The organism is Paracoccus sp. PARArs4 (assembly GCF_947311865.1).
Lineage (GTDB): Bacteria > Pseudomonadota > Alphaproteobacteria > Rhodobacterales > Rhodobacteraceae > Paracoccus > Paracoccus zeaxanthinifaciens.
The window spans coordinates 110198-164515 of sequence record NZ_CAMZMW010000004.1 but is presented as its reverse complement, the minus strand read 5'-3'; the positions used below and the strand labels follow the sequence as shown (position 1 = coordinate 164515).

The 54318-nt window shown below is 68.7% G+C and carries 57 protein-coding genes (1 of these 57 running past the window's edge); 28 read left to right on the top strand and 29 right to left on the bottom strand.

Features of this window, described 5'->3' with window-relative positions:
* Positions 1-93: 93 nt before the first annotated feature.
* The 7 genes from QMZ16_RS04860 to QMZ16_RS04830 all read left to right on the top strand — a co-directional run bounded on the left by QMZ16_RS04860 (position 94) and on the right by QMZ16_RS04830 (position 4253).
* The gene (locus QMZ16_RS04860) at positions 94-465 is read left to right on the top strand and encodes a hypothetical protein (protein ID WP_282602353.1); all 372 of its coding nucleotides are present in this window, start codon (positions 94-96) and stop codon (positions 463-465) included.
* A gap of 51 nt (positions 466-516) precedes the next feature.
* Positions 517-1149 carry a CDP-diacylglycerol--glycerol-3-phosphate 3-phosphatidyltransferase gene (pgsA, locus tag QMZ16_RS04855; protein ID WP_022707286.1) on the top strand — a complete coding sequence of 211 codons (633 nt, stop codon included), beginning with the start codon at positions 517-519 and terminating at the stop codon, positions 1147-1149.
* Positions 1139-1390, top strand: a complete 252-nt coding sequence (moaD, locus tag QMZ16_RS04850) for a molybdopterin converting factor subunit 1 (RefSeq protein ID WP_282602352.1) — start codon at positions 1139-1141, stop codon at positions 1388-1390. The genes pgsA and moaD overlap by 11 nt, the downstream gene beginning before the upstream one ends.
* A 4-nt stretch (positions 1391-1394) precedes the next feature.
* Positions 1395-1838, top strand: a complete 444-nt coding sequence (locus QMZ16_RS04845) for a molybdenum cofactor biosynthesis protein MoaE (RefSeq protein ID WP_282602351.1) — start codon at positions 1395-1397, stop codon at positions 1836-1838.
* A complete protein-coding gene (locus tag QMZ16_RS04840) occupies positions 1835-2365 on the top strand; it encodes a hypothetical protein (RefSeq protein WP_282602350.1) in 531 nt (176 codons plus the stop codon). The genes QMZ16_RS04845 and QMZ16_RS04840 overlap by 4 nt, the downstream gene beginning before the upstream one ends.
* Positions 2366-2426: 61 nt before the next feature.
* The gene (locus tag QMZ16_RS04835; protein ID WP_282602349.1) at positions 2427-3797 is read left to right on the top strand and encodes a glutamate--cysteine ligase; all 1371 of its coding nucleotides are present in this window, start codon (positions 2427-2429) and stop codon (positions 3795-3797) included.
* Positions 3798-3878: 81 nt separating this feature from the next.
* On the top strand, positions 3879-4253 hold the full coding sequence (locus QMZ16_RS04830) for a hypothetical protein (protein WP_282602348.1): 375 nt from the start codon (positions 3879-3881) through the stop codon (positions 4251-4253).
* A gap of 4 nt (positions 4254-4257) precedes the next feature.
* Here QMZ16_RS04830 and plsY read toward each other — a convergent pair whose 3' ends face one another.
* Genes plsY through QMZ16_RS04815 form a run of 3 tightly spaced genes read right to left on the bottom strand, consistent with a single transcriptional unit; the run spans position 4258 to position 7069 of the window.
* Positions 4258-4830, bottom strand: a complete 573-nt coding sequence (gene plsY, locus QMZ16_RS04825; RefSeq protein WP_282602347.1) for a glycerol-3-phosphate 1-O-acyltransferase PlsY — start codon at positions 4828-4830, stop codon at positions 4258-4260.
* Positions 4827-6110, bottom strand: coding sequence for a dihydroorotase (gene pyrC, locus QMZ16_RS04820; RefSeq protein ID WP_282602346.1), 1284 nt, complete (start codon positions 6108-6110; stop codon positions 4827-4829). Before pyrC ends, plsY begins: the two co-directional genes overlap by 4 nt.
* Positions 6107-7069, bottom strand: a complete 963-nt coding sequence (locus tag QMZ16_RS04815) for an aspartate carbamoyltransferase catalytic subunit (protein WP_282602345.1) — start codon at positions 7067-7069, stop codon at positions 6107-6109. The genes pyrC and QMZ16_RS04815 overlap by 4 nt, the downstream gene beginning before the upstream one ends.
* Positions 7070-7180: 111 nt before the next feature.
* On the opposite strand from QMZ16_RS04815, the gene QMZ16_RS04810 reads away from it, so the two are divergent.
* From QMZ16_RS04810 to QMZ16_RS04800, 3 genes are read left to right on the top strand one after another with little or no spacing between them, the layout of a single operon-like run.
* Positions 7181-8557: an MATE family efflux transporter gene (locus QMZ16_RS04810; RefSeq protein WP_282602344.1), complete on the top strand. Its 1377-nt coding sequence runs from the start codon at positions 7181-7183 to the stop codon at positions 8555-8557.
* Between the two features lie 28 nt (positions 8558-8585).
* Positions 8586-8822: an Lrp/AsnC ligand binding domain-containing protein gene (locus tag QMZ16_RS04805; RefSeq protein ID WP_022707276.1), complete on the top strand. Its 237-nt coding sequence runs from the start codon at positions 8586-8588 to the stop codon at positions 8820-8822.
* 43 nt (positions 8823-8865) lie between these two features.
* Positions 8866-9963 carry a pyridoxal phosphate-dependent aminotransferase gene (locus QMZ16_RS04800; protein ID WP_282602343.1) on the top strand — a complete coding sequence of 366 codons (1098 nt, stop codon included), beginning with the start codon at positions 8866-8868 and terminating at the stop codon, positions 9961-9963.
* 33 nt (positions 9964-9996) lie between these two features.
* Here the strand turns inward: QMZ16_RS04800 and QMZ16_RS04795 are convergent, their stop codons facing one another.
* The 3 genes from QMZ16_RS04795 to QMZ16_RS04785 form a co-directional block, all read right to left on the bottom strand.
* On the bottom strand, positions 9997-12858 hold the full coding sequence (locus QMZ16_RS04795; RefSeq protein WP_282602342.1) for a valine--tRNA ligase: 2862 nt from the start codon (positions 12856-12858) through the stop codon (positions 9997-9999).
* A 69-nt stretch (positions 12859-12927) separates the two neighbouring features.
* A complete protein-coding gene (locus QMZ16_RS04790) occupies positions 12928-13692 on the bottom strand; it encodes a VOC family protein (RefSeq protein WP_282602341.1) in 765 nt (254 codons plus the stop codon).
* A gap of 111 nt (positions 13693-13803) precedes the next feature.
* Positions 13804-14235 carry an Lrp/AsnC family transcriptional regulator gene (locus QMZ16_RS04785; RefSeq protein WP_282602340.1) on the bottom strand — a complete coding sequence of 144 codons (432 nt, stop codon included), beginning with the start codon at positions 14233-14235 and terminating at the stop codon, positions 13804-13806.
* Between the two features lie 148 nt (positions 14236-14383).
* Between QMZ16_RS04785 and QMZ16_RS04780 the strand changes: the two genes are divergently transcribed.
* Positions 14384-15535, top strand: coding sequence for a type III PLP-dependent enzyme (locus QMZ16_RS04780; RefSeq protein WP_282602339.1), 1152 nt, complete (start codon positions 14384-14386; stop codon positions 15533-15535).
* A 42-nt stretch (positions 15536-15577) separates the two neighbouring features.
* Complete coding sequence (locus tag QMZ16_RS04775; protein WP_022707270.1) at positions 15578-16639, top strand: DUF2235 domain-containing protein; 1062 nt, start codon at positions 15578-15580, stop codon at positions 16637-16639.
* A gap of 4 nt (positions 16640-16643) precedes the next feature.
* Here the strand turns inward: QMZ16_RS04775 and metF are convergent, their stop codons facing one another.
* Entirely contained in the window at positions 16644-17522 is an 879-nt protein-coding gene (gene metF, locus QMZ16_RS04770; protein WP_282602338.1) for a methylenetetrahydrofolate reductase [NAD(P)H], read from the bottom strand.
* A gap of 91 nt (positions 17523-17613) precedes the next feature.
* Between metF and QMZ16_RS04765 the strand changes: the two genes are divergently transcribed.
* The 3 genes from QMZ16_RS04765 (at position 17614) to QMZ16_RS04755 (ending at position 20469) form a co-directional block, all read left to right on the top strand.
* Positions 17614-18528 (top strand): LysR family transcriptional regulator, encoded by a 915-nt coding sequence (locus QMZ16_RS04765; RefSeq protein ID WP_282602337.1) that lies wholly within the window; start codon positions 17614-17616, stop codon positions 18526-18528.
* 73 nt (positions 18529-18601) lie between these two features.
* Positions 18602-19390 (top strand): inositol monophosphatase family protein, encoded by a 789-nt coding sequence (locus QMZ16_RS04760; protein WP_282602336.1) that lies wholly within the window; start codon positions 18602-18604, stop codon positions 19388-19390.
* Positions 19391-19506: 116 nt separating this feature from the next.
* Positions 19507-20469, top strand: coding sequence for a DMT family transporter (locus QMZ16_RS04755; protein WP_022707266.1), 963 nt, complete (start codon positions 19507-19509; stop codon positions 20467-20469).
* Here QMZ16_RS04755 and QMZ16_RS04750 read toward each other — a convergent pair.
* Complete coding sequence (locus QMZ16_RS04750; protein ID WP_282602335.1) at positions 20426-22498, bottom strand: lytic transglycosylase domain-containing protein; 2073 nt, start codon at positions 22496-22498, stop codon at positions 20426-20428. The genes QMZ16_RS04755 and QMZ16_RS04750 overlap by 44 nt on opposite strands.
* Positions 22499-22634: 136 nt before the next feature.
* On the opposite strand from QMZ16_RS04750, the gene dapA reads away from it, so the two are divergent.
* Both dapA and QMZ16_RS04740 read left to right on the top strand, forming a co-directional pair.
* A complete protein-coding gene (gene dapA / locus QMZ16_RS04745) occupies positions 22635-23510 on the top strand; it encodes a 4-hydroxy-tetrahydrodipicolinate synthase (protein WP_022707264.1) in 876 nt (291 codons plus the stop codon).
* 134 nt (positions 23511-23644) lie between these two features.
* Positions 23645-23818 (top strand): hypothetical protein, encoded by a 174-nt coding sequence (locus QMZ16_RS04740; protein WP_282602334.1) that lies wholly within the window; start codon positions 23645-23647, stop codon positions 23816-23818.
* 4 nt (positions 23819-23822) lie between these two features.
* Here the strand turns inward: QMZ16_RS04740 and QMZ16_RS04735 are convergent, their stop codons facing one another.
* The 4 genes from QMZ16_RS04735 to QMZ16_RS04720 all read right to left on the bottom strand — a co-directional run bounded on the left by QMZ16_RS04735 (position 23823) and on the right by QMZ16_RS04720 (position 26566).
* On the bottom strand, positions 23823-24422 hold the full coding sequence (locus QMZ16_RS04735) for an HNH endonuclease (RefSeq protein ID WP_022707262.1): 600 nt from the start codon (positions 24420-24422) through the stop codon (positions 23823-23825).
* Between the two features lie 242 nt (positions 24423-24664).
* Positions 24665-25321, bottom strand: a complete 657-nt coding sequence (locus tag QMZ16_RS04730) for an alpha/beta fold hydrolase (RefSeq protein ID WP_282602333.1) — start codon at positions 25319-25321, stop codon at positions 24665-24667.
* A complete protein-coding gene (locus QMZ16_RS04725) occupies positions 25318-25950 on the bottom strand; it encodes a DNA-3-methyladenine glycosylase 2 family protein (RefSeq protein ID WP_282602332.1) in 633 nt (210 codons plus the stop codon). The genes QMZ16_RS04730 and QMZ16_RS04725 overlap by 4 nt, the downstream gene beginning before the upstream one ends.
* The gene (locus QMZ16_RS04720; RefSeq protein WP_022707259.1) at positions 25943-26566 is read right to left on the bottom strand and encodes a GntR family transcriptional regulator; all 624 of its coding nucleotides are present in this window, start codon (positions 26564-26566) and stop codon (positions 25943-25945) included. The genes QMZ16_RS04725 and QMZ16_RS04720 overlap by 8 nt, the downstream gene beginning before the upstream one ends.
* A 65-nt stretch (positions 26567-26631) precedes the next feature.
* On the opposite strand from QMZ16_RS04720, the gene QMZ16_RS04715 reads away from it, so the two are divergent.
* The 4 genes from QMZ16_RS04715 (at position 26632) to ilvD (ending at position 30927) form a co-directional block, all read left to right on the top strand.
* Positions 26632-27297 (top strand): pyrimidine 5'-nucleotidase, encoded by a 666-nt coding sequence (locus QMZ16_RS04715; protein ID WP_282602331.1) that lies wholly within the window; start codon positions 26632-26634, stop codon positions 27295-27297.
* A gap of 48 nt (positions 27298-27345) precedes the next feature.
* On the top strand, positions 27346-28536 hold the full coding sequence (locus QMZ16_RS04710; RefSeq protein WP_282602330.1) for a UbiH/UbiF family hydroxylase: 1191 nt from the start codon (positions 27346-27348) through the stop codon (positions 28534-28536).
* A 124-nt stretch (positions 28537-28660) separates the two neighbouring features.
* Positions 28661-28975 carry a multidrug efflux SMR transporter gene (locus QMZ16_RS04705; RefSeq protein WP_022707256.1) on the top strand — a complete coding sequence of 105 codons (315 nt, stop codon included), beginning with the start codon at positions 28661-28663 and terminating at the stop codon, positions 28973-28975.
* Between the two features lie 113 nt (positions 28976-29088).
* Entirely contained in the window at positions 29089-30927 is a 1839-nt protein-coding gene (gene ilvD / locus QMZ16_RS04700) for a dihydroxy-acid dehydratase (protein WP_282602329.1), read from the top strand.
* 52 nt (positions 30928-30979) lie between these two features.
* On the opposite strand, the gene QMZ16_RS04695 is transcribed toward ilvD, so the two are convergent.
* Complete coding sequence (locus QMZ16_RS04695) at positions 30980-31453, bottom strand: Lrp/AsnC family transcriptional regulator (protein ID WP_282602328.1); 474 nt, start codon at positions 31451-31453, stop codon at positions 30980-30982.
* Positions 31450-31905 carry an Lrp/AsnC family transcriptional regulator gene (locus QMZ16_RS04690; RefSeq protein WP_022707253.1) on the bottom strand — a complete coding sequence of 152 codons (456 nt, stop codon included), beginning with the start codon at positions 31903-31905 and terminating at the stop codon, positions 31450-31452. Before QMZ16_RS04690 ends, QMZ16_RS04695 begins: the two co-directional genes overlap by 4 nt.
* 126 nt (positions 31906-32031) lie before the next feature.
* Here QMZ16_RS04690 and ilvC point away from each other — a divergent pair, with 126 nt between their 5' ends.
* Entirely contained in the window at positions 32032-33054 is a 1023-nt protein-coding gene (ilvC, locus tag QMZ16_RS04685; protein WP_022707252.1) for a ketol-acid reductoisomerase, read from the top strand.
* Positions 33055-33102: 48 nt separating this feature from the next.
* On the opposite strand, the gene yghU is transcribed toward ilvC, so the two are convergent.
* Entirely contained in the window at positions 33103-33969 is an 867-nt protein-coding gene (yghU, locus tag QMZ16_RS04680; RefSeq protein ID WP_282602327.1) for a glutathione-dependent disulfide-bond oxidoreductase, read from the bottom strand.
* Between the two features lie 102 nt (positions 33970-34071).
* On the opposite strand from yghU, the gene QMZ16_RS04675 reads away from it, so the two are divergent.
* Positions 34072-35151, top strand: a complete 1080-nt coding sequence (locus QMZ16_RS04675; RefSeq protein WP_282602326.1) for a PA0069 family radical SAM protein — start codon at positions 34072-34074, stop codon at positions 35149-35151.
* Here the strand turns inward: QMZ16_RS04675 and bmt are convergent.
* The 4 genes from bmt to rpsF all read right to left on the bottom strand — a co-directional run bounded on the left by bmt (position 35148) and on the right by rpsF (position 37522).
* Positions 35148-36140 carry a betaine--homocysteine S-methyltransferase gene (gene bmt, locus QMZ16_RS04670; RefSeq protein ID WP_282602325.1) on the bottom strand — a complete coding sequence of 331 codons (993 nt, stop codon included), beginning with the start codon at positions 36138-36140 and terminating at the stop codon, positions 35148-35150. The genes QMZ16_RS04675 and bmt overlap by 4 nt on opposite strands.
* 172 nt (positions 36141-36312) lie before the next feature.
* The gene (rplI, locus tag QMZ16_RS04665) at positions 36313-36897 is read right to left on the bottom strand and encodes a 50S ribosomal protein L9 (RefSeq protein WP_022707248.1); all 585 of its coding nucleotides are present in this window, start codon (positions 36895-36897) and stop codon (positions 36313-36315) included.
* A 12-nt stretch (positions 36898-36909) separates the two neighbouring features.
* Positions 36910-37137, bottom strand: coding sequence for a 30S ribosomal protein S18 (rpsR, locus tag QMZ16_RS04660; protein WP_022707247.1), 228 nt, complete (start codon positions 37135-37137; stop codon positions 36910-36912).
* 13 nt (positions 37138-37150) lie between these two features.
* On the bottom strand, positions 37151-37522 hold the full coding sequence (gene rpsF / locus QMZ16_RS04655) for a 30S ribosomal protein S6 (protein ID WP_022707246.1): 372 nt from the start codon (positions 37520-37522) through the stop codon (positions 37151-37153).
* A gap of 197 nt (positions 37523-37719) precedes the next feature.
* Here rpsF and prfA point away from each other — a divergent pair, with 197 nt between their 5' ends.
* The 3 genes from prfA (at position 37720) to QMZ16_RS04640 (ending at position 40487) form a co-directional block, all read left to right on the top strand.
* The gene (gene prfA / locus QMZ16_RS04650) at positions 37720-38775 is read left to right on the top strand and encodes a peptide chain release factor 1 (RefSeq protein WP_028725773.1); all 1056 of its coding nucleotides are present in this window, start codon (positions 37720-37722) and stop codon (positions 38773-38775) included.
* Positions 38772-39593 (top strand): peptide chain release factor N(5)-glutamine methyltransferase, encoded by an 822-nt coding sequence (gene prmC / locus QMZ16_RS04645; RefSeq protein ID WP_282602324.1) that lies wholly within the window; start codon positions 38772-38774, stop codon positions 39591-39593. The genes prfA and prmC overlap by 4 nt, the downstream gene beginning before the upstream one ends.
* Positions 39594-39863: 270 nt before the next feature.
* Entirely contained in the window at positions 39864-40487 is a 624-nt protein-coding gene (locus tag QMZ16_RS04640) for a DUF4167 domain-containing protein (RefSeq protein WP_282602323.1), read from the top strand.
* A 60-nt stretch (positions 40488-40547) separates the two neighbouring features.
* Here the strand turns inward: QMZ16_RS04640 and rsmA are convergent, their stop codons facing one another.
* The 6 genes from rsmA to lptF are packed head-to-tail and all read right to left on the bottom strand — an operon-like array spanning position 40548 to position 48277.
* Positions 40548-41399 (bottom strand): 16S rRNA (adenine(1518)-N(6)/adenine(1519)-N(6))-dimethyltransferase RsmA, encoded by an 852-nt coding sequence (rsmA, locus tag QMZ16_RS04635; protein WP_022707242.1) that lies wholly within the window; start codon positions 41397-41399, stop codon positions 40548-40550.
* Positions 41396-42373: a 4-hydroxythreonine-4-phosphate dehydrogenase PdxA gene (gene pdxA, locus QMZ16_RS04630; protein ID WP_282602322.1), complete on the bottom strand. Its 978-nt coding sequence runs from the start codon at positions 42371-42373 to the stop codon at positions 41396-41398. Before pdxA ends, rsmA begins: the two co-directional genes overlap by 4 nt.
* 4 nt (positions 42374-42377) lie before the next feature.
* Positions 42378-43646, bottom strand: a complete 1269-nt coding sequence (locus QMZ16_RS04625) for a peptidylprolyl isomerase (RefSeq protein ID WP_282602321.1) — start codon at positions 43644-43646, stop codon at positions 42378-42380.
* 34 nt (positions 43647-43680) lie between these two features.
* Positions 43681-46062, bottom strand: a complete 2382-nt coding sequence (gene lptD / locus QMZ16_RS04620) for an LPS assembly protein LptD (protein WP_282602320.1) — start codon at positions 46060-46062, stop codon at positions 43681-43683.
* Complete coding sequence (lptG, locus tag QMZ16_RS04615; RefSeq protein WP_282602319.1) at positions 46059-47168, bottom strand: LPS export ABC transporter permease LptG; 1110 nt, start codon at positions 47166-47168, stop codon at positions 46059-46061. The genes lptD and lptG overlap by 4 nt, the downstream gene beginning before the upstream one ends.
* The gene (gene lptF / locus QMZ16_RS04610) at positions 47165-48277 is read right to left on the bottom strand and encodes an LPS export ABC transporter permease LptF (protein WP_022707237.1); all 1113 of its coding nucleotides are present in this window, start codon (positions 48275-48277) and stop codon (positions 47165-47167) included. Before lptF ends, lptG begins: the two co-directional genes overlap by 4 nt.
* Positions 48278-48385: 108 nt before the next feature.
* Between lptF and QMZ16_RS04605 the strand changes: the two genes are divergently transcribed.
* Both QMZ16_RS04605 and QMZ16_RS04600 read left to right on the top strand, forming a co-directional pair.
* Positions 48386-49855 (top strand): leucyl aminopeptidase, encoded by a 1470-nt coding sequence (locus tag QMZ16_RS04605; RefSeq protein ID WP_282602318.1) that lies wholly within the window; start codon positions 48386-48388, stop codon positions 49853-49855.
* A gap of 7 nt (positions 49856-49862) precedes the next feature.
* Positions 49863-50315 carry a DNA polymerase III subunit chi gene (locus tag QMZ16_RS04600; RefSeq protein ID WP_282602317.1) on the top strand — a complete coding sequence of 151 codons (453 nt, stop codon included), beginning with the start codon at positions 49863-49865 and terminating at the stop codon, positions 50313-50315.
* On the opposite strand, the gene urtE is transcribed toward QMZ16_RS04600, so the two are convergent.
* The 4 genes in view from urtE to urtB are tightly spaced (at most 4 nt apart) and all read right to left on the bottom strand, a layout consistent with a single transcriptional unit that may run on beyond the window.
* The gene (gene urtE / locus QMZ16_RS04595) at positions 50312-51019 is read right to left on the bottom strand and encodes an urea ABC transporter ATP-binding subunit UrtE (RefSeq protein ID WP_022707234.1); all 708 of its coding nucleotides are present in this window, start codon (positions 51017-51019) and stop codon (positions 50312-50314) included. The two genes, QMZ16_RS04600 and urtE, sit on opposite strands and share 4 nt — an antisense overlap.
* Before the next feature lies 1 nt (position 51020).
* Positions 51021-51761, bottom strand: a complete 741-nt coding sequence (gene urtD / locus QMZ16_RS04590) for an urea ABC transporter ATP-binding protein UrtD (protein ID WP_282602316.1) — start codon at positions 51759-51761, stop codon at positions 51021-51023.
* Complete coding sequence (gene urtC / locus QMZ16_RS04585; protein WP_282602315.1) at positions 51758-52930, bottom strand: urea ABC transporter permease subunit UrtC; 1173 nt, start codon at positions 52928-52930, stop codon at positions 51758-51760. Before urtC ends, urtD begins: the two co-directional genes overlap by 4 nt.
* 4 nt (positions 52931-52934) lie before the next feature.
* On the bottom strand, positions 52935-54318 hold the 3' portion of the coding sequence (gene urtB / locus QMZ16_RS04580) for an urea ABC transporter permease subunit UrtB (RefSeq protein ID WP_282602404.1). It continues 488 nt past the right edge of the window; only the last 1384 of its 1872 coding nucleotides appear in the window; its start codon lies beyond the right edge, outside the window — the gene reads right to left on this strand; the stop codon is at positions 52935-52937.

Here is a 54318-nt window from a genome sequence, read left to right as displayed (position 1 = left end):
AAATCCGCGATTATGCCAAAGGGTATCGTGCTACCGCGGGGGATCGTCGGTTTCGCGCTAAGGTTGACGCCCAACCGAACAAGGGAGATTGCCATGCCTTTCCTCCGCTCCTTCGGCCTTCTTGCTGATCGCAGCCCCTGCCGCGCACCCGTGGATGTCACGGGCGCAGTCCCCACCGGGGGCGGTCAGCGCCTGACGGGCCTTCTGACGGACATCAACATCGCGGGCAGCCAGCCGGCCCTGCAGGTCCGCGCCGCCGACGGCTTCAACTGGACCGTCGAGCTTGCCAGCCACGCCGAGAATCGCGCCGCCGGCCTCGAGGATGCGCCGATCCTGCAGGGCGACATGGTCGAGGTCTTCGGCCCCGCCACGGGTTCGCTGGGCGAATACCGCATCCGTGCGCATCGCCTGATCATCGCGGGCAGGCGCTTCGATCTGCCCGAGGGCTGCGCCGAGCCTGCCTGACACTGCGCCTTGCCCCTTTCCAAGCTGACGGGCAGGGATTAGCTTGCGGCCATGCGCTGGACCCTGCCCAATATCCTGACGATGATGCGACTGCTCGCCGCCCCGGCGGTGCCGCTGATGTTCCTCTATTTCCAACGGCCCTGGGCCGACTGGGCGGCGCTTGCGCTGTTCCTGCTGGCGGCCGTGACCGACTGGTTCGACGGCTATCTTGCCCGCGCGTGGAAACAGGAAAGCCGCTTCGGCGCGGCGATGGACCCGATCGCCGACAAGGCGATGGTGGTGATCGCGCTGATGGTGATCACCGGTTACAGCGGCATGAACCCCTGGCTGATCCTGCCCGTCGCGGTGATCCTGTTCCGCGAGGTCTTCGTGTCGGGCCTGCGCGAATACCTGGGCGACCGGTCGCGGAACCTGTCGGTGACCAATCTCGCGAAATGGAAGACCACCGTGCAGATGGTCGCGATCTCGGTCCTGTTCCTCGGGACGGGGCTTGCCTATGTCGAGGTCGGCAGCCCCCCCCGCGTGGGCGAGACCGGCCTGATCTGGTCGGGCAGCCCCGCGGCACTGGCGACCCATGCGGGGCTGGTCCTGATCTGGATCGCCGCGGGCCTGACCTTCTGGACGGGCTGGGACTATTTCACCAAGGCGCTGCCCTTCCTCAAGGAACCGGGTGATGACGCTTGAGGTCCTGTATTTCGCGTCCCTGCGCGAACGCGTGGGCACCCCGCGCGAGACCGTCGAGACCCGGGCCGCGACCGTGCGCGCGCTGATGGCCGAACTGTCGGCGCGTTCGGCGGGCCATGCGGCGGCCTTTGCCGATCCCGCATCGCTGCGCTGCGCGGTCGATCAGCAGCTGGCCGATCTGGACGCGCCGCTGGACGGGGTCCGGGAACTGGCCTTCTTTCCGCCGATGACGGGCGGCTGATCCCATGTCGGCCCATGTGCAGTCCGCGCCCTTCGACCTCGCGACCCAGCTGCGCGATTTCGGGCGGGATGCGGGCGCCATCGTCACCTTCACCGGCATCGTCCGGGACGAGGGCGGCATCCTGAGCGCGCTCGAGATCGAGCATTATCCCGGCATGACCGAGCGGCTTCTGGCGGAATACGGCGAACGGGCCGCGGAGCGTTTCGGGCTGTCGGACTGGCACATCCTGCACCGGCACGGCACCATCGCGGTGGGCGAGCCGATCATGATGGTCGCCACCGCCGCCCGCCACCGCCGCGCCGCGTTCGAGGGGGCCGACTATCTCATGGATTGGCTGAAATCCCGCGCGCCCTTCTGGAAGCGCGAGATCCGCCGCGACGGTTCCGTCGCCTGGGTCGCGGCCAAGGATGGCGACGAGGACGACCTGGCCCGGTGGCAGGACGCATGATCCGCCCCGAGCTGCGCGACAGGCTGCGCCGTCATTCCGAGGCGATCGTCAGCGCCGCCGTGGCGGTGCTGGGCATCTGGATCGCGACGCGCGGCGGCTGGTTCTGGGGCGTCCTGGGCGCGGGGCTGGCGGGTGTCGGCGCGGTCCTGGCGCTTGGGGCGGTGCGGCGGTCCTTCTTTCATCGCGACGTCGCCTCGCCCGGCCTGGTCGAGGTGGTCGAGGGGGCCGTCCGCTACTGGGGCACCGACAGCATGGGCGGAGAGATGGCCCTGTCGGACCTGTCCGAGATCCGCCTGATCGACCTGCGTGGCCATGCGCATTGGCGCCTGCGCGGCGCGGGCCCCGAGGCGCTGCTGGTACCCGTCGACGCGCAGGGCGCCGAGGCGCTGGCCGATGCCTTCGCGCGGCTGCCCGGCATCGACATGGGCGTCCTTGCGCAGGCGATGCGCGTGTCCGATGCGCCACGTCTTGCGGTGCTGTGGCGGCGGCCGCATCACGGCGCGGGCAATCGGCCGCCCACGCCTTGACTTGGCGCAGTCGGCTTGCCACCTGTGACCGACTGCAACCAGTCAAAGAGGCCGCGCCCCCATGTCAATTCCCCAGCAGGGCGGTGGCCCGATCGAGAGCCGCGATCAACTGGCAGCCTATGTCGCCTCGGGCGAGAAACCGGCACGGGATTGGCGGATCGGGACCGAGCACGAGAAGTTCGGCTATGTCGAGGCGACGAAGCAGCCGCTGCCCTACGAGGGTCAGGCATCCATCACCGCCATGCTGGAAGGTCTGCGCGACCGCTTCAACTGGACCCCGGTGCTCGAGGCCGGCAAGCTGATCGGACTGGAACGCGACGGCGCGAATATCAGCCTGGAGCCCGGTGGCCAGCTGGAACTGTCGGGCGCGCCGCTGGAGACGATCCACCAGACCTGCGACGAGGTGAACAGCCACCTGGCCGAGGTCGAGGCCGTGGCATCCGATATCGGCGCGGGCTTCATCGGCCTTGGTGCCGCGCCGATCTGGTCGCAGGAGGACATGCCGATGATGCCCAAGGGGCGCTATCGGCTGATGACCGACTATATGGGGCGCGTCGGCACGCTTGGCACGCAGATGATGTACCGGACCTGCACCGTGCAGGTGAACCTGGATTATTCCTCGGAAGCGGACATGGTGAAGAAGCTGCGCGTGGCGCTGGCGCTTCAGCCGGTGGCGACGGCGCTGTTCGCCAATTCGCCCTTCCTGGACGGCAAGCCCAACGGCATGAAATCCTGGCGCAGCCATATCTGGCAGAACCTGGACGATGCCCGCACGGGCCTTCTGCCCTTCGTCTTCGAGGACGGCTTCGGATACGAGGCCTGGGTGGATTACGTTCTCGATGTGCCGATGTATTTCGTCTATCGCGACGGCAAGTATATCGACGCGCTCGGGCAGTCCTTCCGCGACTTCCTGAACGGTCGCCTGCCCGCCCTGCCGGGCGAGGTTCCGACCCTGTCGGACTGGGCCGACCACATGACGACCGTCTTCCCCGAGGCCCGCGTCAAGAAGTTCATCGAGATGCGCGGCGCCGATGGCGGCCCGTGGCGCCGCCTCTGCGCGCTGCCCGCGCTGTGGGTGGGCCTGACCTATGACCAGCAGGCGCTGGATGCCGCCTGGGACCTGGTCAAGGGCTGGGACGCCGAGACGCGCCAGGGCCTGCGGGTGGCCGCGGGCCGCGACGCCCTTGCGGGCGAGGCCGGCGGCGTCCGCCTGCTGGACCTGTCGCGCGAGGTGCTGTCCATCGCCGAGACGGGTCTGAAGAACCGCGCGCGCCCCGGCCAGGGCGGTCTTGTCCCCGACGAGACGCATTTCCTGAATGCCCTGCGCGAGAGCGTGGACAGCGGCAAGGCCCCCGCCGACGAGCTGCTCGAACGCTATCATGGCGACTGGCAGGGCGATCTGGGCCGGATCTACGACGAATATTCGTACTGATCCCGTTCATGTGACCCCGGACGCGCTTGATCGGCGCGTCCGGTGGTGGCATCGCCTGCCGAAACGAATGATTTGGGGCAGATGATGCGTATCGATTTCCTAGCGTGGTTCGGCCGTCTGGTGGCCTTTGTCTTCCTGATCGGCGCGCTGTCGCTGGTGGCGGCGGTCGCGGTGCTGATCCGCCAGGCCGAGGGCGTGCCCCCCATGCCGATCGCCCTGGGAATGGTGGGGATGGCCGCGCTGGTGCTTCTGGCGGCGGCGGCCTCGGCGCTGGTCTCGATCGCGCATTCCGCCCGCCGCGGTGCATCGGCGCTGGAGCGGATGCAGACCCCGCCCCGCGCAGCCAAACCCGTGTTCGGACCCGGCATCGCGGATGCCCAGCCCGAACCCGAAGAAGCACGCGCCCCCGTCGCGGCCAGCCGGTCGAACCGGCCGACCATCGTCGCGCAGCGCTAGGGCGTCACTTCCGCCCGATCTTCGGTTCGGACCCGTCCATCAGGCGGCGGATATTGGCATGGTGGCGCAGGAAGATCAGCGCCGTCATGAAGACCGCGGCCAGTGCCAGCCAGGGCCGTCCGAGGCCCAGGGCCAGCAGCGGCGCCGATGTCGCGGCCACCAGCGCCGACAGGCTGGAGATGCGCGAGACCGCGGCCGTCGCCAGCCAGACCGCGCAGGCGGCCAGCCCCACGGGCCAGTGCAGCGCGATCATGGTGCCGAGGAAGGTCGCGACCCCCTTGCCGCCCCTGAATCCCAGCCAGACCGGGAAGCAATGCCCCAGGAAGGCCGCGGCCCCCGCCAGCAGGGCCGCATCCGCGCCGCCGAACTGGCGTGCGATCAGCACGGCGATCGCGCCCTTGCCCGAATCCAGCAGCAGCGTCGCCAGGGCCGCGGGCTTGTTGCCCGTCCGCAGCACGTTGGTCGCGCCGATATTGCCCGACCCGATCTGGCGCAGATCGCCCAGGCCCATCGCCCGCGTGATGACGATGCCGAAGGGGACGGACCCCAGAAGATATCCGAAGATCGCCCAGATCATGCCTCGCCCCCATAGACGCGGTTGCCTGCGACCCAGGTCCCCTTGACCCGGCCCTGCATCCTTGCCCCGTCAAAGGGCGTGTTCTTCGATTTCGACAACAGCGCGAAGCGGTCCATGACGAAGGGCGCGTCGGGGTCGAACAGCACCAGGTCGGCGGGCGCATCCTTGGCCAGCCGCCCCGCCTCCAGCCCCAGCCTGCGCGCCGGGTTGAGCGAGATCGCGCGCCACAGCTGCGGCAATGTCAGCCCGCCCTGATGGACCAGCCGCATGGCGGCGGGCAGCAGGGTCTGCAGTCCGACGGCACCGGGCGCCGCAGCCTCGAAGGGCAGGCGCTTCGATTCCTCGTCCTGGGGTGTGTGGAAGCTGGCGATCACGTCGATCGCGCCGCTGGCCACGGCATCGACCATCGCCTGGCGGTCGGTCTCGGGGCGCAGGGGCGGGGTGAAGCGGAAGAAGGTCCGGTAATCGCCCACGTCGTATTCGTTCAGCGTCAGGTGGTGGATCGAGATCCCCGCCGTCACGTCCAGCCCCTTGTCGCGGGCACGTGCCAGCGCGGGCAGCGCGGCCTCGGTCGTGATCTGGTCGGCATGCCAGCGCACGCCCGTCATCTCGACCAGGGCCAGGTCGCGGTCGAGGCCCATCACCTCGGCCATGGGCGACACCGCCGGGATGCCATAGAGCGAGGCGAACTTGCCGCTGGTCGCCGCGGCCCCTGCGGACAGCGAGGCATCCTGCGGATGCCCCACGATCAGCGCCCCCAGCCCGCGGGCATAGGTCATGCAGCGCGACAGCAGCTTGCTGTCGCGCACGACGCGCACGCCATCGGTGAAGGCGACCGCGCCCGCATCCGTCAGAAAGCCGATCTCGACCATCTCGCGGCCCTCGCGGGCGCGGGTCAGCGCGGCCATGTGGCGGATGTTCACGGGCGCGTCGGTGGCGCGGCGGGCGGCGAATTCCAGCGCCTCGGGGGTGTCTATGGGGGGCAGGGTGTCGGGGCGGGCGATGACGGTGGTCACGCCGCCCGCCGCAGCCGCGCGTCCCGCGCTGCGGAAGCTTTCCTTGTGACGCTCGCCCGGCTCGCCGATCTTGACGCCCCAGTCGACGATGCCGGGGGCCAGTGCGCGGCCGCGGCAATCGATCTGGGTCGCGCCCTCGGGGGCGGCCTCGTCCGGGGCGCCGATGCCCGCGATCCGGCCATCGCGGACCAGCAGGCTGCCCATGACGTCGGTCTGTGCCTCGGGGTCGATCAGGCGGGCGTTGCGGAAGAAGGTCGCGGTCATGCCATCACCCCCGATGCGGCGCGGCCGCGTTCGGCGCGCAGGTTGCGGGCCAGCAGGTCCAGCGCGGCCATGCGGACGGCGACGCCCATCTCGACCTGGTCCTGGATGACACTGCGGTTGATGTCGTCGGCGATGGTGCCGTCGATTTCCACCCCGCGGTTCATCGGGCCGGGATGCATGACGATGGCATCGGGCGCGGCGACAGCCAGCTTTTCGGCATCCAGCCCGAAGCGGTGGAAATATTCGCGTTCGGACGGGATGAAGCCGCCATCCATGCGTTCCTTCTGCAGGCGCAGCATCATCACCACATCGGCCCCTTCCAGCCCCTTCTTCATGTCCTGGTGAACCTCGACCCCCATGTCGGCCACCCCCGAGGGCATGAGCGTGGGCGGCCCGACCAGGCGGATGCGGTTCTCCATCTTGCCCAGCAGAATCAGGTTCGACCGCGCGACGCGGCTGTGGGCGATGTCGCCGCAGATGGCGATGGTCAGCCGGTGCAGGCGCCCCTTGGCGCGGCGGATCGTCAGCGCGTCCAGCAGGGCCTGGGTCGGGTGTTCGTGCCGCCCGTCGCCCGCGTTGATGACGGCGCAGTTCACCTTCTCGGCCAGCAGGTTCACCGCCCCCGAATGGGGGTGGCGCACGACCAGCAGGTCGGGCTGCATGGCGTTCAGCGTCAGCGCGGTGTCGATCAGGGTCTCGCCCTTCTTCACGCTGCTGGACTGCATGGACATGTTCATCACGTCCGCGCCCAGACGCTTGCCCGCCAGCTCGAAGCTGGACTGCGTCCTGGTCGAGTTCTCGAAGAACATGTTGATCTGGGTCATGCCTGCCAGCGCGTCCGAATGCTTGATCGTGCGGCGGTTGAAGGCGGCGTATTCCTGCGCAAGATCCAGAAGCGCGGTGATCTCGTCCGGCTTCAGGTGATCGATGCCCAGCAGGTGGCGGGCGCGAAAGCTCATGGGCGGCCTCATGGTCGGGGACGGGCGATCTATCGCAGATGGGGGGGATTGCGGCAAGCGGCAGCGGTCTGCGGCTTGCCCGAAGGGGCGGCAGGGGATATGGCCTTGCCCATGTCATACGCACGCTATCGCCCCCATATCCGCGCGACGCTCGCGCTTGGGTTGCCGCTGATCGGCAGCCATCTTGCCCGCATGGCCATCGGTGTGGGCGATACCGTCATGATCGGCTGGTACGGGGTCGAACCCCTTGCCGCGCTGGTGATCGCGACCTCGTGCTTCCATATCCTGTTCTTCCTGGGCATGGGCTTCGGCACCGCCGTGATGGGCCCCATCGCCACCAACATCGCCGCCGGCCGCGAGACCGAGGTCCGCCGCGGCACCCGCATGGCGCTGTGGCTGTCGGCGGGGTTCGCGCTGCTGGGCATGCCGCTTCTGTGGTGGTCCGAGCCGATCCTGCTGGCGCTTGGCCAGACGCCCGCCGTCAGCGCGCTGGCGCAGGAATACCTGCGCATCGCGGGCTGGGGCCTAGCGCTGGTGCTGGGCCAGCTGACCCTGTCGTCATATCTTGCCGCGATGGAGCGGACGGCCATCGTCATGTGGGTCACGCTGGCGGGGCTGCCGCTGAACCTGTTCCTGAACTGGGTGCTGATCTTCGGCAACCTGGGCGTGCCCGAGCTGGGCGTGACCGGCGCGGCCCTTGCCAGCTTCACGGTCCAGCTGTTCCAGCTGGTCCTGCTGGCGCTCTATGCCGCCTGGCTGCCCGAGGCGCGCAAATACGCGCTGTTCCAGCGCTTCTGGAAGCCCGACTGGCATGCCATGGCCGAGGTCGCGCGCCTCGGCTGGCCCATCGGCCTGACCATGCTGGCCGAGGGCGGGCTGTTCGTCGCCTCGAACATCATGATGGGCTGGATCGGCACGCAGCAGCTGGCGGCCCACGGGATCGCGCTGCAGATCACCGCGATCACCTTCATGGCGCATCTGGGCCTGTCCAACGCGGCTACCGTGCGCGTGGGCCAGGCCAAGGGGCGGGGCGACCGCGCCTGGATGCGGGACGCGGCCATCACGGTGACGGCCATGTCGCTGGTCTTCGCGATCATCGCCATCGCGATCTACATCTTCTTCGCCCCCGGCCTGGTGCGGCTGTACATGGACCCGAACGACCCGCAGGCCCCCGAGATCGTTGCCATCGGCGTGTCGCTGCTGACCTTCGCCGCGCTGTTCCAGCTGACCGATGCCTTCCAGGTGATCGCTCTGGGCTTCCTTCGCGGGGTGCAGGACACGCGCGTGCCGATGTGGATGGCGGGCTTCAGCTACTGGGTGGTCGGCATGCCGGTGGCCTGGGCGCTGGCCTTCCCGCTGGGCGTCGGCGCGGCGGGGCTGTGGCTGGGGCTGTGCGTGGGGCTGACGCTGGCCGCGATCCTGCTGATGGCGCGGTTCTGGCGCGGCCATGCGCGGGGGGACTGGACCCGCGCGGCGCCCACGGTCTAACCTCGCGCCGCAAGGACAGGAGAACCCGATGCGAGCAGTCTTCGTGCAGTTCCGCTGCGAACCCGGCAAGACCTACCAGGTGGCCGAGGCGATCTACGACCGAGAGGTCGTGAGCGAGCTGTTCTCGACCTCGGGGGATTACGATCTGATCGCCAAGGTCTACATCCCCGAGGACGAGGATGTCGGCCGCTTCCTGTCGGATCGGCTGTTCGACATCCCCCATATCAGCCGCACGCTGACCACGATGACCTTCCGGGCCTTCTGAGGCCCATCTTGCGGCTGCCATGCGCGCGGGTATTCTGCGCGCCATGACAAGATTTGCCCCGATCCCCGCATCCCTTCCCCAGACGGTGCCCTTCACCGGCCCCGAGGAACTCGAACGCCGCATGGGCCGCCCCTTCGACGCGCGGCTTGGCGCGAACGAGAGCGCCTTCGGACCCAGCCCCCTGGCCGCCCGCGCCATGCGCGAGGCCGTGGCCGAGATCTGGAAATACGGCGACGCGCCCAGTCACGACCTGCGGCAGGCGCTGTCGGCGCATCTGGGGATCGATGCCGCGCATGTCCTGGTGGGCGAGGGGATCGACGGGCTGCTGGGCAACCTGGTGCGGCTGATCGTCGGACCGGGCGATGCGGTCGTGACCTCGGAAGGGGCCTATCCGACCTTCAATTATCACGTCGCGGGCTTCGGGGGCGTCCTGCACAAGGTCCCTTATCGCGATGACGCCGAGGATCCCGAGGCGCTGGTGGACCGCGCGCGGCAGGTCGGCGCGAAGCTGGTCTATCTGGCCAATCCCGACAACCCGATGGGCAGCTGGCATGACGCGTCGGTCGTGACCGCCATGCTGGATCGCCTGCCGCCCGACTGCCTGCTGATCCTGGACGAGGCCTATGTCGAGTTCGCCCCGCAGGCCGCGGTGCCGCGGATCGCGGCGGACGATCCGCGCGTGATCCGCATGCGGACCTTCTCCAAGGCCTATGGGCTGGCGGGGGCGCGGATCGGCTATGCCATCGGGGATCGCGACCTGATCGCGGGCTTCGACCGCATCCGCAACCATTTCGGCGTGAACCGCATCGCCCAGATCGGCGCGCTGGTCGCGTTGCAGGACCAGGGCTGGCTGGCCCATGTCGTGGCCTCGGTCGCGGCGGCGCGGGACCGGATCGCGCAGATCGGGGCCGACAACGGGATGCGGGCGCTGCCCTCGGCCACGAATTTCGTCGCGCTGGACACGGGGCGCGACGGAGCGTTCTCGCGGGGGCTGGTGGGCGCGTTGCAGGAACGCGGGGTCTTCATCCGCATGCCGGGCGTCGCGCCGCTGGACCGCTGCATCCGCATCAGTTGCGCCCCTGAAACCGAGCTTGCGATATTCGAGGAACGCCTGCCGCAGGCGATCGCATCGCTGGAATGACGAAGGGGCGGCCATCGGGCCGCCCCTTGCGTTTCACATCGCTGCCAGCTGGTCCAGTGCGGCCTGGAGACGCGAAAGGTCGTCCTCCAGCGCGGCCAGCTTGTCGCGGGTCTCGTCGATGACCTCGGGCTCGGCGTTCTCGACGAATTTCGGGTTGGACAGGCGCTTGCGCAGGCCGTCGGCATCCTTGGTCGTCTTGGCCTGTGATTTCTGCAGGCGCGCGGTTTCGGCGGCCACGTCGATCACGTCCCCGATGGGCAGCGCGAAGGACGCCCCCGTGGCCGAGACCGCGATCATGCCGCGACCGGCCTCGCCTTCGATGGGCGCGTTCACGCGGGCCATCCGCTCGATCAGCGGGGCGTTGGCGGCCAGTGCGGCGCGGGCCGCATCGTCGGCCTCGGTCACGATCAGGTCCAGCTTCGCGCCGGCGGGAACACCCATCTGCGCGCGGGCCGAACGCACGGCCTCGATCAGCTGGATGACCCAGTTCATCTGACGGTCGGCATCGGCGTCGATCAGCTCGGCCCCGTATTCGGGCCATTCGCCATGGACCAGCATGCCGTCGCGGTCGCCCGTCAGGGACCACAGCTCCTCGGTGACGAAGGGCATGATCGGGTGCAGCAGCAGATAGCACTGGTCCAGCACCCAGCCCATCGTGGCGCGGGTTTCCTCGGCGTGTTCGCCGTCGAACAGCGGCTTGGCGAATTCCACGTACCAGTCGCAGACCTTGCCCCAGACGAAGGCGTAAAGCCCCGTCGCCGCATCGTTGAAGCGATAGGCGGCCAGCGCCTCGTCGGTGGACTGGCGGATGCGCGCGACCTCGCCGATGATCCAGCGGTTCACGGTATGGGCGGGCGCGGGCCGTGCCACGCCGCCGCGCACGCCGTTCATCTCCGCGAACCGGGTGGCGTTCCAGATCTTGGTGACGAAGTTGCGGTTCACCTCGACATGTTTCGGGCCCAGCTTGGGGTCGCGGCCCATCGCGGCCATGCCGGTCAGGGTGAAGCGCAGCGCATCTGCGCCGTAATCGTCCACCAGCGTCAGCGGGTCGATGACGTTGCCCTTGGACTTGGACATCTTGGCGCCCTTTTCATCGCGCACCAGCCCGTGGACATAGACGGTGTGGAAGGGGATGTCCTTCGCGACCTCCAGCTGCATCATCATCATCCGGGCGACCCAGAAGAAGATGATGTCGAAGCCCGTGACCAGCACGTCGGTCGGGAAGTACTTCTCCAGTTCCGGCGTGGGTTCGGGCCAGCCAAGCGTGCCGATCGGCCACAGCCCGCTGCTGAACCAGGTGTCCAGCACGTCAGGGTCGCGGGTCAGCACCTTGCCGGGGGCCATGGCCTGGGCCTCGGCCTCGGTCGGGGCGCAATACTGGTTGCCGTCCTCGTCGTACCACACGGGGATCTGGTGGCCCCACCACAACTGGCGCGAGATGGTCCAGGGCTCGATGTTTTCGAGCCAGTTGAAATAGACCTTCTTGTGCTGTTCCGGCAGGATCTGGGTGCGGCCGTCGCGCACGGCGTCCAGCGCGGGGCCGACGATGCGCTGCGTGTCCACGAACCACTGGTCGGTCAACATCGGCTCGATCACCACGCCCGAGCGGTCGCCGAAGGGCTGCATGATCGGCTTGTTCTCGATGACAGGGCGGCGCTCAAGATGCTCGGCGCCGGTCTCCTTCTCGATCTCCTTGTGGAGATAGGTCACGGCAAGGCCGTCGGCGGTGATCTGGTCGATCACCCGCTTGCGCGCGTCATAGCGGTCCAGCCCGCGCAGATCCTCGGGGACGAGGTTCACGTTCGACACGTCGCCCACATCCTCGCCCCGCGCGGCGCGCGATGCGATGGCCGCGCTTTCGTTATAGGACAGACCGTCGGTGCGCAGCGCGCCCTTGGTGTCCAGCAGCGCGAACAGCGGGATGTTGTTGCGCTTGGCGACCTCGTAGTCGTTGAAGTCGTGTGCGCCGGTGATCTTGACCGCGCCGGACCCGAAATCGGGGTCGGGATATTCGTCGGGGATGATCGGGATCAGGCGGCGCTGTTCCTTGGGACCGACGGGGATCTCGACCAGCTTGCCGACGATGGGGGCATAGCGGGCGTCGTCCGGATGCACCGCGACCGCGCCGTCGCCCAGCATGGTTTCGGGGCGGGTCGTGGCGATGGCGATATAGTCGCGGGTCTCGCGCAGGGTGACGTTGCCGTCCTCGTCGCGTTCCACGTATTCATAGGTCTCGCCGCCGGCCAGCGGGTACTTGAAGTGCCACATATGGCCGGGAACCTCGCGGTTCTCGACCTCGAGATCGCTGATCGCGGTCTCGAAATGCGGGTCCCAGTTCACCAGCCGCTTGCCGCGATAGATGATGCCCTTGTTGTAAAGGTCCACGAAGACGCGGATCACGGCGTCGTGGAAATTGCCATCCTCGCCCGCGGGGGCACCGGGGGCGCCCGACATGGTGAAGGCGTTGCGCGACCAGTCGCAAGACGCCCCGAGGCGCTTCAGCTGGTTGATGATCGTGCCGCCGGATTCCTGCTTCCAGGCCCAGATCTTCTCGACGAAGGCGTCGCGGCCGATCTCGCGCCGGCCCGGTTCGCCGCGCTGCGCCATCTGGCGTTCCACGACCATCTGGGTGGCGATGCCCGCATGGTCCTGGCCAGGCTGCCACAGCGTGTCGAAGCCGCGCATCCGGTGCCAGCGGACAAGGATGTCCTGCAGCGTGTTATTGAAGGCGTGGCCGATATGCAGGCTGCCCGTGACGTTGGGCGGCGGGATCATCACCGTGAAGGTCTCGGACCGCCGGGCATTCGCCCCGGCGGCGAATGCCCCGTTCCGTTCCCACTCCGCGCTGATCCGTGCCTCGGCTGCGCGGGCGTCAAAGCTCTTGTCCATGGTCATCGCTTCACATCCCCTTGCTTGGGGACGGGATTAGCGAATGCAGGCCGAAAGGCCAAGAGACGCTTGCGGTCAGTCGCCCTTCGGACCGACCAGCCCGAAATGCGCGCCCTGCGGATCGCGGATCATCAGGACATGCATCCCGCCCGGCACCTCTTCGGGGCCATGCAGGACCTGACCGCCCAGGTCGCGCGCATGGTCCGCCGCCCGCGCGATTGCGCCATGGCCGAAATAGGGCATCCAGAAGGGCTGCGGCATTCCCATCAGGCCCATCATGCCGCCGGTATCGGACCCGTCATGCGTGAAGATGTGGTACTTGCCCTGATCGCCCATATCCATCGCCTGTCCCGGCTGCCAGCCGAAGACGCGGCCATAGAAGTCCAGCGCGGCTTCGGGATCGGCGGTCATCAGCTCGTTCCAGTTGGCCATGCCGGGGGTCGCCATGTCGAAGGCGCCGGGCTGCGGATCCTCCATGGGCGCGGGTTCGAGGATGCCGAAGACCGCGCCCTGCGGGTCGGACAGGATCGCGAAACGTCCGGTGCCGGGGATCTCGGCGGGTTCGCGCAGGACGGTGCCGCCGGTTTCGGCGACCAGCCCGCAGGTGGCCTCGGCGTCCGCGACCTCGAAATAGATGGTCCAGGCCGGGGGCATTCCGGGCATCTCCATCAGGCCTGCCGCCATCCGGTCGCCCAGGCGCGCAAGGTGATAGCTGAACCCCTCCATCCCCGAATCCGCGACCTGCCAACCCAGAAGCGCGGCATAGAAGCCGCCCGCATCGGCAAGGCCGCCATCCGCGGTCGAAAGCTCGTACCAGCAGGGCATGCCGTGAGACGTCATGCGAAACCCCCTTTCAGGCGAAGGGGAACCATCCCGGCGAAATCGCGGGGAATCGCCCCGTCATGGTCCGATGGTCGCGCCGGATGCCGCGCAAATCAACGCCCGCGTGGCTCAGATGGCGCGATCCAGCTTGGTGGACAGGTGGATCAGGCTTTCGCTGCCGCGCACGCCCTCGATCGCGCCGATGCGGTCCAGCGTCTCGTCCAGCTCGGACGTGGATCCGGTCGCCAGCTGCACCAGCATGTCGATCCGCCCGCTGGTCGTGTGCACGCGCTCGACCTGGGAAATCGCCCGCAGGCGGGTCATCACGCCCGCAAGGGACCGGGGCGCGATCTCCAGCAGGACGGTCGCGCGGATGCGCCCCTCGCGGGCCTGTTCGCCCAGCCGCAGCGTGTATCCGGCGATCGCGCCCGTGGCCTCCAGCCGTTCCAGCCGGGTCTGCGCGGTGGACCGCGCGACCTTCAGCCGACGCGCCAGGACGGCCAGCGACATGCGTGCATCCCCGGAAAGAAGCGCGATGATGTTGCGATCCAGATCGTCCATGTGGCCGTTTCGTCAAAATGACATGCAATTCGTCATAATAACCGATCTGTGAGGCATAACTACCCTTTTCATTGGTGAAATCGGAACCCAAAAGCGCCAGTCTGGGTTCGCGCCCAAAATTGACACCCTTCGTGCGAAAGGAACCGCCATGGGACAAGAGAAGACCGTCTGGGACAATCCGGCCGAGGTGATCCGTCACTTGAAGCCCGAGCATCCGGTCATGGTCTTCGCGCCGACGGTGCTGCAGGACCGGGCGCGGCGTTTCCTTCAGGGTTTCCCGGGTTTCGTGACCTATGCCGTCAAGTCCAACCCCGACGAGGCCGTGATCCAGAACCTGCTGGCGGCGGGCATCCGCGGCTTCGACGTGGCATCCCCGTTCGAGATCGACCTGATAGGGCGCATGGCCCCCGACGCGGCACGCCATTACCACAACCCCGTCCGCGCCCGCTCCGAGATCGGGCACGCCGTGGGGTCGGGCATCCGCGCATGGTCGGTGGACAGCCGCTCCGAGCTGGAGAAGCTGTTCGATCAGGTCCCGACCGAGGTGGACGGGCAGGGGGTCGAGATCTCGCCCCGCTTCAAGCTGCCGGTGCTGGGCGCGGCCTATGATTTCGGGTCGAAATTCGGCGCCAGCCCCGAGCTTGCGGCCGAGCTGCTGGCCGAGGTCGCGCGCCGGGGCTACATCCCCTCGCTGACCTTCCATCCGGGCACGCAATGCACCGACCCCATCGCGTGGGAAAGCTATATCCGCGTGGCCAAGGACATCTGCGACATGGCGGGCGTGCGCGCCACGCGCCTGAACGTGGGCGGGGGCTTCCCCTCGCATCGCGTGGTGGGGGTCGAGCCGGACCTGGAATCGATCTTCCAGGAGATCGGCGACACCACGACCGAGATGTTTGGTGACGATGCGCCCGATCTGGTCTGCGAACCGGGGCGGGGCCTCTGCGCCGATGCCTTCGCTCTGATCACCCGCGTAAAGGGCGTGCGCGACGGGGGTGACGTCTTCCTGAACGACGGCACCTATGGCGGGCTGGCCGAGCTGCCGATCATCGGCAATATCGACCGGATCGAGGTCTATACCGCCGAGGGCGTCCTGCGCGAGGGTGACGCCGGTGGCCGCGTCATTTTCGGCCCGACCTGCGATTCGGTGGACCGCCTGCCGGGCGAACTGGCGCTGCCCGCCGACATCGCCGAGGGCGATTTCGTCGTCTTCCAGGGGGCGGGGGCCTATTCCGTGGTCACCAACACCCGCTTCAACGGCTTCGGCGCGATGACCCGCGCCACCGTCATGGCGCTGTGACGTCACATGCCCCCTTCCCGCACGGCGTGCTAGGTTGGGGGCATGAATTCGATTCGGCCGACCAGGACGCATGTGGTGCTGATGGATGGCACCTTCGCATCGCTTGCGCAGGGGCGTCGCAGTTCCATAGGCCGGATCCATCGCCTTCTGGGCGGTGAGCTGGGCCTGCCGCGTCCGAACGAACGGATGCGGGTCCATTACGCCATCGGCCAGCAGTGGAACCGGTGGCGCACCCTTCCCGAACTGATCATGGGCACCGCGCTGGAGGAACGCATCGTCGAGGCCTATGGCTGGCTGGCCTCGGGCTGGCGACCGGGCGATCCGATCTTCATGATGGGCTACAGCAGGGGCGGCTTCGCGGTGCGCAGCCTTGCGGGCATGATCGCGCGGGTGGGGCTGTTGCGTCCCGAATTCGCGACGCCCCGCAACATCCGGCTGGCCTGGCGCTTCTATCGCCGGGGCGGGCCGCAGAAGGCGCAGGACCTGTTCCGCCGACGCCGCTGCCACCCCGAGGCCCCGATCCGCATGCTGGGCTGCTTCGATGCGGTCATGTCGCTGGGCCTGCGCCTGCCCTTCCTGTGGATGATGACCGAGCCGCGCTTCCGCTTCCACGACGCGCATCTGGGGCAGGGGATCGCCCACGGATACCAGGCGCTTGCCCTGGACGAGACACGCCTGGCCTTCGCGCCGGTCCTGTGGGACGACGACCACGCGGCGGGCCGGATCGAGCAGGCGTGGTTCCGCGGATCGCATCCCGATATCGGCGGGCAGCTGGCGGGGTATGAATTCGCAAGGCCGCTGTCGAACATCCCGCTGGTCTGGATGCTGGAACGCGGCGAATCGCATGGCCTTCCCCTGCCGGACGGGTGGCGGGCGCTGTTTCCCTGCGATGTCACCGCGCCGTCGCTGGGCACGTGGCGGCGATGGGGCAAGCTGTTCCTTGCGCGGGGCGGCAGGCAGGCGGGGCGCTTTGCCACCGAATGCCTGCACCCGTCGGTGCCCTGCCCCTATGCGGGGCCGGGGCGCCTGACGGGGCACCTTGCCGACAAGGGCTGCGAGGCCCCGGTCGAGGCCGCGCCGGGGCAGGGCCCCCACCCGGCCTGAGCGGTCAGGCGACCGCGTTCAGCTCCGGGCGGGCAGTCACGCCAAGCGCGGCGCAGACGTCGCGCGTCAGCTCGGGGCGGTTCAGCGTGTAGAAGTGCAGCCGGTCCACGCCCCCCTCGATCAGGCGCGCGCACAGATCGACCGACAGGTCGGTCGCCAGGCGGCGATGCGCCTCGGGGCCGTCCAGTTCGGCCAGCTGGAACGCCTCTTCGGCCCAGGCGGGGACGGTGGTGTTGCAGGTCGCGGCAAAGCGCTTGGTGCCTGCCCAGCTCTGGACCGGAAGGATGCCCGGAATGATCGGCGCGTCGATCCCCGCGGCCGCGCATTTGTCGCGGAAGCGGAAGAAGGTCTCGGGCTCGAAGAAGAACTGGGTGATCGCGCTGGTCGCGCCCGCGTCGATCTTGCGCTTGAGCCATGCCACGTCGGCATCGCTGTCCGCGCTGTCGGGATGGGGTTCGGGATAGGCGCCGACGCGGATGGTCATGTCGCCACGCGCGGCGATCGCCTCGATCAGCTCGATCGAGTTGGCAAAGCCCTCGGGATGGGGCGTGAAGCGGTCGGCACCCTTGGGCGCGTCGCCGCGCAGGGCCACGATCTCGCGGATGCCGGCCTGGGCATAGTCGTCGACGATCTTCATCGTCTCGTCGCGGGTGGCCTCGACGCAGGTCAGGTGCGCCGCGACCGGCAGGCCATAGCGGCGGTTGATCGTGGTGACGGCCTCGTGGGTCAGCTGGCGGGTGGTGCCACCGGCGCCATAGGTGACCGACACGAAGTCCGGTCCCATCGGCGCCAGCGCCCGCGCGGTTTCCCACAGCCGGAAGGACGCATCCAGCGTCTTCGGCGGGAAGAACTCGAAGCTGATTTTCGGCGCTTGGGCGGACATGGTGGTTCCTTTCTGTTGGCATCGCTTGTGCCATGCGCGTATCAGTGAGACAAATTCATAATCCTCAAGATCAAGCTGAGTTTCATTCATCATGCATCTGGAGCTTCGCCACCTTCGCACCGTCGATGCCGTCCACCGCCAGGGCGGCCTGGCCCGCGCGGCCGAGGTGCTGAACATCACGCAATCCGCATTGTCCCACCAGATCAAGGCATTGGAGGAGCAGGCCGGGGTCGAGCTGTTCGTCCGCCGCGCCAAGCCGATGCGCCTGTCTGCGGCCGGGATGCGCCTGTTGCGGCTGGCCGAACAGGTCCTGCCGCTGGTCGCCGCGACCGAGGCCGAGTTCAAGGGCGTCGAGGCCGGGCGCGTCGGGCGGCTGCATATCGCGATGGAATGCCATGCCTGTTTCGACTGGCTGCTGCCGGTGCTGGACATCTTCCGCCGCGCATGGCCGGACGTGGACGTGGACATCCGCCAGCGTCTGGCCTTCGGCGCGCTGCCCGCGCTGGTCCGCGAAGAGGTAGACCTGGTCATATCGTCGGACCCCGAGGATCTGCCGGGCGTCGTCTTCCAGCCGCTGTTCGACTATGCCCCCACGATGGTCGTACCCGCCTCGCATCCGCTGGTCGCCAAGGGCTTTGCCGAACCCGAGGACCTGGCGCGCGAGACGCTCATCACCTATCCGATGGACCGGGCGCGACTGGACGTCTTCAGCCAGTTCCTGACGCCTGCGGGCATCGAGCCGTCCCAGACCCGCCATGTCGAGCTGACCGCCGTGGCGCTGATGCTGGTCGCATCGGGCCGCGGGATCGCGGTCATGCCGGACTGGGTCCTGCGCCGAGAGGCCGCCAATCCCGAACTGGCGCTGCTGCCCCTTGGACAGGGCGGATTGCGCCGCCGCCTGTTCGCCGCCGTGCGCGAGGACGACCTCCGCCAGCCCTACATGGCCCATGTGTTGCGACTTTCGCGCACCGAACCCCTGCGGATGCTGCGCGGATCGGCGGGCTAGGGCGCCTTTCGCTTCACATTCGCCCCGCGCTCGCCTAAGACGCGGGCAACCCCCAGATTCCCCGAGGTACAAGATGGCAAGCGCCAATCTCAACATCATGATCAAGGCCGCCCGCAAGGCGGGTCGCAGCCTGGTCAAGGACTTCCGCGAGGTCGAGAACCTCCAGGTCAGCATCAAGGGCGCGGGCGACTTCGTGTCGCGCGCCGACCGCGAGGCCGAGCGGATCATCAAGGAAGAACTGCGCGGCGCGCGCCCCAGCTATGGCTGGCTGGGCGAGGAGACCGGCGAGGAAGCGGGCGACGACCCCACCCGCCGCTGGATCGTGGACCCGCTGGACGGGACCACGAACTTCCTGCACGGCCTGCCGCACTGGGCCGTCAGCATCGCGCTGGAACACAAGGGCGACATCGTCGCGGCCGTCATCTTCGACGCCGCCAAGGACGAGCTGTTCACCGCCGAGAAGGGCGCGGGCGCCTTCATGAACGACCAGCGCCTGCGCGTGTCGGGCCGGACGCGCCTTGCGGAATCGGTCTTCGCGACGGGCATTCCCTTCGCGGGCAACGGGCCGCTGCCCGCCACGCTGCAGGACCTGGCGCAGCTGATGCCGGTGACCGCTGGCGTGCGCCGCTTCGGTGCCGCCGCGCTGGACCTGGCCTATGTCGCGGCGGGCCGCTTCGACGGCTACTGGGAACGCGGCGTGAAATCCTGGGACGTCGCGGCCGGCATCCTGATGGTGCGCGAGGCCGGCGGCTTCGTCCACGGCATCCGCGAAAACGACGTTCCGCTGGAATCGGGCCGCCTGATTGCCGCGAACCCGCAGCTGATGGAGCCTTTCGCCAAGATCGTCCGCGCGCGCGACTGAGCCGCGGCCATTGCATCTGGGGCACGATCGGGCCGCCTTGCACCATGTGCAAGGCGGCCTTGCCTTGACCCGCGCCGCGCAAGGGCGCAGCAGCAGGGGGCAAGCAGAGGTGTCCCATGTCCCGTGAACCCGACCAGCAGCCCTATGCCGCATCGGCCGCCGCCGCATCCGCGCCGCCGCCGATCCCGCCCCGGACCACCGGCACGGGCGACCGGACGGGCTTCGCCATCTTCCTGATGTGCGCGGTCAGCTTCATCTTCGCGCTGCAGGACGCGTTCTCGCGGGTGCTGGGCAGCGCCTATCCGCCCGAGCTGATCGTCATGCTGCGATACTGGGTCTTCGCGGCCTTCGTGATCGCGCTGACGGCCCGCCAGCCCGGCGGCATCCGCCGCGCCCTGCGCACCCGCCGCCCCGTCACCCAGATCGCCCGCGGCGTCCTGCTGGCCGCCGAGGTGCTGGTGATGATCGAAGCCTTCGTGCGCCTTGGCCTGATCGAGACGCATGCCGTCTTCGCCGTCTATCCGCTGATGATCGCCGCGCTGTCGGGGCCGATCCTGGGCGAGAAGGTCGGCTGGCGTCGCTGGACCGCCATCGGCATCGGCTTCGCGGGCATCCTGTTCATCCTGCAGCCCGGCGGGGGCGTGATGACGCCTGCGGCCCTGCTGCCCGCGCTGGCCGCGCTGCTGTTCGCGATCTATGGCCTGCTGACGCGGCACGTCTCGCGCGACGATCCGGCATCGGTCAGCTTCTTCTGGACCGGCACGGCGGGCGCGGTCGCCATCACGCTGGTCGGCATCTGGGAATGGCAGCTGCTGGCGCCGGGCGACTGGATCTGGCTGGGATGCCTGTGCGTCTGCGGGATGACCTCGCATTACCTGATGATCCGGGCCTACGAACTGGCCGAGGCATCGGCGCTGCAGCCCTTCGCCTATACCCAGCTGGTCTGGGTCAGCCTGATCGGCGTCACCCTGTTCGGCGAGGTGCTGCGCAGCAATGTCGTCATCGGCGGCGCGATCGTCGTGGGGGCGGGCCTGTTCACCCTCTATCGTCAGCGACAGTCAGCGGCCAGATCCACCTAGAGGGCAGCGGCGGCCCGATCGTCAGGGGCTTGGGCACGGGCGGCTTGGACAGGGCCAGCGTCAGGCGCTGCGGGGGCAGGGGTTTCTGCCCGCCGCCCGACAGGTCCCACCGCGTGACGACGGGCGCGGGCCTGCCGTGGATGCGCGAACGATAGACGGGCAGCGCCTCGGCCACGCGCATGACATAGTTGCGCGTCTCGTCGAAGGGGATCAGCTCGACCCAGTCCACCGGGTCGGCATCGTCGCGCAGGTCGCCGAACTGGTCCAGCCAGCGGATCGGCCGCCCCGGTCCGGCATTGTAGCCCGACGCGATCAGCGCGACCGACGGCCCGAACCGGTCCGACAGCCCCGTCAGATAGGCCGAGCCCAGCCGCGCGTTGTAGGCCGCGTCCCGCGACAGGCGCGGCAGGTCGTAGGGCAGGCCGGTCTGCGCGGCCATCTGCTCGGCCGTGCCCGGCATCAGCTGCATGAGGCCCTGCGCGCCCACATGGCTGGCGGCGGTGTGGTTGAATTCGGATTCCTGCCGCGCGATGGCCATGACCAGCTCGGGCGGCGGGCCCAGATCCTCGGATTCGAGGCCGGTCAGCGGGAATTGCGCGGCGGGCCAGATGACGCCCTGGTTGGCCGACTGCTTGGCCAGCCGCAGCCCGTGCCAGGGGGTGCCCGCCTCGTACATCAGGCGCGACATGCGGGCGATGTCCTCGGGGGTGGCCGATTGCGCAAGGTGCAGGAAGAAGCGTTGCGCCTCGTCCCGGCGGCCGGTGGCCATCAGCCACATGCCCGCGCGGAAGACCGGATCGGCACGCAGGTCCGACCCGCGCCAGTCGGGCAGGCTGTCCAGCGCCGCCCCCGGCACCGCGTATTCGGCGGGCATGGGGCGGGCCAGTTCGGCCATCGCCAGCTGGCCGTAATAGACGCCGGGATGTTCGGCCGCCGCCTCGAATGCGGCGCGCGCGGCGCGGTCGTCGCCAAGCGCCCGGTGCGCGCGGGCCTGCCAGTAATGGGCGCGCGACTTGCTGATCGCGCTGCCGACGACGGTTTCCAGATGCAGGAAATGGTCCAGCGCCAGGTCGGCGCGATCGACCTTCAGCGCGGCAAAGCCCGCCAGCCATTCGAGGTCCGAATAATGCCGGTTCTCGGGGGGCAGGTAATGCGGCGCGGCCAGGTCCAGCGCGCGCTGCCAGTCGCCGTTGCGCATCGCAAGGCGGGCGTAGTCGACGCGCATCTGTGCCCAGACCTCGGGGTCGCGCAGGGCCTCGGCCCCGGTCGAGGCCGCCAGCATGAGGTCCTGCGCGCCGTCATGCAGCTTGGCCCGCACGCGCCACAGGAAGCGGTCCATCGTCAGGCCGGGATCGGCGCGCAGATCCTCGGGTAGGGCCAGGATCAGGTCGTCCACCCCCGCACGCCCCGCCTGCAGCGCGATGCGCGCGGCGTGCAGGCCGCGTTCCTCTTCGGGCAGGCGGTCCAGCAGGCGTTCGGCCCCCGCCCAGTCGCGTGCGTCCAGCCTTGCGGCGATGCGGTCGGGGATCAGCGGCGCCAGCACCGCGCCTTGGGCCGCCAGCAGGCGCGCCTCGTCCGCGGCGGGCATCTCGCGGGTCAGGAAGAAGCGGATCCGCGCCTCGCGCGCCTTGCGGGTCGACAGCGTCTCGGACAGGGCTTCGACGGCGGCAAGGCTGGTGGGCTCGTGACCCGCGAACCAGGCGCGCAGGTCGTCGGGGTCCAGGCCGGGCCGCAGCAGCGCATCGCCGTTGCGCCTGATGCGCGCCATGCCGGGCCAGTCGCCGTGATCGCGCACGAAGGCGGCGTAATCGGCGAACTTGCCGTGCCCCTCCTGCAGGACCTGCCATCCGACCAGCGCCTGGGCCAGCGGCCCCGCGCGTTCGGCGGCGGACCGGGCGGTCACCCAGTCCGACACGTCGGCGGCGGCCAGCGCCAGCGCCATCGCGCCCGGGTCCTCGGCCCGGACGGGGGCGGACAGGGGCAGGACGCCCAGCATCCCCGCAAGCATCATGTCACGCAGAAGTCGCATCACCGCCCTGTGTCGCCGTCAAAGCACGCTTGCGCAATTCACATCCTTGGCAAGTCCGGCGCACGGGGATAGTGAAGGCGGCGGAATCCCATCTCATGCCCCCGCATCGGGGGACGCAATCATCAAGGAGCGTGTCATGTTCAAAGGGTCTTTGCCAGCCCTCGTCACGCCGTTCACCCAGGACGGCGAGCTGGATCTGGACACGCTCAAGAAACTTGTCGAATGGCATGTCGAACAGGGCAGCCACGGCATCGTTCCGGTCGGCACCACCGGCGAAAGCCCGACCCTGACCCACGAGGAACACCGCTTGGTGGTCGAAGAGGTCGTGCGCAGCGCGGCGGGACGCATTCCGGTCATCGCCGGCGCCGGGTCCAACAGCACCCGCGAGGCGATCGGCCTTCTGCGCTTCTCGCAAGAGGTGGGGGCCGATGCGGCGCTGGTCGTTACGCCCTATTACAACAAGCCGACACAGGCGGGCCTGATCGCCCATTACGAGGCCCTGGCCGAGGCCTGCGACCTGCCCATCGTCATCTACAACATCCCGGGCCGCTCGGTCATCGACATGTCCCCCGAGACGATGGGCGTGCTGGCGCGCATCCCCTCGATCATCGGGGTCAAGGACGCGACCGGCAAGCTGGAACGCGTCAGCAGCCAGCGCATGACCTGCGGCACCGATTTCGTCCAGCTCTCGGGCGAGGATGCGACCGCGCTCGGGTTCAACGCGCATGGTGGCGTCGGCTGCATCAGCGTGACCGCGAACGTGGCTCCGGGCCTGTGCGCAAAGTTCCAGGAGGCGACGCTGCGCGGCGACTATGCCGAGGCGCTGCGTTACCAGGACCTGCTGATGCCGCTGCATGTCGCGATCTTCGTCGAGCCGGGCCTGGTCGGCGCGAAATATGCCATGTCGCGCCTGGGCATCTGCAACGAGCGCGTGCGCCTGCCGCTGACCCCGCTGAGCGAGCCGACCCGTCACCTGATCGACGCGGCCCTGGAACATGCCGGCCTGATCTGAGGCCCGCCCCGCCCGCGCGCCGTCAGGCCGCGCGGGCGCTTCGCATTCGCTGCGAAAAATCGCCCGCTATACGAAGGTGCACTTTTCAATTCCCTGTCCCGGTCCCATATTGGTGCCAAGGAGAGGAGTGTTCCATGCCGTTGCCCCATTTCCTGATGCTGCTGACCGCCGTGATCCTTGGCGCCGCCGTGACGCTGTGGGCCGGACTTGCGGCAGGTGTGCCCCCGGTGGCCTTCCTGGTGCTTGCGCTCAGCGCCGCGCTGTTCGCGCATCTGGGCTGGCGGAACCATCACGACCCGAAGGGCTGATCCCTCAGCTCTCCAGTTCGGCATCCCAGTAGAGGTAGTCCATCCAGCTTTCATGCAGGTGGTTCGGCGGGAAGCGCCGCCCGACCGAGTGCATTTCCTCGGATGTGGGCTGGCGCGGCTTCCGTTGCAGAGACAGGCCGGAATGGCGCAGCGAGCGGTTGGCCTTGCGCAGGTTGCAGGGCGAACAGGCCGCGACGACGTTTTCCCAGCTGGTGACGCCACCGCGCGAGCGGGGCACGACGTGGTCGAAGGTCAGATCGCCCTTCGCGCCGCAATACTGGCAGCAGAATTCGTCCCGCAGGAAAAGATTGAAGCGCGTGAATGCCACGCGCTTCTGGGGACGGACGAAATCTCTCAGCACGACCACCGAGGGGATGCGGAACGCCTGGCGCTGACTTCGCACCTCCTGCTCGTATTCCGCGATGATCATCACGCGATCCAGGAAGACGGCCTTGATCGCCTCCTGCCAGGGCCACAGCGACAGCGGATAGTAGCTGAGCGGGCGGTAATCCGCGTTCAGCACCAGCGCAGGGTAATGCTTCAGGTTGGCCGGTTCGCGAACGAACTGGGTCCGGAAATCGGTGTGATGATGGTCGTCCAGCATGGTGCCTTCCCGTCTGCCCCGATGGCTTGACCGGGGCGCCCGTCTCATCTGTCAACTCGACTATATATCGCGTCAGGTATCTGGCAAGCCCCTGCATGTGCGGGACGCAGGCCAAGCGATACAAGCACGCCGTGACAGCAGCATGACGGCGGGATGCAAAAGCTGCGGGCAGGGTGCGCCCGCGGCTGCCCGCAGGGGCAGCCGCCACCGCCGGCCCGCATGGGCCGGCAGCCACCTTTGGCCTATTCCGGCAGGTGCTGGTTCAGGAAGCCCAGTGCGACCGACAGCCCGTCGGGCGCGATGCCGTGGCCGGTGCCCTCCATCACGTGGCCATAGACGGTGAAGCCCGCCTGTTGCAGCGCCTGCGCCGCGATGCCCATGTCGTCGAAGGGCACCACGTCGTCCTGGTCGCCATGGATCAGGACGACCGGCGGCTTTGTCTTCGCCTCGGCCTGCAGCGTCTCGGGGGCCAGCAGCCGACCCGAGAAGCCGACGACGCCCGCGATCTGCGCGCCGCGGCGCGGGGCCACGTGCAGCGACATCATCGTCCCCTGGGAAAAGCCCACCAGCGCCAGCGCCTCGGGGGGCAGCCCCTCGTCGGCCAGCACCTTGTCGATGAAGGCGTCCAGCATGCGCACCGATACCGCCATGCTGGATTTCGCGGCCTCCTCGGAGGATCCGTCCAGCCAGGGGATCGGGAACCACTGGAAGCCCATCGGATTGCCCTTGCAGGGCTCGGGCGCGTTCGGCGCATAGAAGGCCGTGTCCGGCAGATGCGGGGCCAGCGGATCGGCCAGGCCCAGCAGGTCGTTCCCGTCGGCGCCATAGCCGTGCAGGAAGATCACGACGGATTTCGCGGTTTCGGGACCCTTGCGGGCGGATGTCAGCGTGGCGGTCATGTCACTCCCTCGCGGCCTTTCGCGTGGCGGTAATAGGCCCAGAGCCCGCGTGCCGCAACCGCACGCCAGGGCGCCCAGGGTTCCGCCAGCCTGCGCAGCGCTGCGGGGGTGGGGCGTTCGGGCAGGTCGTACATCACGCGCGCGGCCTCTTGCAGGGCCAGATCGCCCGCCGCAAGAACGTCGGGCCGCCCGAGCGCGAACATCAGATAGATCTCGGCCGTCCAGACGCCGATGCCGGGCAGCGCGGTCAGCGTGGCGATGGCCCGGTCGTCGGGCATGTCGCGCAGCGCGATCCAGTCGATCCCCGCATCGGCGATGCCCTTGAGGTACCGCGCCTTGGGTCGCGACAGGCCAAGCGCGCGCAGCTCGTCCTCGGTCGCCATGCGCAGGGCGGCTTCCTCGGTCATGCCGGCAGCGTCCAGCCGCGCCCAGATCGCCCCCGCCGCCGCGATGGAAATCTGCTGCCCGATCACCGCCTGCGCGATGGCCGGAAAGCCGTCGTCGCGCCGCCGCAGCGGTAGCTCGCCCAGTTCCGGCAGGACGCCCGCCCAGACGGGGCAGACCCGCGCCAGATGCGCCGCACCCGCCGCGATATCCTCGGGGCCCGCGATCAGGACCGGCTCAGCCACCGGCCTTGGCCTCCAGCTTCAGCCGCGTTTCCCATGCCATCGAGATGTGCTGGCGCAGCGCCTCGTCGGCGGCCTTGCCGTCGCCTGCCGCGATGGCATCGACGATGCTGGCATGTTCGGCCAGCGCGGTCTCGCTGCGCCCCTCGGCCGCAAGCGAGGTGCGCGCCATCAGCGCCATGGTCCGGTGCACCAGGTCCAGCTGCTGCACCAGGTAGCGGTTGTGGGATGCCAGGTGGATCTGGCGGTGGAAGCGCTTGTTCGCGCGGGCCAGCGCCTCGGGGTCGTGCTTGTTGGCGCGGTCCTCCTCGACCATCTGGGCCAGCACGCGCACCTCTTCGGGGGTGGCGTGGCGGGCGGCCAGACGGCCTGCCAGCGCCTCCAGTTCCGCACGGACGGTATAGAGTTCGGCCAGCTGGTTGTGGTCCAGCGAGGCGACGATCAGGCTGCGCCCGTCGCGGACCAGCATGGCCTGCGTCTCCAGCCGCTGCAGGGCCTCGCGCACGGGGGTGCGGCTGACGCCGAACCGCTCGGCCAGTTCGGATTCGACCAGCCGGTCGCCGGGGCGATATGTCCCGCCCTCGATGGCGGTCAGGATCAGGGAATAGGCGTCCTTCATGGCGGGCAGGATCGGCAGATGCGGGGTGAATTGCAAGCGCGACCGCCGCAGGCTATCTGATCCGCATGGATTTTTCGCATGTTCGCACCTGGATCTTCGATCTGGACAACACCCTCTATCCGCCCGAGGCGCAGCTTTTCGCGCAGATCGAGACGCGGATGACGCAATGGATGATGCGCCTTCTGGGCGTCCCCGCCCCCGAGGCCGACCGCCTGCGCGCCGAATACTGGCGGCTGCACGGCACCACGCTGGCGGGGCTGATGGCCGAACATGCGATCGACCCGGCGGCCTACCTGGCCGATGTGCACGATATCGACATGACGCATCTGGCCCCCGCGCCCGATCTGGCCGCGGCCATCGCGGCTCTGCCGGGGCGGCGGATCGTGCATACCAACGGCGACCGCGCCTATGCCCGCCGCGTGCTGGCGGCGCGGGGCCTGGATGCGCCGGACCTGTTCGAGGGCGTCTATGGCATCGAGGAGACGGGCTTTCATCCCAAACCCTCGCCCGAGGCATTCGCCCGCGTTCTGAACGCCACGGGCATCGACCCGACCGTCGCGGCCTTCTTCGAGGACGATCCCCGCAACCTGCTGGTCCCGCATGAACTGGGCATGCGCACGGTGCTGGTGGGGCAGGGACGCGACGGGCCGGATGCGCTGGCGGGCGATCCGGGGCCGCATGTCCATCACCGCACCGACGACCTGACCGCGTTCCTGCGCCGCATTGCCTGAGGGCGCGGGCCGTCCTATCTGGGTTGCGACACATCAGGGGGCGCGGCCATGGACACGCAGGATATCGACATCCTCATCTCGGGCGGGGGGATCGCCGGGCTGATCGCGGCGGCGGGCTTTGGCGCGCAGGGCTTCGGCGTGATCTGCGTCGATCCCGCACCGCCCGTCACTGACGAGGGCGCCGAGGGCGCCGACCTGCGATCGACCGCCTTCCTGCAACCCTCGGCCCGGCTTCTGGAACGGATCGGGCTGTGGGAACGGCTGGGCCCGCATGCGACCGCGCTGCAGGTCATGCGCATCGTCGATGCGGGCGGCGCGGACCCCGTCCCGCGCCTGATCCGCGACTTCGACGCGGCAGAGATCGGCGACCAGCCCTTCGGGTGGAACCTGCCCAACTGGCTTCTGCGCCGAGAGATCTCGGCCATGCTGGAGGGGATGCCCAATGTCGAGTTCCGCCCCGGCACCGCCACGTCCGAGGTCGTGACCCGCGCCGAGGGCGCGATGGTCGCCCTGTCCGACGGATCGCGCCTGCGCGCGCGCCTGCTGGTCGGGGCCGACGGGCGCAATTCGCCGGTGCGGCAGGCCCTGGGGATCGGGGTCTCCACCCGCCGCTATGGGCAGAAGGCGCTGGCCTTTGCCGTGACGCATGACGAACCCCACGGCAATGTCTCGACCGAGGTGCACCGCTCGGGCGGGCCGTTCACGCTGGTCCCGCTGCCCGATCGGGGCGGCAGGCCGTCCTCGGCCGTGGTCTGGATGGAGAACGGGTCCGAGACCGCGCGGCTGCGGTCGCTGGACCCCGCCGCCTTCGAGGATGCGCTGAACGCGCGGTCGGCGGGCGTCTTGGGCCATCTGCGGCAGGCGACCGCGCTGACCGAATGGCCGATCATCAGCCAGATCGCGGACCGCTTTGTCGGTCCCCGCACGGCCCTGATCGCCGAGGCCGCGCATGTCCTGCCGCCCATCGGCGCGCAGGGGCTGAACATGAGCCTGGCCGATCTGGACGGGCTGCTGGACCTGATGCGCGAAAGCCCCGGCGACCAGGCCGCATTGCTGCGATACGACCGCCAGCGCCGCCCCGAGGCCCGCGCCCGGATGCTGGGCATCGACGCGCTGAACCGTGCCAGCCAGGCGGGGTCGCGCCCGCTGCGCGACCTGCGGGCGGCGGCACTGGGCGGGCTGTACGCTGCCGCGCCCGTGCGGCGGCTGATGATGCGGGCGGGGCTGGGCATGCGCTGAGGGCCTTGCGGCCCCGTTTCCGCGACACTAGCTTCGCCTGCCAGAGGACGACCTCTCCGATCACGGGTTCCCGCAGGGCGGGAACGGAACGCCGGGACGACCCGGCCCTGTCCATGGATGCGTCATGCCCTGGATCCTGCTGACCGTCGCCGGCCTTCTCGAAATCGTCTGGGCGACGGCGATGAAATATTCGCAAGGTTTCTCGAAGCCCCTTCCCACCGCGATCATGGTAGTGGGGATGTTCCTGTCCTTCTGGCTGCTGGCCGTCGCGATGCGCCACCTGCCCCTGGGGACCGCCTACATGGTCTGGACCGGCATCGGTGCGGTGGGCAGCTTCGTCATCGGAATAGCCTTCCTGTCCGAACCCGTCACGATGATCCGCCTGGCCGCCGCCGGGATGATCGTCATGGGCATCGTCACGATGAAGCTGGCGTCCTGACTGCGCGGGATCGCCCCTTCGCGACCGAAAATCACTTGAAATCGTTCGTTCCGGCAATTTCCTTCCGTCTGCGCCGGTGCTAAACAGCCCGCCAAGCCAAAGGAGATCAGCCAATGCCCGCCTATCGTTCCCGCACCACCACCCATGGCCGCAACATGGCCGGCGCCCGTGGCCTGTGGCGCGCGACGGGCGTGAAGGACAGCGATTTCGGCAAGCCGATCATCGCCATCGTCAACAGCTTCACCCAGTTCGTGCCCGGCCATGTCCACCTGAAGGATCTGGGCCAGATGGTCGCACGAGAGGTCGAATCGGCCGGCGGCATCGCGAAAGAGTTCAACACCATCGCCGTCGATGACGGCATCGCGATGGGCCATGACGGCATGCTCTACTCGCTGCCCTCGCGAGAGGTGATCGCGGATTCGGTCGAATACATGGTCAACGCGCATTGCGCCGACGCGATGGTCTGCATCAGCAATTGCGACAAGATCACGCCGGGCATGCTGATGGCCGCGCTGCGCCTGAACATCCCGGTCGTCTTTGTCTCTGGCGGGCCGATGGAGGCCGGCAAGCTGGTGCTGGAAGATGGCAAGCTGAAGGCGCTGGACCTGGTCGATGCCATGGTTGCCGCCGCCGACGATTCCTATTCCGACGAACAGGTCGAGGCGATCGAGCGTTCGGCCTGCCCGACCTGCGGGTCGTGCTCGGGGATGTTCACCGCGAACTCGATGAACTGCCTGACCGAGGCGCTTGGCCTTGCGCTGCCGGGGAACGGGTCGACGCTGGCCACCCATGCCGACCGCAAGCGCCTGTTCGTCGAGGCCGGTCACCTGATCGTTGATCTTGCGCGCCGCTACTATGAAGGCGACGACGCATCGGTCCTGCCGCGCAACATCGCCAGCTTCGAGGCGTTCGAGAACGCGATGACGCTGGACATCGCGATGGGCGGATCGACCAATACCGTGCTGCACCTGCTGGCCGCGGCCCACGAAGCCGGGATCGACTTCACCATGTCCGACATCGACCGCCTGTCGCGCGGCGTGCCGGTCCTGTGCAAGGTCGCCCCCGCCAAGGACGATGTCCACATGGAGGACGTGCACCGCGCGGGCGGGATCATGGGCATCCTGGGCGAACTGGACCGCGCGGGCCTGCTGAAGACCGACGTCGGCAGCGTCCATGCGGCCAGCCTTGCCGAGGCGCTGGACCGTTGGGACGTCAAGCGCACCGATTCCGCGACCGTGCACGATTTCTATCGCGCGGCGCCGGGGGGCGTTCCGACGCAGGTCGCCTTCTCGCAGGAGCAGCGCTTCGAAGAGGTCGATCTGGACCGCGAGAAGGGCGTGATCCGCACCAAGGAGCATGCCTTCTCGCAGGATGGTGGCCTTGCGGTGCTGTATGGCAACCTGGCCGAGGACGGCTGCATCGTGAAGACGGCGGGCGTGGACGAATCCATCCTGACCTTCGAGGGTCCGGCCCATATCTTCGAGAGCCAGGACGACAGTGTCAGCGCCATCCTGACCGGCAAGGTCAAGGAGGGCGAGGTCGTGCTGATCCGCTACGAGGGGCCGCGCGGCGGGCCGGGGATGCAGGAGATGCTGTACCCGACCAGCTATCTGAAATCGAAGGGGCTGGGGAAGGCCTGCGCGCTGGTCACGGACGGTCGTTTCTCGGGGGGATCCTCGGGGCTGTCGATCGGCCACGTCTCGCCCGAGGCGGCCGAGGGCGGCACGATCGGCCTGGTCGAGCAGGGCGACACGATCCTGATCGACATCCCGAACCGCAAGATCGAGCTGAAGGTCGACGATGCCACCCTTGCTGCCCGCCGCGAGAAGCGCGAGGCCGAGGGCTGGAAGCCCGCCAAGCCGCGTCAGCGCAAGGTCTCGACCGCGCTGCGCGCCTATGCGGCGATGACCACCAGCGCGGCTAAGGGGGCGGTGCGCGTCATCCCCGAGTGACGATCCCGACGGCCGCGCCCTTGGCGCGGCCGTTTCGATTTGCCGTTTCGATTCAGGGGGTGTCCAAGGCACCCAGGGGGCCGGGCCTGCGTTCCTCGGACAGGACCACGTTCGCCTCGACCTGGCCCACGCCGGGCAGGGTCATGATGCGGCGGCGCAGGATGCGCTCGAAATCGCTGATGTCGCGGGCGGTGATCCGCAGGCGATAGTCGAACTGCCCCAGCACGTGCTGAACCAGCTGAACCTCGGGGATGGCGGTGACGGCGCGTTCGAAATCCTGCAGCCCCGTGCGCCCCTTGGCAGCAAGCTTGATCCCCAGGAACACGGTCACGCCAAAGCCCAGGACGGGCTTGTCCAGCACGACGCGCCGCCCCGCGATGACACCCTGCTGTTCCAGCCTGCGGATGCGCCGCCATGCCGCGGGCTGGCCGATGCCCACGGCGCGCCCGATCTGCGCGGCGCTTCGGGTCGCATCCTCGACCAGCAGCCGCAGGATCGCCAGGTCGGTCGGGTCCAGCGCGGTCACAGCGGCAGATCCTCTCGGTCCGAGATGGTCGAGACCAGCATCAGCGCGTCCAACTCGGCGATATGGGGCAGGGTCAGGATCCGGTCGCGATAGACCTGCTGCCAATGCGCCATGTCCCGCGCGATGACGGTCGCGCGCCAGTCCACGCTGCCCAGAAAGCTCTGGATCTCGATCACCTCGGGGACCTCGCGCAGGGCTGCCAGGAAATTGTCGAAGGCGCGGGGATCGGTCTTGTCCAGCGTGAAGCGCAGGCTGACCTCGACCTCCCATCCCAGGGCGCGCCAGTCGATCCGCGCGTGGATGCCCTTCAGCACGCCCGCCTCGCGCATGCGTTCCATGCGCCGCCACAGGCTGGCGCCGGTGACGCCCGCGCGTTCGGCCAGCTGGGCGTTTGATGCCGAAGGATCGCCCAGAAGCTGGCGAAGTATGCGGCGATCCGTACTGTCGGGCATGAAAGTCATGTCATGGGTAGTATCAAGGCATGATTATTCCCGCAAGGCGGATGAATGCGGACGCTTTGCACGGATTCTGTCACGAAGGCCGGTTAGAAAGGTGGCAATCAAGGAAAGGATATTCCGATGCGCGTTTTCTACGACCGCGACTGCGACGTTAACCTGATCAAGGAAAAGAAGGTCGCGATCCTCGGCTATGGCAGCCAGGGTCACGCCCACGCCCTGAACCTGCGCGATTCCGGCGCGAAGAACATCGTCGTCGCCCTGCGCGAGGGCAGCGCCTCGGCAGCCAAGGCCGAGGGCGAGGGCCTGCAGGTCATGGGCATCGCCGAAGCCGCTGCATGGTGCGATGTCATCATGTTCACCATGCCGGACGAACTGCAGGCCGAGACCTACAAGAAATACGTCCATGACAACCTGCGCGAGGGTGCCGCGATCGCCTTCGCACACGGTCTGAACGTGCATTTCGGCCTGATCGAGCCGAAGGCCGGCGTCGACGTCATCATGATGGCGCCCAAGGGTCCGGGCCACACCGTGCGCGGCGAATACAGCAAGGGCGGCGGCGTGCCCTGCCTGTTCGCGGTCCATCAGGACGCGTCGGGCAAGGCGCAGGACATCGCGCTGTCCTATTGCTCGGCCATCGGTGGCGGCCGTTCGGGCATCATCGAGACCAACTTCCGCGAGGAATGCGAGACCGACCTGTTCGGCGAGCAGGCCGTCCTGTGCGGCGGTCTGGTCGAGCTGATCCGCGCCGGCTTCGAGACCCTGGTCGAAGCGGGCTACGAGCCCGAGATGGCCTATTTCGAGTGCCTCCACGAAGTGAAGCTGATCGTCGACCTGATCTATGAAGGCGGCATCGCGAACATGAACTACTCGATCTCGAACACGGCCGAATACGGCGAATACGTGTCGGGTCCGCGCGTCCTGCCTTACGACGAGACGAAGAAACGCATGAAGGACGTCCTGACAGACATCCAGAACGGCAAGTTCGTCCGCGACTTCATGCAGGAAAACGCCGTCGGCCAGCCCTTCTTCAAGGCGACCCGCCGCATCAACGACGAACACCAGATCGAGCAGGTCGGTGCGAAGCTGCGCGAGATGATGCCCTGGATCAGCAAGGGCAAGATGGTCGACAAGTCGCGCAACTGATCGATCCGTCGCACATGACGAAGGGGGGCCATCGCGGCCCCCCTTTTCTTATTCCGCCGACAGCTTGTCCTGCGTGCGCGTCTCGAAATCGGATGCGTCGTGCCGCTCGTGCAGCTGCTGGGACGGGTCCCCGGACGTCTTGTTGACCATGATGCCGCGCCGGACGGCGGGGCGGGCCATGATCTCGTCATGCCAGCGCTTCACGTTGGGATAGCTTTCGACATCGAGGAAGGTTGCGGCATCGCCATACATGCGCCCGGCGACCAGTCCGCCATACCAGGGCCAGATCGCCATGTCGGCGATGGTGTATTCCTCGCCCGCGACGAAGCGGTTCTCGGCCAGGCGCTGGTCCAGCAGGTGCAGCTGGCGCTTGACCTCCATGGTGAAGCGGTCGATCGGGTATTCCAGCTTGTCGGGGGCATAGGCATAGAAATGCCCGAAGCCGCCGCCGACATAGGGCCCCGATCCCATCTGCCAGAACAGCCAGTTCAGCGTCTCGGTCCGGCCCGCGGGGTCCTTGGGCAGGAAGGCGCCGTATTTCTCGGCCAGGTACAGCAGGATCGAGCCCGATTCGAAGACGCGCTGCGGCGGGTTCGCCGTGTGGTCCATCAGGGCGGGGATCTTGCTGTTGGGGTTCACCTCGACGAAGCCGCTGGCGAACTGGTCGCCCTCGCCGATATTGATCAGCCAGGCGTCGTATTCGGCGTCATGGCCCGCGGCCAGCAGCTCCTCCAGCAGGATCGTGACCTTCTGCCCGTTCGGGGTCGCCAGCGAATACAGCTGCAGCGGGTGCTTGCCCACCGGGCGGTCACGGTCGTACTGCGCCCCCGAGGTCGGCTTGTTGATATTGGCGAACCTGCCGCCATTCGCCCCCTTCTGGGTCCAGACCTTGGGCGGGGTGTAACTGTCCGTCATGGCGCATCCTGCACTTGGTTGATTTCATGATGGAAGATGCGGTCCCCGCGCCGATCTTTCAACGGGCTGGCGGACGTTCTGCATGTGTTCTATATTGCGGGCATGCTTCCACCGCGCGATCCCGACCGCAGACTGAAGGCCCGCGGCGCGGCTTCCCAGCCCGCCGGACGGTTCGAGCCGCACACCCGCATCCGCGAGAGCGACGGCTGGGACATCCCCGAGGAAGAGCACCTGCTGCGCACCGAGGTGACCGAGGAGCGCCCGCGCAGCATCATCACGCGCAACAGCTCGCCCGATGTGCCGTTCGACCGGTCGATCAACCCCTATCGCGGCTGCGAGCATGGCTGCATCTACTGCTATGCGCGGCCCAGCCATTCCTATCTGAACCTGTCGCCCGGCCTGGATTTCGAGACGCGCCTGATCGCCAAGCCGGACGCTGCGCGGCTTCTGGAACGCGAACTGGCGCGACCGTCATACAGGCCCGCGCCGATCGCCCTGGGGACGAATACCGACCCCTATCAGCCGATCGAGGCGACATACGAGATCATGCCGCAGATCCTGCGCGTGCTGCGCGACTGGAACCACCCGGTGACGCTGGTGACGCGGGGACGGCTGGTGCTGCGCGACCTGGACCTGTGGGCGGAGCTTGCGGCCAAGGGGCAGGCGATGGTGGGCATCAGCGTGACCACGCTGGATGCCGATCTGGCCCGCAGCCTGGAGCCGCGCGCCCCTGCGCCCGAGACGCGCCTGCGCATGATCCGCGACCTGGCCCGCGCGGGCGTTCCGGTCCGCGTCATGGTCGCCCCCGTCATTCCCGTGCTGACCGAACCCGAGATCGAGCGCATCCTGGCCGCCGCGCGCGATGCAGGCGCCACCACCGCCACCATGATCCCCCTGCGCCTGCCACACGAGGTCGCGCCGCTGTTCCGCGACTGGCTGGACCGCCACCGTCCCGGCATGGCCGCGCATGTGATGAACCGCGTGCAGGCCATGCGCGGCGGGCGCGACAACGACCCGCGCTTTGGCCACCGTTTCCGCGGCGAGGGGATCGAGGCCGAGCTGGCGATGAAGCGCTTTCGCCTGGCACGCAAGCGGCTGGGCTATCACGAGGGAAGCCCCGCGCTGGATTGCAGCCGCTTCGGGCCGCCGCCCCGCGCGGGGGACCAGATGTCGCTGTTCTAGCGGCGTCCGATGGTCAGCACGTCGTCGCGATCCGACCCCGCGCTGCTGAACGGCCCCAGAAGCGCCGTGATCTGTTCCAGCGTCGGGCGCGGGCCGGGGGCGCGGCTGGCCAGCGCGTCGCGCATGGCCGACAGGTGTTCCGGCATCGTCCCGCAGCAGCCGCCGATCACGCGCACGCCCAGATCGCGCGCAAGGCAGGCGTAATCGGCCATCAGTTCGGGCGTGCCGTCATAGTGGATATGCCCGTCGGCCAGATGTGGGACGCCCGCATTGCCCTTGGCGATGATCGGGCGTTCGTTCCCCGATGCCACGAAGCTGGCGACGGTGCGCAGAAGGTCGGACGCCCCGATCCCGCAATTCGCACCATAGGCGACGGGCGGGTTCGGCAGCGCCTCGACCGCGGCGGACAGCTGGCCGGGCGTCACGCCCATGATCGTGCGCCCCGCCGTGTCGAAGCTGAGGCAGCCGCACCATTCCATCCCGACCTTGCGGGCGGCCTCGGCGGCGGCGCGCAGCTCCTCGAGGGCGCTCAGCGTCTCGATCCACAGGATGTCGGCGCCGCCATCCTTCAGGGCCTGCGCCTGTTCCACGAACATCTCGACCGCGCGGGCATGGGTCAGGCTGCCCATCGGGGCCATGATCTCGCCTATGGGGCCCATGCTGCCGGCGACGATCACGGTGCGACCGGCGCGGTCGGCCTCGGTCCGGGCGATGGCGGCGGCCTTGCGGTTCAGTTCGGCCACGCGATCCGACAGGCCGTGCAGGCGCAGGCGGCTTTCATTGGCGCCGAAGCTGTTGGTCAGGAACAGGTCCGACCCGGCCTCGATCGCGCCACGATACAGTTGGGCGACCTTCTCGGGCTGGGTGTCGTTCCACAACTCGGCCGGTTCGCGGGCCAGAAGCCCCATGTTCATCAGCGCGGTGCCCGTGGCCCCGTCCGCAAGGACATGATCGCGTTCGGCCAGCATCAGGCTCAGCGGGTCGGTCATCGTAAACATCCTTCCCTGCGGGTCGATATCGCCCGCCCAGAGATCTCCAACCATCTGGTCCATAGTAGTCCGTGCATTCGGGGGAAACAATTTCAGCGCATTGGAACGAACAAAAAACCGCGCCGGTTTCCCGGCGCGGTCGAATTTTCGGTCCGATCTTCGGAAAAAGCCCTCAGGCCTCCGAATCGTCCTCGTCTTCCGAGGCGCCACCGATGTCGTCGAACAGTTCGGCGATCTCGAATTCGGCTTCGGCGTCTGCTTCGGCGGCCAGGTCCTGGATGGACTTGCCCTGCGCCTGCAGCTCGGCTTCCTCGTTCGAACGGGCGACGTTCAGCGTGATCGTCGCGTTCACTTCCGGGTGCAGGACGACGGTGACGTCGTGCAGGCCCAGATCCTTGATCGGGGCGCCCAGGACGACCTGCTTGCGGTCGACGCTGAAGCCGCCCTCGGTCGCGACATCGGCTGCGTCACGGGTCGTGACCGAACCGTAGAGCGCGCCCGAATCGGATGCCGAGCGGATGACGACGAAGGTCTGACCGTCGAGGGTCTCCGCGAACTTCTCGGCCTCGGCCTTCGATTCGGCGTTGCGTGCCTCGAACTGCACCTTCTGGGCTTCGAATGCCTTGACGTTGGCGTCCGATGCGCGAAGTGCCTTGCCCTGGGGCAGCAGGAAGTTACGTGCGTAACCTTCCTTGACCTTCACGACTTCGCCCATCTGGCCCAGCTTGGCCACGCGTTCCAGCAGGATGACTTGCATGTCCAGGTCTCCTTACTTCACGACGTAGGGCAGCAGGGCGAGGAAGCGTGCGCGCTTGATGGCACGAGCCAGTTCACGCTGCTTCTTGGCCGAGACTGCGGTGATGCGCGAGGGCACGATCTTGCCGCGTTCGCTGATGTAGCGCTGCAGCAGACGGGTGTCCTTGTAGTCGATCTTCGGCGCATTCTCGCCCGAGAACGGGCAGACCTTGCGACGGCGGAAGAACGGTTTGTTCGCCATTGTTCAGATCTCCTCAGTTCCGCTCGCGGCGTTCGCGGCGGTCGCCACGGTCACCACGCTCTTCGCGCTTCTGCATCTGCACCGAGGGGCCTTCCTCGTGTGCTTCGACCTTGATGGTCATGACGCGCATGACATCGTCGTGCAGACGGGCAAGACGCTCCATTTCCTGCACGGCGGCCGAGGGCGCGTCCGAACGCAGGAAGGCGTAGTGGCCCTTGCGGTTCTTGTTGATCTTGTAGGCGAGGGTGCGGACACCCCAGTATTCGTTTTCCACGACCTTGCCGCCGTTATCGGCCAGCACGGTCGAGAAATGTTCGATCAGCCCTTCGGCCTGCGTGTTCGACAGGTCCTGACGAGCGATCAGCACATGCTCGTAAAGCGGCATGGCGATCCTTTCTCTGGTTCAAGGCGGCTTCATAGGCGGGTGTCGCACCTTCCGCACCCGCCACGAGAGGACACGCCGGTTGCGAAGTCTTCGGCGGAAGGATGGGGCCTTATAGCGGCGACGCCTGCGATTGCAAGGTGATTCCCCCGCCGTCGATGCTTCTTGCCGATGGCGTGGGGCTTGGCTACATCCAACATATGCTGCCTCAAGACCGCCTCGACCAGATCACACAGCGTTTCGAGTTTCTCGAGGCGCAGCTCAATGCGGGGGCCGAGCCCGCGCGCATCGCCCAGATCAGCCGCGAATATGCCGAGCTGAAGCCCGTCGTCGCGCAGATCGCCGAATGGCGCCGCGCGACCGGGGCGCTGGCCGATGCCCGCGCCATGCTGGCCGACCCCGAGATGCGCGAACTGGCCCAGGACGAGCTGTCGCGGCTGGAGGACGAGCTGCCCGAACGCGAACAGGCGCTGCGCATCGCGCTGCTGCCGCGCGACGCGGCCGATGCCCGGCCCGCCATCCTGGAGATCCGTCCGGGCACCGGCGGGGACGAGGCCGCGCTGTTCGCGGGCGACCTGCTGTCCATGTACCGCCGCCACGCCGAACAGCAAGGCTGGAGCTTCCAGCTGCTGGAGCTGGTCCAGACCGAGCTGGGCGGCATCAAGGAGGCCGTCGCCCGGATCGAGGGCGAGGGCGTCTTCGCCCGGCTGAAATACGAATCCGGCGTCCACCGCGTCCAGCGTGTGCCGGAAACCGAAAGCGGCGGACGCATCCATACAAGCGCCGCCACCGTCGCCGTCCTTCCCGAGGCCGCCGAGGACGTGGATATCGACATCCCCGCAGGCGACATCCGCATCGACACGATGCGTGCCAGCGGCGCGGGCGGCCAGCACGTGAACACGACCGACAGCGCCGTGCGGATCACGCATATCCCGACCGGCATCGTCGTCACCAGCTCCGAGAAGTCCCAGCACCAGAACCGCGCCAACGCGATGGCCGTGCTGCGGGCCCGGCTCTATGACATGCAGCGGCAGAAGGCGGATGCCGAACGGGCCGCCGACCGCAAGGCGCAGGTCGGTTCGGGCGACCGGTCGGAACGCATCCGCACCTACAACTTTCCGCAGGGCCGCATGACCGATCACCGCATCAACCTGACGCTCTATGCGCTGGACCGGATCGTGGCGGGCGACCTGTCCGAGATCATCGACGCGCTGACGGCCCACGACCAGGCCGCGCGACTGGCGGCCCAGGAATGAGGATCTCGGACGCCCAGGCCGAGGGGGCGGCCCTTCTGCGCGCCGCCGGGATCGAGGGTGCGGCCCGCGATACCGACCGCATCCTTGCGGCGGTGCTGGGGATCGAGCCGGGGCGCCTGCGCATGACCGACGACCGCCGCCTGACCGATCCCGAACGCGCCAGCTTCAACCGCGGGATCGCGGCACGCGCGCTGCATCAGCCGGTGGCGCAGATCGTGGGCCATCGCGATTTCTGGGCGCATCGCTTCAAGGTGACGCGCGACACGCTGGACCCTCGCCCCGAGACCGAGGCCCTGGTCGAGGCCGCGCTGGAACGCCCCTGGCGCGACGTGCTGGACATGGGCACGGGCACCGGCGCGATCCTGATCTCGCTTCTGGATGCGCGGAAGGGGACGCGCGGTCTGGGCACCGACATCTCCGAGGAGGCGCTGAAGGTCGCGCGCTTCAACGCCCGCCAAATCGGGGTCGATGCCCGATTCCGCCGCGCCGACTGGTTCGAGGGCGTCGAGGGGACGTTCGACCTGATCGTGTCGAACCCGCCCTATATCTCGGTCGCGGAGATGGCGGGGCTGTCGCCCGACGTGCGCGAATGGGAACCGCTTGGCGCGCTGACCGACGGGGGCGACGGGCTGGGCGCCTATCGGGCCATCGCGGCGGGCGCGCGGGCGCATCTGAACCCCGGCGGACAGGTCCTGGTCGAGATCGGCCACATGCAGGGCGCCGATGTCGCCGCGCTGTTCGCCGCGCAGGGTGCCCGGATCGAGGTTCTGCCCGATCTGGACGGTCGCGATCGCGTCGTCTGCGCCGATTTCGGCTGATTTCCGGCACTTGTAACAGCTTTCGGGACATTTTTCGGCAGTTTGCGCTTGTCTTGGGGGGCTTGGCATGATTAGTCAGTGGCGTGCGGCAGGCGACAGCCACCGCATGGGTCAGCCTGACACTGCCGGAACTGACGGGGCGCGCATGACGACGATGCGCCTTGAGGCAAGGCAAGGCTGAACGGAGAGGTCAACGCCCCCGTAGCCGTCCGAAATCGCCGTCCAGGTCATTCTGGCATCCCTGACGATCAGAACCCTAAAGACAGACTGATGAGATCATCGAAATCCCGCTCGCGCAGCAAATCGAACCGCCAGCGTTCGCTTGGCAATATCGTCAACCGAGTCTTCGAAAGCTCGGGCCCCGAAGGCAAGGTTCGCGGCACGCCGCAGCAGATCATCGAGAAGTATTTGACGCTGGCGCGTGACGCCCAGCTGTCGAACGACCGCGTGGCGGAACAAAGCTTCCTGCAGCATGCCGAGCATTACACCCGCATGCTGGGCGAGGCGCAGCGCGAGATGGCCGAACGCCAGGCGCAGCAGAACCAGAACAACAACCATGGCCATCCCCATCATCGCCAGAACGGCGATGACGACCAGAACGGCCATCAGCACAATCGCGACCAGCGCCGCGATGAGCCCGAGCCCGAGGTCAAGCAGCCCGAGCCGAAGCAGCCCGAGGCCGAGGATGCGCAGCAAAGCCTGCCCATCGCACAGGAGGCCGAGGGCGACGCGGCCCCCGTCGAGACCCCCGAGGCCGAGGCCAAGCCCGCGCGCAGCCGCACCCCGCGCAGCCGCACGCCCCGCAGCAGCGGTGGCGCCCCGCGCAGCCGTCGCAAGCCCGCAGCCGATGACGGCGCGCCGGCGGCGGACACGCAGGCAGGCGGTTCGGAATAAACGACGGGTCGCAGATCGAAGAAAGGGCGCGGGGATCACTCCCGCGCCCTTTTCGCATTCTCAGCCCTGCCGCGCGTCCTTGAGGGCGCGGGCCAGGGCGCAGAACTGCTCCAGCCCGATCTCTTCGGCGCGGGCGGTGGGGGCGATGCCGCAGCCCTCCAGCAGCTCCTCGATCCGGGGATGCAGGCCGCGCAGGCTGGCACGCAGCATCTTGCGGCGCTGGTTGAAGGCCGCGCCCGTGACCTGCGACAGGACCGCCGCATCGGCCGGAAAGCGCGGCTCGGGCAGGGCGGTCAGGTGGACCACGGCGGAATGGATCTTGGGGGCGGGCACGAAGGCCTCGGGGGGCAGGGCCATGACGATCCGCGCCTCGGCCCGCCACTGGGCCAGCAGCGCCAGCCGACCATAGGCCTTGGACCCGGGTTTCGCCACGATCCGCTCGGCCACCTCTTTCTGGAACATCAGCGTCAGGGACTGCCAGAAGGGCGGCCATTCCTTGGGCGTCAGCCAGCGGATCAGCAGTTCCGTCCCGACATTGTAGGGCAGGTTCGCGGCGATGCGGATCGGCGGGGTCAGGTGTTCCAGCGGATCGACCTGCAGCGCGTCGCCGTGGATGACCTTCAGCCGGTCGGGATAGGCCTCGGCGATCTCGGCCAGGGCGGGCAGGGCGCGCTCGTCCTTCTCGATCGCCAGCACGCGGCGCGCGCCTTCGGCCAGCAGGCCGCGGGTCAGGCCGCCGGGGCCGGGGCCGATCTCCAGCACGTCGCAGCCGGTCAGGTCGCCCGCCTGGCGCGCGATCTTGGCGGTCAGGTTCAGGTCCAGAAGGAAGTTCTGGCCCAGCTGCTTCTTGGCGCGCAGGTCGTGGGTCTGGATGACCTGGCGCAGGGGGGGAAGGTTGTCGATGGTGCTCATGTCGGGTCCGGGCCGGGTCGGGATGCGGCCATGCTGCGGGCCATGCGAATGGCCGCGATGGTTGAAGACGGATCCGCCAGCCCCTTGCCCGCGATGTCGAAGGCCGTGCCGTGATCGGGCGAGGTGCGGATGAAGGGCAGCCCGAGCGTGACGTTCACGCCCCCGTCGAAATCCAGCGTCTTGATCGGGATCAGCCCCTGATCGTGATAGCAGGTTACGGCCGCGTCATAGCGGGCGCGGGCGGCGGCGTGGAACATCGTGTCGGCGGGCAGGGGGCCGGTCAGGTCGAAGCCCTGGCCGCGCAGCCGCTCCAGCAGGGGCGCGATCATGCGGATTTCCTGCCGGCCCATCCGCCCACCCTCGCCCGCATGGGGGTTCAGCCCGGCGACGGCGATGCGGGGGCGGGGAATGCCGAAATCGCGGACAAGGCCTGCATGGCTCAGGCGGATCGCCTGCTCCAGCGCATCCGCGGTCAGCGCGTCGGGCACGTCCTGCAGGGGGATGTGGATCGTCGCGGGCACGACGCGGCAGGCGGGCGTGACCGTGGTCGAGGCCAGCATCATCGCGACCGGCACGTCGCCGGCCAGATGCGCAAGATATTCGGTATGCCCCGGAAAGGCGAAGCCCGCGCCGGTCTGCAGGGCCTCCTTGCTGATGGGGGCGGTGGTGATGGCCGCAACCTGCCCCTGCATCGCCATGCGGGCGGCGCGGGCGATCACGTCGATCACGCCCTGCGCATTGGCCGGATCGGGGCGGCCTGCGACGTTCGGCGCCGCGAAATCGTGGCGCAGCACCGGCAGGTGACCCGGCGGGACGGGGGCACCCGGATCCGCGATCTCGGTCCAGGCGGTGCCGGCCGGCAGGTGGCGCGGATCGCCCATCCAGGCGATGTCCTGGCCCGAAGCCAGCACCAGGGGCGCCAGTTCGGGGCCGATGCCCGCGGGCTCGCCGCAGGTCAGAAGGACGCGCGCCACCGGATCACGGCCTGCGGATCAGGGCGTCGGCGCGCAGGTCGGCCAGAAGCCCGTCCGCCGCCGAGTTGATGCGCTGGTTGAACAGCTCGTCGCGGACCGCCTCGCGCGAGGGGATGCCGTTCTGGGGCTGCGGGATCGCATCCTCGACCCCGTCCTGCGGCTGGGCGGTGGTCGGCACCTCGGCCTGCTGGGCCAGGGCGGGCTGGCGCGAACACAGCGTCACGACCTCGGCGGCGTTGCCCGCCGGGACGACGCCGGATTCGCCGTCGTCCAGCGATGCGAGGCGTGCGGCGATCAACGTCGGGATCTGCGCCTGCGACACGGTCTGGCGCTGGACCTGCAGCGCGGCCTCGGGGCCGACCTGCTTGTACAGATCGTCGCAGGACAGCGTGCGCTGCGCCACGGCACTCGCCTCGGTCATGCTGGGCAGGGTGATGGTCGCGTATTCCAGCACCTGTTCCCGCGCGCCGGGGCGCAGGCTGCCCTGCGCGTCGCGCAGGAAGAACAGGATGACCGCGCCTTCGACCTGCAGCGGCTGGGTCACCTGGCCCGGCTGCAGCTGGCTGATGACCTGGCGCAGACCCGGCGGCAGCGCCTCCAGCTCCAGCGTCTCCAGCCTGCCGCCCGCCTGGGCCGAGGGCGTCGCGGAATACCGGCGGGCCGCATCGGCGAACTGGCCTTCGGTCGGGCGCGACCCGGCGATGCGTTCGGCCAGCGCAAGGGCCTGCGCCTCCTGCCCCGGAGGGGCGGGGATGATCAGTTCGGAAATGGCCACGCGGTCGATGATCGGCGTCTCGATCACGCGCTTGAGCTGCTGGTCCACCTGCGCGTCCGAGATCTCGATCTGGGGCAGCAGGCGCGCGCGGACGACCTGCCGCCACAGCGTGCCCGCGCGGACGAAATCGCGGAAGGTGTCGGCATCGACGCCCGCCTGTTCCAGCCGCGCGATGAAGCTGGCGGCATCCAGGCCAGCGCGGCCCGCGAATTCCTCGAGACCCGATTGAAGCTGCTCGTCCGACAGCTGCGCGCCGATGGCCTCGGCGGCCTCGACCCGCAGGCGGTCGTCGATCAGCGCGGTCTCGGCGGCCTCGGCGCTGGTGTCGGGGGCGCCGATCACCTGCATGAAGCGCTGCCGCTGAACGATCTCGTAGCGGGTGACGGCGCTGTCGTTCACATAGACGACGGTCTGGAACAGGTTCTGCGCGTTCGCGGGCGCGACGGCGCCCGTCGCGATGACCGCCGCCAGCGCGAGACCTGAGAGGAGTTGCCGCATCTGCTGTTCCTATCCTTGCCTTTTGGCGGGCAGATTAGCGCATGCAGTTGCGCTGCGCCACCGTGCCCTGACCGCCGGTCGTGTTGCCGAAACCCGCCAGCCGGACCGACAGGTCGAAGCTGGTTTCCGCGTCGATCGTGTCCGAACTGGTGAAGCGCCTGGAGACGCCCGTCTCGACCGTGATGCATTCGTTGCGATAGGTCACGTCCAGCGACGCGCTCTGGGCGCGTTCGGCGGTGAAATCGTAACGTGCCTCGGCGCTGCCCCACCAGCCGGGCGCGATCTGCCAGCCGACGCTGGCCGCCAGTTCGGACGCGTCGCTGTCGCGCCCCTCGGCCAGGTCGGCATCGATCCACAGATAGCCCGCCGAAAGCTGCAGGTCGTCGCGCAGCCAGCCCATGCGCAATTCGTTGCGCGAGACGTTGAAGCTGTCGTCGAACAGCGCCCTGTTCGCGATGGCAAGGCCGCGCCCGCTGTCATAGGTCGTCGACAGCAGCCAGTCCGACCGCCGCCCGCCGATGAAGCTCCGATCCTCGTCGCCGCTGCCGTGCCGCGCGCGGAAGACCCGCCCGCCCGTCACGCCAAGCGACCAGCCGTTGGGGTCGATCCGCGTCCAGGTCAGGCCGGCATTGGCGCGCAGGCCGCCCTCGCTGCGGTCATAGCCCGGAAAGCGGCTGTCCGAGAACAGGTTCCCCTCGTCGAACTCGACCAGCAGGCTGTCCTCGTTCGGGATGTCGTCGTCATCGCCCGGGGGCGAATAGAGAAGCTGCAGGACCGGTTCGACCATATGCGTCGCGCGCCCGTGGACCGTCGCCAGCGGCCAGCGCAGCTCGATCCCGACCTGCGGGTCCGCGCGGGCCACCACGTCGTCATAGCTGTCGTCCTGCGCGATGCGATAGAGATCGGCCTCGAGCCCGGCGATGGCCGCGGCCATGACGCCGCCCGGCAGGATCTGCGAACGTCGCCAGTCCAGGTCGAACGAGGCGCGGGCCACGTCGCGGCCGATCCCGTCATCGTCCGAGGGGCGGCGATGGGCATGGGCGGACCATTCGACGGTCGCCTCGCCGCCGATGCGGGGGGGCGTGAAGCGGCGCATCCAGATCGCGTCGGCCACCTGCGCCGGAGAGCTGGATTCGTCCTCGTCGTCGCGAAGCGAGTTGTAGTTGCCGATCCGCGCCCAGACCAGCTTCTTGCGGCGGACCTGTTCCAGCGTGATGCCCGACCACAGCCGGTCGGCATCGGTCACGTCGTAATCCAGCAGGTAGGCCCGGTCGGTCGCCGCCTGCACCTGCACGCCCAGCTTGTAGTCGCGCGGCAGGTCGAACTGCGCGATCCCGAAGACATAGCCGCGCCATTCGTCGGGCAGCAGGTCGTCGCGGGTGATCGCGCCGTTCCATTCCGTCGCCCCGTTGGTGAATGCCTGGCGGTAGCGCAGTTCCAGCGTGCTGGTGCGATCGACCGCGACATAGGGCGTCACCGTCACGTCCGCATGGTCCCCGAGCGTCACGAAATAGGGCAGCTTGATCCCGAACCCCAGGCTGGAGGTCGTGCGGATCTCGGGGCGCAGGAAGCCGTTCTTGCGATCGACGGTCGGGTCGGGCGCGGTCACGCTGAAGGGCACATAGGCCAAGGGCACGCCGAAGGCGCGGAATTGCGGGTGGTCGAAGGTGATCGTCCGGGTCTCGGCGTCGTGGGTGATCGCGCGGGCGCGGATCTCCCACAGGGGGGTGGGGTCGCTGGCGCAGATCTGGCACGACGATGCCGCGACCTGGCGCAGTTCGGTGACGCGGCCGCCGTCGCGGCGCTCGGCCTCTCGCGCGGCAAGCTGCAATTCGCGCCCGATCACGAGGCGCGCGCCGCGGATGATGCCGTCCTGCAATTCGCGGTCCAGCTGGGCGGCATCGGCGATCAGGATCGTGTCCTGTTCGGGGTCGGTGCTGTCGGGGCGGGACAGGTGGATGGGACCCTCGATGGTCAGATCGCCGGTCGGGCCGTCCACGATCACGCGCGATGCGACCAGACGTGCGCCCTGGTACCAGATGACCACGCCGCCCGCCGCGACCAGCGTGCGGTCGTCGCGCAGCCGCACGGCATCGGCCAGCACCGTCGCCGCCCCGCCTTCGCCCGCCGTCCCGCGATCGCCGGGGATGCGGATCGACGCGTCGGGCTCGACCGCCTCGGGGGCGCTGGTCGAGGGGGTGCGGTCGCCGATGGGCTCGCTGCCCAGGCTGTCGGATTCGGGCGCCAGCGCCGACACGCCGCCGATGCTGGAAAGGGGCGCGGTCTGCGACACGCCGGGCATCTGCGGCATGGACGCGTCCTGGTCGAAGATCGTCTGACCGGCTGCGGGCGCGGCAAGTGCCGCGATCAGCGCCGTCCCGAGGCGCAGGGATCGTCTGGTCGTCTGAACGGTCATCCGTCCTCTCGCTTCAGGATCAGGCCAAGGGCCAGAAGGGCGCCGACAAGGGGCGGGGTCCATGCGGCCATCGCCGCACCGATCTGCCCGTTGTCACCCAGAACCTGCGCCATGTTGCGCAGAAAGAACAGCGCGATCCCCGCCGCGAAGGCCAGAAGCACCGCGACACCGGTATTGCGGCCACGGATATGCTGCATTGTGAAGGCTGCCGCGATCAGCACCATCGCCCCCATCAGGAAGGGGCGCGCCAGTTCCATCTGGAACCAGACCCGGTGCCGCGAGGCCGAGAAGCCCGCGCGTTCCAGCCCCGCGATGAAGCCCGGCAGCTGCCAGACCGGCACGGATTCGGGACGCCCGAACCCCTCGCGGATGCGCTGCGCGGTCAGGTCCGACGGCAGCAGCATGTAGGGCGTGCGCTTGACGTCGGCCTGCGGGTTCGCCGCGTCCAGGGGGTAGTCGCGGACCTCGGCCAGGCCCCAGGATCCGGGGATCAGCCGCGCGGTGCGGGCCTCGATCCGGCGGACGGGGCCTGACTCGTCGTCGAAGACCAGGAAGGTCGCATCGTGCAGGGTCAGCGCATCGGCGCTGGCGCGGCGGGCGCGGATGACGATCTGGCCCGATTCCTCGCCGTTCTCGATGACGGCCTGCCGCAGCCAGACGGCGCTGTCGCCAAGGCTGACGGTCTGGCTGCCGCCGCGGTCGATCTCGGCCACGGCATCGTCATAGAGCTGCCCCGTCGCCGCGACCAGCGGGTTCAGAAGCCCCACGGTCAGCGCGCCCACCGCCACCGCGGTCAGCGCGGGGGCCGCGATGACGCGCATCCCCGAGCGGCCCGAGGCGCGGATCGCGACCATCTCGGAGCTGCGCGCCAGCCCCAGGAACAGCGCGATGCCCGCCAGCACCGTCATCAGCGGCAGGATGGAATAGAAGCTGTCGGCGATGTTCAGCGCGGCAAGGCGCGCGGCCCCGCCCAGCCCGATATCGTCCCCCGAGAAGCGGCGGATGATCTCGATCATGTCGATCAGGAACAGGATCAGCAGGAAGACGCCCGCGATCAGCAGGAACGACCGCAGGAAGCGCCGCGCGACATAGCGTGCAAGGATCATGACCGTCCCCCCCTGGGCCGCGCGGCCAGCCATAACAGCCCCGCGCACATCATCGCCCCGACGATCGCGGGAAGATACAGCAGCGGCCACATCGCCGGATCCGTGCCGACCCGGTCGGCGGCGGCGTTCGACAGGAACTGCACGAAGATCAGCGCAAGGATCGCCCAGCCGACCTGCCGCCACACCCCGAAGCGCGAGAAGCCGCCCACCAGCAGCGTCGCGAAGCCGATCATCGCCGCGACCGGCGACAGCAATGGCTGGGCGATGCGCTCATGCGCCTCTCGGCGGGCATCGCCCGCGGTGGCGCCGGTCGTCTCCAGCAGGGCGGCATCGGCGGCCAGAAGGCGCAGCGTGCCGTAATCGCGCAGGTCGCGCCCCTTGCTGCCGCCGCCCGTGATCATCGCCCCGATGTCATAGCTGAACTCCTCGAACCGGGTCACGGCAAGGCGGGGGCGGCCATCTTCGCGCGTCAGGGTCTGGGCCATGCCCTGCAGCAGGACCAGCGCGGGGCCGGTATCGGTGCGCACCAGCAGGGCCTCCTGCGCGGTATAGGTGGTCTGGCGGTCGGGATCGCGCGCATCCTCGATGAACAGGTCCAGCAGGTGCCCGTCGCTGGCGATGTCGCGGATGAACAGCGTCACGTCGTCGGTCGGATACTGGAAGCTGCCGGGCCGCAGGAACTGCGAGGTGACGTTCTCGGCCAGCTCGGCGCTGCGTTCGGCCAGCCGTTCGCGCGCCATCGGCACCAGCCCGTGAACCAGGATCGCGACCATCAGCCCCACCGACAGGCCGAAGACCAGCACGGGCCGCGCCATCCGCCAAGGCGATATGCCCGCCGACTGCATCGCCACCAGCTCGGATTCGCCGGACAGGCGGTTCGTGCCGTATGCCGTGGCCGCGAAGGCCGCGACGGGCAGCACCACCGAGATCACCAGCGGCAGCGTCAGCAGCGTGAATTCCAGCACCACCAGCGCGGTCTGGCCGTCGTTCAGCAGGTCGTCGAACAGGCTGACCGCCCGGTTGATCCAGTAGACGGACACCAGCACAAGCGCGAAGAAGCCGAACAGCGTCAGCAGCTGGCCAAGGATATATCGGTCGATCCGGGGCATGGGCTGCCTTCCCTCGCGTGACGTCGGGTCCTGATTAGCGGCAAGGGACGCTCTGGAAAAGGGTGTGCGGGGTGTCTAGGTTCACGACAACAAGAGAGAGGACCTCGAATGACCCATCCCGTTCAGATCGACTTCATCGAGACCGCACCCGAGAAATTCGCCGAACACGAGGGCCGCATCGCCCTGCTGGTCGGTGCGGACGACCGGGTGCCGGGGCGCCTGCCCAAGGCCCTGCGCGACGCCGCGCAGCGGGCGCTGACCTCGAAGGCGGGGCAGGGGCTGAAGCCCGGCCAGGCGCTGGAGCTGGCGTTCCCGGCAGGCATCGCCGCCGAGGCGCTGATCCTCGTGCGGCTGCCGGTGGCCTCGAGCACGACCGAGGCGCGCCAGGCCGGTGCCGCCATCGGCGCGCGCCTGAACGGGGGGCACATGCTGGTCGCGGGCGGCCCGCAGAAGCTGGCCTCGGACGTGGCCCTGGGCCTTGCGCTGCGCGCCTATGATTTCGACGCCTACAAGTCCCGCCCCGAGGATGACGAGAAGCCGAAGGGCCGCGTGACCTTCATGGCGAAATCCCCCGAGGCGCTGGCCAAGGCCGCCGCATCCGCCGCCGCCGTGGCCGAGGGCGTGTTCTTCACCCGCGACCTGGTGAACGAGCCCGCCAACGTGCTGACCACCTCCGATTTCGCCGACCGCCTTGCCGCCATGCAGGAGCTGGGCCTCGAGGTCGAGGTGCTGGACGAGGACCAGCTGGCCGAGCTGGGCATGCGCGCGCTCTTGGGCGTGGGGCAGGGCAGCGAGAGCCCGTCCAAGGTCGTGGTCATGCGCTGGAACGGCGCGGGCGACGAGGCGCCGCTGGCGCTGGTCGGCAAGGGCGTCGTCTTCGACACGGGCGGCATCTCGATCAAGCCCGCCGCGGGCATGGAGGAGATGACGATGGACATGGGCGGCGCGGGCGTCGTGGCGGGCGTGATGCGCACGCTGGCGCTGCGCCGGGCCAAGGCCAATGTCGTGGGACTGGTGGGCCTGGTCGAGAACATGCCCGACGGCCGCGCGCAGCGTCCGGGCGACATCGTGAAGTCGATGAAGGGCGACACGATCGAGATCATCAATACCGACGCCGAAGGGCGGCTCGTGCTGGCGGACGTGCTGTGGTACGCGCAGACGCGCTTCAATCCCTCGGCCATCGTGGATCTGGCGACGCTGACCGGCGCGGTCATCATCGGGCTTGGCCACGACAATGCCGGGGTCTTCGCCAATGACGACACGCTGGCCGACGGCATCCTGTCCGCCGCCCGGTCCGAGGGCGAGGGCGCGTGGCGGCTGCCGCTTGGCGCAAGCTATGACGCGCAGCTGAAGTCGCGGCTGGCCGACATGAAGAACACCGGCGGCCGCGCCGCGGGTTCGATCACGGCGGCGCAGTTCCTGCAGCGCTTCGTCCGCGAAGGGCAGCCCTGGGCGCATATCGACATCGCGGGCGTGGCCCTGCCGCCGCAGGCGACCGACCTGGCGCCGAAGGGCGCATCGGGCTGGGGCGTCATGACGCTGGACCGCATGATCCGCGACCGCTTCGAGGTGAAGTGATCGCGCCATGGGCAAGGCGATGTTCTATCACCTGACCCGGTCCCCGGCCGAGGCGCTGCTGCCCCAGTTGCTGGGCAAGGCCGCGCAGGCCGGGTGGCGGGTGGAACTGCGCGGGACCGACCCTGCGCGGATGGAACGGCTGGACATGCAGCTGTGGCAGGGCGACGGTTTCCTGCCGCACGGGCTGGCGGGCGGCGCGCATGATGCGCGTCAGCCGGTGCTGCTGACCACCGGCGACGGGGGCGGGGCCGCGAACGACCCCGCCTGCCTGATCGCGCTGGACGGAGCCGAGGTTCCGGTGACGCAGGCGCAGGCGATGGAGCGCACGCTGATCGTCTTCGACGGGGGCGACGGCGCGGCCACCGCCCGCGCCCGCGACCAGTGGCGCGCCCTGACCCAGGGCGGCATCGAGGCCGAGTACTGGTCCGAGGATTCGGGCCGGTGGGAGCGCAAGCGCTAGGCCGCGGCATGCCCCGCAAGTCGGGCGTGCAGATCCTCGCGCCGCAGCTGCGCCTTCGGGCCCTGCATGACGGCGCGACCGCGCTCCATCACCAGGAAGTCGTCGCCCAGGTCCCAGGCGAAGTCGAAGAACTGTTCGACCAGCACGATCGCCATGTCGCCCCGGTCGCGCAGCGCCGCGATGACGCGGCCGATCTGGGCGATGATGTTGGGCTGGATCCCCTCGGTCGGTTCGTCCAGCAGCAGGATGCGCGGCCTGGTGATCAGCGCGCGGGCGATGGCCAGCTGCTGCTGCTGGCCGCCCGACAGGTCGCCCCCGCGTCGATGCGCCATTTCCGCCAGGACGGGAAAGCTGTCGAAGATCTCGTCGGGGATGCGGCGTTCGGCGCGGGGCAGGCAGGCAAAGCCCGTCTCCATGTTCTCGCGCACGGTCAGCATCGGAAAGATCGCGCGTCCCTGCGGGACATAGCCGACGCCCATACGCGCCATGCGCTGCGCGTTCACGCGGCCCAGGTCGCGCCCCTCCATCGTCAGGGTGCCGCCCGATCTGGGGTGCCGCCCCGCCAGCAGGTTCATCAACGAGGTCTTGCCCACGCCGTTGTTGCCCATGACGCAGGTGACGCGTCCGGGCGTGGCCGCGATGTCGATGCCGTGCAGGATCTGGCTGCCGCCGTAATGCAGGGTCAGGTTCTTCGCGTTCAGCATGTCAGCGCCCCAGATAGACTTCGATGACTTCGGGATTCCGCGTCACGTGATCCAGGCTGCCCTCGGCCAGGACCGACCCCTGGTGCAGCACGGTGACGCGGCAGTTCAGGCGGCGGACGAAATCCATGTCGTGTTCCACGACCACCACCGCGCGGGTTTCGGCCAGGCGGCACAGAAGCGTCGTGGTCAGTTCGCGTTCGGCCAGGGTCATCCCCGCCGCGGGTTCGTCCACCAGCAGCAGCTGCGGTTCCTGCGCCAGCAGCATGCCGATCTCCAGCCATTGCTTCTGGCCGTGGCTCAGTTCGCCCGCCTTGCGGGGCAGCTGGTCCGACAGGCCCACCTCGGCGGCCAGTTCGGCCACGCGCGTCCGGCTGTCGTCCGAGGGGCGCCAGCGCAGGACCGCGAAGGGGCCGCGATCGGCCCGCAGCGCCATCGTCAGGTTGTCGGCAACGCTCTGATCCTCGAACACGGTGGGGCGCTGGAACTTGCGGCCGACGCCCGCGCGGGCGATCTGGGCCTCGTTCATCTTCAGCAGCGACCGGGATTCGGGGCCCCACAGGACCTCGCCCTCGTCGGGGGTGGTCTTGCCGGTCACGATGTCCATGAAGGTCGTCTTGCCCGCGCCGTTCGGGCCGATCACCGCGCGCAGTTCCGCCCGCCCGATGGAAAAGGACAAATCGTTGATCGCCTTGAACCCGTCGAAGGTCTTCGAGATTCCGCGAACTTCCAGAAGCGCGCTCATGACTTGGCCTTTCGGTTCAGGATGTCGAACAGCCCGGCGATGCCCTTGGGCGCGAACAGGGTGACCAGCACGAAGGTCAGGCCCAACGCGACCTGCCACCAGTCCACCCAGGCCATGCGCAGGCCCGCGATGTTCAGATCGGGCGCGCGTCCGCCGGTGAACCAGCTGGACAGAAGCGACACGACCACCGCCCCGATGACCGCACCATAAAGCCGCCCGCGACCGCCGATGGCGACCCAGACGGCAAGATAGATCGACGCGATGGGCGCAAGCTCGGCCGGGTTGATGATGCCCGCCTGCGGGTAGTACAGTGCGCCCGCGATGGCGGTGATCATTGCGGCGATGGTGAAGACCGCCAGCTTGAACCCCTCGACCGGGTAACCCAGGAACCGCACGCGGGTCTCGTCGTCGCGGATGGCGCGGGTGACGCTGCCGAACTTGCCGCCCATCAGCCAGGCGGCCAGCGCGTATCCCAGGGCCAGCGCCAGCGCCGACGCCCAGAGGAACCAGACCGACAGCCGCGCCTGGCCGACATCCTCGAGGCCCGGGATGTTCTGCAGGCCCGACAGGCCGTTATTGCCGCGGAACCCGCTGTCGTTCTGGAACAGCCACAGCGCCAGGGCCAGCGTCATCGCCTGCGTCAGGATCGACAGGTAGACGCCGTTCACCCGGCTGCGGAATGCCAGCCAGCCGAAGACCAGCGCCAGCAGCCCCGGCACGATCAGCACCAGCGCCAGCTGCGCGGGCAGGGAATGGGCGAAGGTCCAGGCCCAGGGCAGGTCGGTCGATCCGACCACGCCGAAGATCTGGCCCGCGACGCCCTCTTGCAGTTCGGCCGGGGTGGGGGGGATGGGGTTCGCGGCCATGGATGCGGCCACGATGCCCTCGGTGCGGGCATACATCAGCCACTGGCCGATCATGTATCCGCCAAGCGCGAAGAAGGCCATCTGCCCAAGCGACAGGATGCCCAGATATCCCCAGACCAGGTCCATCGCGACGGCCGCCAGCGCAAGGCACAGGGTCTTGCCCAGCACCTTGACCATCGAGGTCGGCATGACCCCCGTGCCATAGGCCGCGCTGGCCGCGGTGACGGCGGCGGTGAAGACCGCCAGCACCGCGATCACGATCAGGACCGAGGGGTTTCTCAGGATGAAGGGTGTGCGCTGCATGGGCTCAGACCTCGGCCGCGCGGCCCTTTTGCGGGATGATCCCGCGGGGCCGGAACTGGATGAAGATGATGATGAACAGGATCATGAAGGTCTGGGCGGCCAGCGTGTTCGCCGGGTTCAGCGATTCGATGACCTTGGACAGCCCGCCGATCAGCGTGGCGCCCGCCAGCGTGCCCCAGATGTTGCCGACGCCGCCCACGACCACGGTCATGAAGCTCTGGACGATGTATTGCTGGCCCAGTTCGGACGTCACCTGCGCGAACAGCCCGATGGCCACGCCCGCGATGCCCGCGATGCCCGATCCCAGTCCGAAGGTCATCATCGCGATGCGGTCGGGATTGATGCCCATGGACGCCGCCATGCCGGGGTTCTGCGTGACGGCCCGAACCTCGAGGCCCAGCCGCGTGCGTTTCATGATGAACAGGAACAGCCCCAGGAACAGCAGCGCCAGAACGAAGATCGCCACGCGGATCGAACTGATCGACACCACGTCGTTGAAGGTGATCGCGCCCTCCAGCCAGGCGGGCGAGGTCAGGGGCCGGGCCTGCGTGCCGAAGATGTTCTTGGCCAGCTGCTGCAGCGCGATGGACACGCCGAAGGTCGCCAGCAGCGTCTCCAGCGGGCGATGGGCCAGGTGGCGGATCACCAGCCGGTACAGCACCACCCCCGCCGCGAAGGTGACCGCGAAGGCCAGGGGCAGCGCGACCAGCAGCGACAGCGTGCGATCCGCGATCAGCGTCTGGACCACGTAACCGGTATAGGCGCCCATCATGATGAATTCGCCATGCGCCATGTTGATGACCCGCATGACGCCGAAGGTGACGGCCAGCCCGATCGCCGCCAGGAAATAGATCGAGGCCAGCGACAGCGCGTCCAGCCCCAGGTCGAAGCCGCGCATCACGCCCAGCCGCGTCTGGGTGCGGGTCAGGGCGGTCTCGGCGGCCTCGGTCACGGCGGCGTCGGGTTCGGCATAGACGGCAAAGAAGCCATGCGCATCCAGCGCGGCCTCGGTCTCGGCCTCGGTCGCGGCTGGGGGGACGGCGCCCTCGGCCTCCAGCGCCTCGTAGGCGCGGTCGCGGGCGTCGGGATCGTCCAGCGCCGCCACGGGCAGCCCGCCCACGCGCCCGTCAACGATGTTCGCGGCCAGCCGCGTGCGCTGTTCGGCGGATGTCAGGCGCGGTTGCAGCACGCCCTGGTCCACCAGCATCCCGATCGCGTCCTGGCGCGACAGGTCGTCCGAGCCGGGCCGCAATTCGCGTGCGACATTGCCGCCGGGCTCGTCCTTGGTCGCGACGATGCGCGTCGCCAGCAGCGGGTTCAGCGCCGCGCGAAAGTCCAGCGCGACATCGCCCGACATCTGCCGGATCGCCTGCACGCGGTTCGCCGAA

Excerpts from the sequence above, each read along its gene's own strand:
- yghU (WP_282602327.1), bottom strand. The coding sequence starts at position 33,969 with ATGACGGACAGTTACACCCCGCCCAAGGTCTGGACCCAGAAGGGGGCG.
- rpsR (WP_022707247.1), bottom strand. The coding sequence starts at position 37,137 with ATGGCGAACAAACCGTTCTTCCGCCGTCGCAAGGTCTGCCCGTTCTCG.
- QMZ16_RS04835 (WP_282602349.1), top strand. The coding sequence starts at position 2,427 with ATGTCAATTCCCCAGCAGGGCGGTGGCCCGATCGAGAGCCGCGATCAA.
- QMZ16_RS04690 (WP_022707253.1), bottom strand. The coding sequence starts at position 31,905 with ATGCCCGACAGTACGGATCGCCGCATACTTCGCCAGCTTCTGGGCGAT.
- QMZ16_RS04785 (WP_282602340.1), bottom strand. The coding sequence starts at position 14,235 with ATGGACGATCTGGATCGCAACATCATCGCGCTTCTTTCCGGGGATGCA.
- QMZ16_RS04625 (WP_282602321.1), bottom strand. The coding sequence starts at position 43,646 with ATGCGGCAACTCCTCTCAGGTCTCGCGCTGGCGGCGGTCATCGCGACG.
- ilvC (WP_022707252.1), top strand. The coding sequence starts at position 32,032 with ATGCGCGTTTTCTACGACCGCGACTGCGACGTTAACCTGATCAAGGAA.
- moaD (WP_282602352.1), top strand. The coding sequence starts at position 1,139 with ATGACGCTTGAGGTCCTGTATTTCGCGTCCCTGCGCGAACGCGTGGGC.
- QMZ16_RS04830 (WP_282602348.1), top strand. The coding sequence starts at position 3,879 with ATGATGCGTATCGATTTCCTAGCGTGGTTCGGCCGTCTGGTGGCCTTT.
- QMZ16_RS04790 (WP_282602341.1), bottom strand. The coding sequence starts at position 13,692 with ATGACGTCTCACGGCATGCCCTGCTGGTACGAGCTTTCGACCGCGGAT.
- QMZ16_RS04740 (WP_282602334.1), top strand. The coding sequence starts at position 23,645 with ATGCCGTTGCCCCATTTCCTGATGCTGCTGACCGCCGTGATCCTTGGC.
- QMZ16_RS04705 (WP_022707256.1), top strand. The coding sequence starts at position 28,661 with ATGCCCTGGATCCTGCTGACCGTCGCCGGCCTTCTCGAAATCGTCTGG.
- plsY (WP_282602347.1), bottom strand. The coding sequence starts at position 4,830 with ATGATCTGGGCGATCTTCGGATATCTTCTGGGGTCCGTCCCCTTCGGC.
- QMZ16_RS04810 (WP_282602344.1), top strand. The coding sequence starts at position 7,181 with ATGTCATACGCACGCTATCGCCCCCATATCCGCGCGACGCTCGCGCTT.
- prmC (WP_282602324.1), top strand. The coding sequence starts at position 38,772 with ATGAGGATCTCGGACGCCCAGGCCGAGGGGGCGGCCCTTCTGCGCGCC.
- prfA (WP_028725773.1), top strand. The coding sequence starts at position 37,720 with ATGCTGCCTCAAGACCGCCTCGACCAGATCACACAGCGTTTCGAGTTT.
- QMZ16_RS04640 (WP_282602323.1), top strand. The coding sequence starts at position 39,864 with ATGAGATCATCGAAATCCCGCTCGCGCAGCAAATCGAACCGCCAGCGT.
- QMZ16_RS04720 (WP_022707259.1), bottom strand. The coding sequence starts at position 26,566 with ATGAAGGACGCCTATTCCCTGATCCTGACCGCCATCGAGGGCGGGACA.
- QMZ16_RS04760 (WP_282602336.1), top strand. The coding sequence starts at position 18,602 with ATGGCAAGCGCCAATCTCAACATCATGATCAAGGCCGCCCGCAAGGCG.
- metF (WP_282602338.1), bottom strand. The coding sequence starts at position 17,522 with ATGTCCGCCCAAGCGCCGAAAATCAGCTTCGAGTTCTTCCCGCCGAAG.
- QMZ16_RS04800 (WP_282602343.1), top strand. The coding sequence starts at position 8,866 with ATGACAAGATTTGCCCCGATCCCCGCATCCCTTCCCCAGACGGTGCCC.
- QMZ16_RS04765 (WP_282602337.1), top strand. The coding sequence starts at position 17,614 with ATGCATCTGGAGCTTCGCCACCTTCGCACCGTCGATGCCGTCCACCGC.
- lptD (WP_282602320.1), bottom strand. The coding sequence starts at position 46,062 with ATGACCGTTCAGACGACCAGACGATCCCTGCGCCTCGGGACGGCGCTG.
- rsmA (WP_022707242.1), bottom strand. The coding sequence starts at position 41,399 with ATGAGCACCATCGACAACCTTCCCCCCCTGCGCCAGGTCATCCAGACC.
- QMZ16_RS04775 (WP_022707270.1), top strand. The coding sequence starts at position 15,578 with ATGAATTCGATTCGGCCGACCAGGACGCATGTGGTGCTGATGGATGGC.
- QMZ16_RS04860 (WP_282602353.1), top strand. The coding sequence starts at position 94 with ATGCCTTTCCTCCGCTCCTTCGGCCTTCTTGCTGATCGCAGCCCCTGC.
- QMZ16_RS04795 (WP_282602342.1), bottom strand. The coding sequence starts at position 12,858 with ATGACCATGGACAAGAGCTTTGACGCCCGCGCAGCCGAGGCACGGATC.
- QMZ16_RS04840 (WP_282602350.1), top strand. The coding sequence starts at position 1,835 with ATGATCCGCCCCGAGCTGCGCGACAGGCTGCGCCGTCATTCCGAGGCG.
- QMZ16_RS04600 (WP_282602317.1), top strand. The coding sequence starts at position 49,863 with ATGGGCAAGGCGATGTTCTATCACCTGACCCGGTCCCCGGCCGAGGCG.
- QMZ16_RS04675 (WP_282602326.1), top strand. The coding sequence starts at position 34,072 with ATGCTTCCACCGCGCGATCCCGACCGCAGACTGAAGGCCCGCGGCGCG.
- QMZ16_RS04805 (WP_022707276.1), top strand. The coding sequence starts at position 8,586 with ATGCGAGCAGTCTTCGTGCAGTTCCGCTGCGAACCCGGCAAGACCTAC.
- ilvD (WP_282602329.1), top strand. The coding sequence starts at position 29,089 with ATGCCCGCCTATCGTTCCCGCACCACCACCCATGGCCGCAACATGGCC.
- QMZ16_RS04750 (WP_282602335.1), bottom strand. The coding sequence starts at position 22,498 with ATGCGACTTCTGCGTGACATGATGCTTGCGGGGATGCTGGGCGTCCTG.
- lptG (WP_282602319.1), bottom strand. The coding sequence starts at position 47,168 with ATGATCCTTGCACGCTATGTCGCGCGGCGCTTCCTGCGGTCGTTCCTG.
- QMZ16_RS04780 (WP_282602339.1), top strand. The coding sequence starts at position 14,384 with ATGGGACAAGAGAAGACCGTCTGGGACAATCCGGCCGAGGTGATCCGT.
- rpsF (WP_022707246.1), bottom strand. The coding sequence starts at position 37,522 with ATGCCGCTTTACGAGCATGTGCTGATCGCTCGTCAGGACCTGTCGAAC.
- QMZ16_RS04605 (WP_282602318.1), top strand. The coding sequence starts at position 48,386 with ATGACCCATCCCGTTCAGATCGACTTCATCGAGACCGCACCCGAGAAA.
- rplI (WP_022707248.1), bottom strand. The coding sequence starts at position 36,897 with ATGCAAGTCATCCTGCTGGAACGCGTGGCCAAGCTGGGCCAGATGGGC.
- dapA (WP_022707264.1), top strand. The coding sequence starts at position 22,635 with ATGTTCAAAGGGTCTTTGCCAGCCCTCGTCACGCCGTTCACCCAGGAC.
- pyrC (WP_282602346.1), bottom strand. The coding sequence starts at position 6,110 with ATGACCGCGACCTTCTTCCGCAACGCCCGCCTGATCGACCCCGAGGCA.
- pgsA (WP_022707286.1), top strand. The coding sequence starts at position 517 with ATGCGCTGGACCCTGCCCAATATCCTGACGATGATGCGACTGCTCGCC.
- QMZ16_RS04755 (WP_022707266.1), top strand. The coding sequence starts at position 19,507 with ATGTCCCGTGAACCCGACCAGCAGCCCTATGCCGCATCGGCCGCCGCC.
- QMZ16_RS04710 (WP_282602330.1), top strand. The coding sequence starts at position 27,346 with ATGGACACGCAGGATATCGACATCCTCATCTCGGGCGGGGGGATCGCC.
- urtE (WP_022707234.1), bottom strand. The coding sequence starts at position 51,019 with ATGCTGAACGCGAAGAACCTGACCCTGCATTACGGCGGCAGCCAGATC.
- QMZ16_RS04715 (WP_282602331.1), top strand. The coding sequence starts at position 26,632 with ATGGATTTTTCGCATGTTCGCACCTGGATCTTCGATCTGGACAACACC.
- lptF (WP_022707237.1), bottom strand. The coding sequence starts at position 48,277 with ATGCCCCGGATCGACCGATATATCCTTGGCCAGCTGCTGACGCTGTTC.
- bmt (WP_282602325.1), bottom strand. The coding sequence starts at position 36,140 with ATGACCGACCCGCTGAGCCTGATGCTGGCCGAACGCGATCATGTCCTT.
- QMZ16_RS04730 (WP_282602333.1), bottom strand. The coding sequence starts at position 25,321 with ATGACCGCCACGCTGACATCCGCCCGCAAGGGTCCCGAAACCGCGAAA.
- urtC (WP_282602315.1), bottom strand. The coding sequence starts at position 52,930 with ATGCAGCGCACACCCTTCATCCTGAGAAACCCCTCGGTCCTGATCGTG.
- QMZ16_RS04845 (WP_282602351.1), top strand. The coding sequence starts at position 1,395 with ATGTCGGCCCATGTGCAGTCCGCGCCCTTCGACCTCGCGACCCAGCTG.
- urtD (WP_282602316.1), bottom strand. The coding sequence starts at position 51,761 with ATGAGCGCGCTTCTGGAAGTTCGCGGAATCTCGAAGACCTTCGACGGG.
- QMZ16_RS04815 (WP_282602345.1), bottom strand. The coding sequence starts at position 7,069 with ATGAGCTTTCGCGCCCGCCACCTGCTGGGCATCGATCACCTGAAGCCG.
- QMZ16_RS04735 (WP_022707262.1), bottom strand. The coding sequence starts at position 24,422 with ATGCTGGACGACCATCATCACACCGATTTCCGGACCCAGTTCGTTCGC.